The organism is Chryseobacterium sp. Marseille-Q3244 (assembly GCF_940807095.1).
Taxonomy (GTDB): domain Bacteria; phylum Bacteroidota; class Bacteroidia; order Flavobacteriales; family Weeksellaceae; genus Chryseobacterium.
Genome location: NZ_CALNWX010000002.1, coordinates 230,687 through 288,357 on the forward strand (window position 1 = coordinate 230,687; position 57,671 = coordinate 288,357).

Here is a 57,671-nt window from a genome sequence, read left to right on the forward strand (position 1 = left end):
GACTCAACAGATTTATGGAAAAGAAATCCCGATTCATATCAGGCATTTAATTATAAATCCAATTGTAACCATTGATGAAAAAAGTTCTGCTGAAGATCTTGAGGAAATTCATTTCGGAAGAAATTTGATGTACAGGACGGAAATGATCGTTGGGACGGTATTGGAGCAAGTAATGGTAGATAATAGTACTTACAAATCTCAGTATAAAGTAGGGTTGGATCAGAACAATACTTTGGCAAGTGTTCTGCTTCAGGAAAGCCATGTTACAAGTTCACCTCAGATGCTACAAGCTGGCATGGAACTTATCGCCGAAATAGATAAGATAAAATGTAACTCTGTATTTAGATTAGATCCGGAATCAGGAAAAATTAAAAAAATTATCAACTATAAATCAATAATTGATGAATGGGATCACTATAAGGCAGGGCTTGAAAGCAGAAAAACTGTTTTGAAGTTATCTCAGAACAGAAAAGATATAGATGATTTTATTGCCGGAGTTGAAGCTGTTTTGAAACCTGAGAAAAAACTTATAGAAGATTATTATAATAAAATGTTCTATGAATTGTTTTTTACAAAACATTTGCAGGGAAATCGTGATTTTCTTCAGAAGTATTCCCGTACTTATTATTCTACTTTATTTGATAAAGAAGCGGTGATTCTTAATTTTACATCAACTGTTCTTGAGGAAACTGATGAAATACTGAAAATAAGAAGGGTGAGTGCTATGGAGTATCCTTCTTTGAATATGGAAAAGATAGTGAATCTGTATAATGAAAGAATTAAGCCGATGGTACAGTTTAATTTTTCAGAATATAACTTCAGCTATAGGGAAACCTTTATCTGGAATAAAACTGATCATGTTTTACAGGAGTCTCATGTCACTGTGATAGAAGAAGTGAAAAATAATGTTCAACTACTCATAGATTTTAACCTAAAGCGATTTGAATAATGGCACAATCATTTATACCTGAAGGCACCATGATGGTTTGTACAGAGATGAAATCTCCTATGGACAACACCATTGTCAGATACAGAGATACAGCAGATGTATTCCTGGCCAGTAAAAAAGTATATTTACTTACTGAGAAAGATTTAAAATTACAACTGGCTTTTGTTTGTAATATTAATAGTAAATTTTGGGGTGGATTGAAAATGCTGGCGGCAGTTGTAGCCATAGGAGCATTGGCTATTGCTACAGTAGCAACAGGAGGTCTACTCTTAGTAGCAGCAGGAGTTGCTATAGCCGCAGTAGGTGTTTCTTCTTTTGCAAGTTATAGAGAAGCCAATCACGACTGTGATTTTACCACAAAATCGAAATGGATCAATGTACATGATACCGTTACCTTAAATGGTCATAAAGCCCTTATCCAAAACTCTAAACTGATTTGTAGTAAAGGTGGAGCACTTTCATTAGTCGTTGATCCCGTGTTGGCAAGAGCCGCAGCACAAAAAATTGCAGCTAACAATACGGAGGAATATAATGCTCATCTTAATTCTCAAATTATACAGGGAGGGTTGTTTGTATTATCTTCAGGTGGAGATCCAAGAAACCTTGCCTTTGGTTTTCCTCTTACCGTTTGGAACTATACAAATGGAGAAAATGGTAAACAGGATAAAAGAAAAGAAGAAATAGAAGCTCGTATCAACAATGATAATTATAAAACAACCCGCGACTCTGCTGGAACATCAATATATGACGGAACGATACAGGCAGGAAGAGATGCTGGTATAGGAACTGCTTTGGAATTGGGGTATAATCCGGCATTGATGAATTCTGCGCTTAATAATGTAGATATTATAAAAGCTTATCCTGGTGTAGTAAGTGCTTCTGTAAGATCAGCTTATCCCAGTGCAGCACTTCGCTTAAATTCCTCTCTGTATCTTGCGGCTGCCAGACAGACTTTTAATCCAGAATTAGGAAAAGGGCTGGCAAAAGGTTTTGCTTGGGGCGTGGCTGGAGCAGTAGTAGATGCTGGTTTCGATGTTTATGAAAACAGTTTATATGATGATACAATCAAATTTTTTAGACAACTATCTGATGATAATTTGAAATCAAAAGGAGTTAATATTATAGCAAAGAATAAATAATGAAAGGAATAGGGTATTTTTTAGGAGCAGTGTTTGGCGCGGCATTATTGTTTTTTATAATAAGTTATATTTTTTTGAGACCTAGAGATATTAGTAATAAAGAAATTAAACAATTTATAACTGACTCAGAATTAAAAAAGATAGATATTGTACCGCATGTTGGAGGGATTTTGTCCAAAGATGATGAAAGATTAGGTACGGATATAGTTAGTAAGATGACTTATTTTAGTAATCGAAATATGTCTTATATACGTGCCGATACTTATACTTTTTTTTGTAAGGAACTTAATAAGTATGTGAGTACATACGTAATAAGTGAAGGTGGAGGAATGAATTCTGAATTTCTGCAATTTGGAGATAAAGATAAGGATAAAACAACTTGGCCTGACATATATATGTATTATAATAAAAAACAAAATACTGATCCTTCTTATGGCAGAATAGATAAGCCTTTGCCTATTCTGCATTTTCGCAGTTCTGATCCTAAACTTCGCTCTATGCGACAAAATAATAAAGACTCGGATCCTGCTTATCTGAAAATAGTTTATGAAGAAAATGTAAAGCTTTACCTACAATATTTTATAGATAAAGAAGATTTCAAAAAGCTTTTTCCTGATTCATGAAGGGAGTAGGGTATTAATTATTAAAAAGATGCTCTATTAGCGAAACGGATAATATGATTTCTATTATTGTTGATTTTGACCATAAAAAGAATAATAAGTTTCAGAATGTATATTAGTATTCTATCCTTTAAAAATGATGAGGTTTGAATGGTTTCTTAGCCGTCATAAAGTATGTTTTGTAACATAGTATTTCTCTTTATGGTGTAATAATTAATATATTTATGTTTTTTTGTGATTATAGTTAAAATATTTATTATTAATAGTTTGTGTGGTATTTTAACTCCATTGTCGTAGAATTACGACATAAAATCGTAGAACTACTACAATTTTTCAGATTTCCTTCCAAAAGCTTTTTTTTCAATTTTGAGGACTCTATCTTTGTCATACAATTATCGAATAACATAAATATTACTAACGATTAAAATTTACAATCATGGCAGAAAGAAATTCAAGAGGAATCTTAAAATTCAACAACGGAGAAGGTCAGAAATTATTAAAAATGAACTACAGCGTATCAAGATCAACTGATGTATCAGGACGTGTAGCATCAGATCCTTCTAACGCACTTATCAAAGTTACAGTAGAAGCTACTGAAAAATCAGACATCCTTGAAAGCTTATTGAACGGAAAATATAAGCCAACGGTAGGAGAGATTATCTTTAATAAATCTCACGAAGAAGGAACATTAATTAACCTGAAGTGGGAAAACGGATATGTTATCCAACACGAAGTAGACTTTGATGCTATTGACAGCAACAGTATGCTAATCAGCTTCGTAATCAGTGCTGAAACTATTGACTACGGTACTTCTCAGTACGCTGGGCTTTGGCCATCTGCTGGTAAATAAACCAGAACAACAAAACTTAAAAAAACTAATGGAACAGTATGCTTATAGAGTATACTGTTCTGTTTTTTACTCCATACACGACTAAAAATTATATAAAAATGTTCAGACAAATTCTGTTAACTCTCACTTTTACAATCTCATTCATTACTTTACAGGCACAAAATACTTCCTCTCTATACAAAGGTACAGTGAACGGAAAAATGCCGGTAACCTTATTTTTACAATCTGTAGAAAACGGCTGTGGCGGAGATCCTTATTATAATGGCATGTACCGTTACGAAAAAGTAAGCAATTGGCTGCAACTTAATGTTACAGAAGGAATCAACCAACAGTTTGCGATGGTAGAAGAAGGCTTCACAGGACTGATGATTCTAAAGAAAGATGGCGAAACCATGAATGGAACCTGGATGAGCCCGGACGGTAAAAAACAAATTCCGGTACAGCTGAAAAAAGTAAGCATAGGCAAAAAAGATATGGAAAACTATGAGAAAAGAATGGAACAGTTGAACTACGAAAACCACGATTGCTAATTAGAGATTAGAAGCTCCCGCAACATTTTATACCATTCAGTCTTCTATCTCAAATCACGAACCACGCATCCCGAATCCATTCCAAAACTAGCAACTTATCTTCCTATTTTCTTATATTTGTTCATTATAGATAATATGGACGCAACACAAGATAAAAGGCTGTTTCTCATCGATGCTTATGCGATGATTTTCAGAGGATATTACGCATTGATCAGGAATCCGAGATTAACAAGCACCGGTTTGGATACTTCTGCCATCTTTGGCTTTACCAACTCCTTGATCGAATTGATCAGAAGAGAAAAACCTACTCATTTAGCAGTTGTTTTTGATGTAGGAAGAGCAAGCGTAAGAACTGATGATTTTGCTGACTATAAAGCGAACAGAAGTGAAACTCCTGAAGCCATCAAAATTGCCGTTCCATATATTCACAGGATTCTGGAAGGAATGCACATTCCAATTCTTGGAGTAGAAGGGTATGAAGCAGATGATGTGATAGGTACCATTGCATGCAAAGCCGAAAAAGAAGGGTATACCACTTTCATGGTAACTCCTGATAAAGACTTTGCTCAGTTGGTTACAGATAAAATCAAAATTTATAAGCCGGGATTAAAAGGAGGGGATATCGAAATTCTTGGCGTGGAAGAAGTGAAAGCCAAATATGAGATTGAAGACCCAAAACAGGTCATCGATTATCTGGCCATGATGGGAGATGCAGTGGATAACATCCCTGGATTGGAAGGCGTAGGAGAGAAAACTGCTATGAAATTCCTTAAAGAATTTGGAAGCATTGAAAACCTATTGGCAAATACAGATAAGCTAAAAGGAAAGCTGAAGGAAAAAGTAGAAGCCTCTGCAGAACGTGGCATTTTGTCTAAAAAACTGGCAACTATTATATGTGATGCCCCGATAGAATTCCATCAGGAACAATACGATCTGGAAACGCCTGATTTTGAAAAAGTAAAGGAAGTTTTCGAAGAGATAGAATTCCGAAGACTGTATGAAAATCTTTACAGAGCCTTTGCTCCGGCAGTAACAGAAACCGTTGTTGTAAGTGAAGTGGAAGTGAAACAGACTCCCACGGGAACAGAAATAAAAGGACAGGCAATGCAGCTTGATCTTTTTGCCAATTTCGAAGAATTGGATCAGGCAACTTCTACAAAATCTTCTATTGAACATAACGATCACCTTTATCAGTTTGTTGATAATCCAAAAGCTCAGAAAAAACTGGTAGACAATCTTTTGAAACAAAGAGCGGTATGTTTTGACACAGAAACCACTTCATTGAATGAGCTGGAAGCAGAACTGGTAGGAATGAGTTTTTCTTACAAAAAAGGATTAGCATATTACATTCCTTTATCTGAAAGTAGAGAAGAAGTATTACAAACCCTTGAAATCTTCAGACCGTTTTTTGAGAAAGAAGATTTACTGAAAATCGCTCACAATTTAAAATTCGATTATAAAATATTAAAACAGTACGACATCACCGTTAAAGGAGCGATGTTTGATACCATGATTGCCCATTACCTGTTAAATCCTGATGGAAGACATGGCATGGACTATCTTTCTGAAGTATTTTTGAATTATAAACCTATTTCCATTGAAACAATCATTGGAAAAAAGGGAAAAAAACAAGGAACCTTCAGAGATGCAGACCTTAGAACACAAACAGATTATGCTGCGGAAGATGCAGATGTAACCTTCCAATTGTATGAGTTGTTTGCTCCACAACTAAAAAAAGAAAACCTGGAAGATCTTTTCTTCAATATTGAAATGCCTCTGATGGAAGTATTGGCGAAGATGGAGCTGGCAGGGATTTCTTTAGATGAAAAATGGTTGGCACAGGAAAGTATTGATCTTGAAAATGACCTGAGAAATTTAGAAAAAACAATTTTTGAACTCTCAGAAGAAGAATTCAATATGAATTCTCCAAAGCAGCTGGGAGAAATTTTGTTTGAAAAAATGCAGCTTGATCCAAAAGCCAAAAAAACGAAAACAGGACAATATGCTACTTCGGAAGATGTACTTCAGAAACTGGCTTCAAAGCATGAAATCATCAAACATATTCTGGAATACAGAACCTATCAGAAATTAAAATCAACCTATGTAGATGCATTGCCGTCGCAGATTGATAAATTGGATAATAGAGTGCATACCAATTTTTCTCAGACTACAGCTGCAACAGGTCGTTTGGCAAGTGTGAATCCGAACCTGCAGAATATTCCGATCAGAACATTGAGAGGACAGCAGATCCGTGGAGCCTTTGTTTCTGGAGAAGGAAAGAAGATTATTTCTGCCGATTACTCACAGATCGAACTTCGTCTTATTGCTGAAATTTCAGGAGAAGACAATATGATTAAAGCATTCCAGGATGGAGAAGATATTCACGCGTCTACTGCTGCAAAACTCTTTAAAATTCCTTTGGAAGAAGTTTCAAAAACGCAAAGAAGCCAGGCCAAGACAGTAAACTTTGGAATTATTTACGGACAGGGAGCTTTTGCATTAGCAGAACAAACCGGATTATCCCGTACTGAAGCCAAACAGATGATCGAAGCCTATTTCGAAACCTATCCAAAACTGAAGGAATACATGGCAGAGCAGGTAAACAAGGCCCGTCAGATGGGATATGTTGAAACTATTCTGGGAAGAAAGCGCCACTTAAAAGATATTAATTCCAACAATTTTGTAGTAAGAGGGCATGCAGAAAGAAATGCTGTGAACGCTCCGGTACAAGGAAGTGCAGCCGATGTTGTAAAGTTGGCAATGATTAAAATAGATAGAGAATTGGAAGAACAACAAATGAAGACTAAAATGCTGCTTCAGGTACATGACGAATTGGTATTCGAAGCTCCGGCAGACGAAATTGAAGCCGCTTCAAAACTAATTAAAACTGAAATGGAAAATGCCTTGAAAACACAGGTTCCGTTATTGGTGGAAATTGGAGTTGGGAATAACTGGCTGGAAGCACATTAATAATCTAAACTTACTTAAATATATAAAAAACTTCTGCTTATAAGCAGAAGTTTTTTTATGCTTATCTCCTTCTTGACGGTGCGCTTCGGGTATGTGGTCTGACATATGTTCCGTCTTTTCTATGATATCCTTTCACACTTACACTACCATCTGATGAACTTGTTCTACTAGAACTATAATTGTATGTCGACGGGGTCGTTGGAGCTTTTACTGAAGTATAACTGCTGTATGAAGTATAAACCGGATTATATGCCCATCCGGAGTAATTGTTCCATTTTATTTTTTTATAATTCTTTTTATTGAGTTGAGTTGATAAGAATACCTCAGTGTTTTTTGGTACTATAGTTAGAATATTAGTGGAATCCGAAGATCTATAAATTGTAGCATCTTCAGACAATAAAACAGTGTAGTAATTAGTGGAACATGATACTGCGGTTACACATATTATCAATAAGAAGAATAAATTAAAAATACGTTTCATGATGTCATTTTATATGTTCAAATCTATCATGTATTTTAATAACTCCTTTACGGAAACCCGTATTCTAAAATAATTAAAGAAAAATGATTTTACAATTGCGAAGAATTGTGTTTTATTAATCTTATTAGAGCCAGATTATCTGTTGGCTATAAGATATTCAGTGCAGTTAATATTTTTAAAATTTGTGTTTTTGATTTCTGAAAAACTAAGAATTCCATCTCTGAAAGCATCTTAAATGAAAACCAAGGCTGTAAAGGAAATACAGCCAGGTATTCTAGTTCTTATCGTATTTAAACGTCAAATTCAATCTCGCCAATATAATACAATTTGTTTTCTTCACCATCCACAGAAACAGGATTAGGAATAATAAATCTGCTGGCAAAAATAATAGCATTTACCGGAGTATCCAGGCTTAGTTCATTAAGTTTTTGCTCTAGAATGGGAAGCCATTGGTCTGCAAAAGAATATTCCGAGAACTTTTCAACCAATCCTAATCTTTCATCTTCAAAACCATATTCTATAAAGTCATCATCAAACCACTTGATGTTCTGAGACTCTGCAAATTTTGAAACATACTGATCATCATTTTCCTCTTCCAGATAATAATTTTCATCCTCTTCTACAAAAGCATAAAATTCTTCTTCATTTTTAAAATACCCCAGCCAGAAGTGAGAAATTTCTTTGTCCATAATGTATTGTTTGTTGTATTATTTAATATAATCATTTAGAATGAGTTTTCCATGGTATTGAACTTTATCAACATGTCAAACTCATTTTTTAGGTTGAAAAATTAAGAGCAAGACTTATTTTTCCAATTCGAAGTGTAATATTACAAAAGTTTTCCGTTACATTCCGATTTTTAAGTAATACTCCATAAAGTCTGGGCATCAAAAATAGTTCTGTACTATTTTTTATTGTACATTTATTCTGTTGTTAAATTTTAAAAATGGAATTTCTACAGGACCATTATGTCGTTAAGAATGAGTTATTATTAATCTTTATTTCAGTGATTTTAGGATTACTGATTGGGGCTGAACGGGAGTACCGTAACAAATCAGCAGGGCTCCGTACCTTTATTCTGGTTTGCTTTGGTGCCTGTTTGTTTACCATTCTATCCATTAAAATAGGTGTTGCCAATCCGGATCGTTTGGCAGCCAATATCATCACTGGGATTGGTTTTCTGGGAGCAGGAGTTATATTTAAAGGAGAAAATAAAATTGAAGGAATTACAACGGCCACTACCATTTGGGCAACAGCTTCCATAGGAATGGCAGTAGGTTCAGGATATGTTTACTTTTCCCTTTTGGGAACAGCTTTGGTACTTATTATTCTGAGTGCATTAACCTATCTGCAAAGTTTTATAGATAATTACAACAAGATCAGGGAATATAGAATAGGTGTAACAAATTCAGCAGACTTAAAACATTGTGAAGAACTTTTTAGAAAACACCATTTAAAGTATTTATTAATCAAACAACAATATACACAAGGGAATATCACTGCGACCTGGAGACTGACAGGTAAGAGTACTCATCATGAGGGATTGATAATAGACTTGGTTGATGATTCAAAGATCATAGCCTATCAGTTTTAGAATAAAGCAAAAAAATAAAGGCCGAAGCCTTTATTTTTATTTTTTCTTGAATACATACAGATCCTTGTTAGGTCCATCGATTTCTTTTCCTTCCATATCCAGTTGGATAAGCATATTCTCACCGACTTTATATTTATAGTTTGCCGTTTTACCTTTTAAAGTGATAATACTTCCTGTAGCATCCCATGTGAAAGACCCTTTATCTTCATTCTTTGATTTTCTCTCAAGATACTCTTCAGTGATGCTGAAAGTCTTATCATTGTTTAGCGTTAATGAAGTCTTGATTCCCGGGCAGTCAGCACACGGAACTACTGCTTCGTAAGTACCGTTCCAATCCAAAGCATTTTCAGAAGTGTCTCCCTGTGCACTTGTTACAGGATGAGCTGTACTGTCTGTAGCAGTGGGTTGGGCAGTCGCTGCAGAATCTGTAGCCGAAGTTTTGGTATCTACCGTTTCTTTTTTAGAACAAGAAGCAAGGAATAAAGCAGCTCCCATTCCAAGGATAAGTGTTTTGTTTTTCATCGTAATAATCAATTTAAGTATGTTTTTTAAACCGACTAGCTATAAACAAAAACTAAGCCAAGAGGGGAGTTGTAGAGTATCAGAGTATTAGAATTTGAAGGGGTGAGAGAGAAGGAGAAGGTTAATAATGAATGGTCAATTCGCTTCGCTTGTCAATTTTTACGTGTAACAAAAGTTAAGTATTCACTTTTAGCCTATCAATTTTTTAAAAATGAGATGTAATTTACTATTCACATGTGGGAGTAAAACTGACTGTTGACATTTTTACCCCTGTTTTATGGGTCCTATTCTTATTTTTCTTCGTAAATTCGGGCAAAATTTTGATTATGACAAAAAAGATACTTTTATCCGTATTTCTTTTGCCGGCTGCAATGGCATTTGCACAACAATATGGTGGAATGTGGATTCCTACAGAACTGAATGAAAAGGAAATGAAGGATTTAGGAATGAAAATCTCTGCAAAAGATATTTTCAATCCTCAGAAACCTAGCATAAAGGATGCTGTAGTACAGTTTAACGGCGGATGTACCGCGGAGATTATCTCTCCGAAGGGATTGTTACTGACTAACCACCACTGTGGATTTGGTCAGATTCAGGCACATTCTACGGTTCAGAATGACCTTCTTTCAAATGGTTTCTGGGCTAAAAATATGAATGGCGAGCTTCCTAACCCGGGAGTAAAAGTAGATTTTATTGTAGATATAAAAGATGTTAGCTTCCAGATTTTGGAAGGAACAGATCATCTTACAGAGCCTGAGCTTACGAAAAAAATCAACAACAATATTGAAGTTTATAAAAACTCTCAGAAAATTGAATCATACCAATCGATTATGGTAAAGCCAATGTACTATGGAAACAAGTACTATGCTTATACAATCGAAACCTATAAAGATATCCGTCTTGTTGGGGCACCGCCTCAAAGCATCGGGAAATTCGGAAGTGATACAGATAACTGGGTTTGGCCTAGACACACCGGAGATTTCTCAATGTTCAGAATCTATGCAGACAAAGACAACAAGCCTGCAGAATATTCAAAAGACAACGTTCCTTACGTTCCGAAACATTATTTACCGGTTTCCATCAAGGATAAGAACGAAAACGATTTCACATTTGTATTCGGATTCCCTGGAAGAACCACAGAATATCTCCCGGCAGTAGCAGTAGAAAAAATCATGAATGAAATTGATCCTGCAAGAATTGCTGTACGTGATGTAGCCTTAAAAACACTGGACGAAAAAATGCGTGTAGATAACGAAACACGTATTAAGTATGCTTCCAAATATGCATCTGTAGCCAATTACTGGAAAAAATGGATCGGTGAAGTAGAAGGATTGAAAAAATCCAATGCAGTTGAGAAAAAAGTAATGTATGAAGGCTCTTTAGTTTCTAAAAATCCAGAAGTTAAGACAACTTTAGATCAACTGAACAAACTTTACAATGAACAGGCTCCTTATGCGTTAAACAATGCTTATTACACAGAAGTGGTAAGAAATGCTGAGACTTTGAAGCTGGCAGGAGATTATTATGACTTTGTAAGTACTGTAGAAGCTGGCAGAATGGATGAGAAGGAGCTTACGAAGCTAAAAACAAAATTAACTTCTTTCTATAAAGACTATAGCGCAGAACTTGATGCTAAAGTAACAGCAAAACTATTGGCTTTATATACCAATAAAACAGCTCCACAATTTTTACCGGCAGGATTCAACAAGTATAAGGATGAAAATGCAAACATTCCTTTAGTTGAAGATATGTCAAAAAACTCTATTATTACAGGAAGAACAGCTGTAAATGGAGCAACACTGACTACAGACATCGATAAGGCATTCTCTAATCAGGATAAGTTGATTAAAACATTAAAAAAAGATCCTATCTATCAGCTTTACGTTTCTATGAAAGAGACCTATATGAAAGCAGCAGATCCACAATACTCTTCAATTCAGGCAAAAATTGATGCTTTACAGAAGAAGTTTATGGCTCAGCAGATGGAAACGGATAAAGACAGAAAATTCTTCCCGGATGCCAACTCTACCCTTCGTGTAACTTATGGTAAGATTAAAGGTTCCGCTCCAAGAGATGCCGTTTCTTACGGGTATCAGACTCACCTTGCCGGAGTAATGGAGAAATATATTCCTGGAGATTATGAATTTGATGTTCCTAAGAAATTGATTGAGCTCTACAACAAGAAAGACTTCGGAATCTATAAAGATAAAACTGGTGATGTTCCTGTAGGATTTACAGCAACCAATCATACCACAGGTGGAAATTCAGGAAGTCCAACTCTTGATGCCAATGGAAACCTGATAGGTCTTAACTTCGACAGACAGTGGGAGGGAACTATGAGTGATATTAACTTTGATCCACGTTTCAGCAGAAACATCATGGTAGATACAAAATATATACTTTTCATCGTTGAGAAATTAGCAGATGCTAAATGGCTTGTTGATGAAATGAAAGTAATAAAATAATTTTAAAAAGTTATACCTTTAAAGAATCTATTTGAATTTATTTCGAATAGATTCTTTTTATTTTTAGGATGAAAGATCAGATCATTAATCTATTTACTGCTTTTGAAACAGATCATTTCGGAAAGTCTTTTCCGTTGGATTACTGTTTACCTGTTTATCATTGTGTTTCCGATGAAAAGCTTCCCCATATCAGACATGTGATTCAATACAAGAATACCAGACAGTTTGAAGCAGATATTGACTGCCTTTCAAAACATTTTCAATGGGTAAACTGGCAAGAATTCAAAGATTTTACTTCAGGAAATTTCAAACCTCAAAAAAAGATCGCTTTACTTACCTTTGATGATGGTCTCAGAGAATTTTATGAAATAGTTGCTCCTATATTAGAGCGTAAAGGAATTTATGCCTGCAATTTTATAAATCCGGCTTTCATTGACAATAAAGAAATCATGTTCAGGTGTAAAAGCAGTCTGCTTATCGATGTTTTAGAAAACAAGAAATCTGTACATCCTGAGATAAGCAGTATTCTTTCACTCAACAGTAATACTGAAACAGAAACATTGAAAAAAGAGATTCTAAAAATCACTTACCAGGAAAAAGCCATTCTGGATTCGCTTGCTGAAAAGTTAGAAGTTGATTTTAAGTCCTATTTAAAAGAACACAAGCCTTATCTGAACACGAAGGAATTAAAAAATCTTACAAATAGAGGCTTTGGAATATCATCTCATAGCTGGGATCATCCGAAATTCGGAAATTTATCTCTGGAGCAACAGATAGAATCAATAGATAAAACCTTTGTGTATTTAAAAGAAAATGACTTCCTGTATGAAAGTTTTGCCTTTCCTTTTACCGATTTCGGAGTGAAAAATGATTTCTTTGAGGCGCTTTTTACAAACAAAGAAATGTATTGTAGTTTTGGGGCAGCAGGAATTAAACTAGACAGTATAAAAAGGAATTACCAGAGAATTCCAATGGAAACAGGTGAAAGTGCAGAAATAATCCTCAAAAAAGAAATCGCTTATTTTAAGTTGAAAAAGCTGATGAATAAAAATACTATTGTTAGAATATGATACAGCTGAAGACATTTAATAAAAAAGAACTTGAAGATTTTGTATCATCCGGTGAATTCAGGCAGTATGATTTTCTTCCCATTACGGAACATCGTGCGATGTCACATATCCATAATCCAAAAGCAACTGAAGAGCAGACACTCCTTATTCTTGCCTTTTATGAAGGAAGATTAGCTGGATATATGGGGTGTCTCCCGGATTTTTTTGAAATTGAAGGAAAAGCCATCAGGTTTGCCTGGTTAAGTACATTGTACGTAAGCAATGAGTTCAGAGGGAAGAAAGTAGCAAAAGCACTTCTGCAAAAGGCTTTGGATGAGTACAATAATCATGTTATCATGGCAGAATTTACAAAAGAAGCTGAGGTTTTCTTTCATCATATAGGAAGCGTTGAGAGTTTTTTTCCTAAAAACGGGAAGCGATATTATTTCAGACTAGATTCAGCAACAGTTCTTTCAGGAAAAAAAACATGGATAAAGAATTTTAGGCCTCTTTTGCATCTTTCAGATACTATAGCAAATACTCTGATTAGAATGAAAAATATGGGAACAGGGAAGTCGAAGTTCAGATTTGAAGTATTGAATCAGATGGATACAGAAATCAAAAACTTTGCCTCCTCATATCATGGTCAGCGAACGGTAGATGAAATAAATTATTTTACAACAAATCCATGGATTTTGGAAGGTAGAAAAAGAGATGATAACTATTTCTTTTCCAGCTATGCTGAGGTTTTTAAATATGTTTGGGTTAAGGTATATGACAAACAAGGTAATCTGGAAACCGTATCATTATTGCTTTTACGGGATGGTCATCTTAGAATTCCTTATATTTTTTCAAACGGAAATTCAAGTATTCATAAGTTTATTCAGTTTTTAAACATTTTTATCATTCAAAATAAGGTAAAAATGATGACCGTTTACAATGAAACACTTAATGAGAAAATAAAGAAGTCTAGATCATTGTCCAGAATCTATGAAAAGGATTTCAAACGCGATTATCTTTTTCGTCAAGAATTACTACAAAGCCTTCCAAAAGATTTTAATCCTCACTTGCAAGATGGAGATGGAGATTGTATGATGACATAAGGAATGAACTGAGTAAATACAACATAAAAAAAGCCGCCCGATAAAGATATGGAGCAGCTCTTTTATTTTTAATGTCCGAAAATATCTTTCAGACTTACTTCTGTAAAGGTTCCCATTTTACTTACAGCTTCCATATTCAGGTTTTCTTTTTTACCAATAATAGCTGTATTAAAATCTACGGATTGAATTTCTGAGTGATAAAACTCTCTGATATCTTCAAATTTCAATACCTGGATCTGATTAAAGATATCTTTTCTGAAATCATGATCAATCCCCAGCTTCTTCAATCTTAAAGTGTTGAAGAAGATATTGCCTCTGGTAACTCTGGTAGAAGCGATCTGTTTTAAAGCCGCATTTTTAGCATTTTCAAACTGGATGGTAACCTCGGGAAGCTCATTCATCAGCTCATCCATTGTGTCAACAGCAATCATCAATTTGTCCGGTTGTGTCCCGATATAAGTGGTAACATAATCCGGATGATTTAATTCAGCATTGGCTGAATAAGAAACATAGGCGGAATAGGCTAAACTTTTACTCTCACGAATCTCCTGGAAAACAATGGAAGATAATCCCCGACCAAAATATTCATTGAAAACATTCATCTTTCCAAAATAAGCAGGATTAACCATATTTCCCTTACCCACTTTACTCATTTCCATCTGAACCATATCATAGTCGATAAAGTATACATTTCCTCCGGTAGCAGGTTCAGGATATTGTCTGGGTTCAGGAATCTGAAGGCTTTCAGTTTCTGTATATTCACCAATATATCCTTTGAATGCTTCAAAGTCTTTTCCATAAAAGAAAATCTGGTAAGGATATTTGAACAATTGCTTCATTCGGTCAGTAAATACTTCAGCCTTAGTGCTTTCAAGCTCCTCCTTAGAAATGATGTCTGTAAAACGAGAAGTACTTCCTAATTTGGTATAAGTAGTAAGCGCTGTCATGATACGGTTTTTATCTTTCTTTACAGCCTGACGATTTTCCAGCACGGTTCCTACAAATTGATTGTAGATCTCCTGATCCGGCTGTACACGGTACATCCATTGCTGAAGAAGTGAAATTCCTTTTTCAATATTTTCCTCCAATCCGCTCAGGGAGATTAATAACTGATTATTGCTTGTTTTAAAATCATTGCTGATTCCAATTTTGAAAAACTCCTTTTTCAAATCCTCAGGAGAAAACTCATCTGTCCCTAAATACTGAAGAAGTTGAGTGGAAATTCCCAGTTCACGATCATTATCACTTCCAAAAGGGAAAATAAAATGAACCTGGGCAATATCGTTGTACTTATTCTTTACAAAATTTAATTTCTTCCCTTTGATTTCGTCAGTTGCGATTTCTTTTTGATAATCAACGAATTCAGGTTTAATATCTTCTGTTTTATCAGCTAAGATCTCCTTTAAAAACTCAGATTGTGCATCACGGTTAATCTTAACAGGAGTAATTCCTGGATTGTCCACTCTAAGTAGCTTATCATTAACTCCTTTTTCTTTATTAATAACAACATAATTGTTTTTAAAGAAATCATTAGCAAAACTGATAATGTCTTCCTTAGTGAAACTTTCATACTCATCCATTTCATTCAACTCCTGCTCCCAGCTTATCCCCTTTATGTAAATATCGTATAGGGTAGTGGCTAAGCCTTCTGCCGTTTCAAGTCCTTTCATTCTCTGAAGCTTAAAATCATTAATGATCGCCGGAAGCATCCAGTCCGGAAAATCTCCCTTCTTGATAAGTTCAATTTCCTCCAGAACCATATTCGTTGCTTCTTGCAATGTTTGGGTCTCTTTCGGAACAGCAACAATAGAAAAATAACCGTATTGTTTTAATCCCACGGAAAATGCCTGTGCCCAAAGCATTTTCTGAGTCTGATTGATATGAAGGTCCAATAAACCGGCTTCCCCTCTGTTACTCAGAATATTCACAACAATATCAGCAAGCATCGCATTTCTGGTTCCATAACTATCCGTTCTCCAGGCCAACTGAACCCTTGGAGTAGTAGGACTTTTCACCGTTCTTTCAACAACTTCTGTAATGGGTTGTTCAATAATCGGGGTCTTTTTCGGAAGCTCTCTATAAGGAATAGTCCCAAAATATTGGTCTACCAACTGAATCGCCTCTTCGAAATCAAAATCCCCAACCAATACCATAGCATAATTATTAGGAACATAGTATTCATCAAAATACTTATGAATAGCCTTCATAGAAGGATTTTTCAAATGTTCAGGTTTGCCCAGTGTAGTTTGCTGTCCGTTAGGGTGGGTCGGAAATAGAGCCGACATCAGTTCATAGTTAACCAATCTAGTATCATTATCCTGAGCCCTGTTGAATTCCTCATAAACAGACTCTAGTTCTGTATGGAAGAGGCGGAGAACAATCTCAGAAAATCTTTCCTTTTCTATTTTTAACCATTTTTCCAGTTCATTATTTGGAATATTGTTTTTATACACCGTCTCATCAAACCAGGTATGAGCATTCGTTCCCGTAGCTCCCAATGAGGAAATAGCCTTGTCATATTCATTGGCAATAGCATACTGGCTTGCTTCCTGAGAAACTTCGTCTATCTTTTTGTAAATATCTTTTTTCTTTTCAGGATCCTGTTCAGCTTTATGATCCTCATAAAGTGCAGAGATTTGGTCCAGAAGCTCCTTTTCTTTGGCCCAGTTTTGAGTTCCTATCCTAGAAGTTCCTTTAAACATCATGTGTTCAAGATAATGAGCAAGCCCGGTATTATCTGCAGGATCATTATTACTACCTGTTCTTACCGGAATAAAAGTCTGTATCCTTGGGGCATCAAAGTTTTGGGCAAGGAAAACCTTCAGCCCGTTCTTCAAAGTGTAGATTCTTACGTTATTTTTATCGTGGGTTACCGTAGTATATTCGTAGTGGTTTGTATCTGTATGAACCGTTTCTTTATATTTTCTGTCTGTCATATATGAATTCATTTCATCCTAATATAATAAGAATGTGGTACAAATGTAAGCAATCAAAAAAAAATATAATCCGCTTTTATGACTATTGCATCTATTATTATAGTTGAACAGATGAATCAGACAAAAGAAGACTTATATAATTAGGATAGTAACAGCACTGTTCACTTCATTCAGTTTATTCCGGAGCTATTTCCCGCTATCCACTCTTACTCCTCACGCCTTTATCCTCCAAGGCTGAAACCCTCCACCTCTCCAAACCCTGTTGCGGGGTAACCGTTACTATCGGGGCTAGGATAGTGGACATATATTATAAATAATGAGTAATAAGTAATAGATGATAGGTTTTATTACATAGGTAAGTATTCATATCATTAATAACTAGAATGTGTTTTTTATAAAAACCTGTCTTCTTATATATAAGTATACATCACATCTCCTGAAGTCTTTGTCATTAGTGACGTGTAATCTTCTATTCCGGTAAGAACTCCCACAAAAGCTACCTATTCCTTTAAGAAGATCGAGCGGCTCTTTCAATTAAATAAAAAGCTATTCACAATACAACCAGCACTATCATCTGTGAAAATCCGTGTCCTCTGTGGGAAATAAAAAAACACAGCGTTTTTCTATAAAACAATCTTATAGAATAACCATCATATCCTCCAGTCTCTTTATTTATCTATTTTCCTCCGCACCAATTTTGTCATCCTTAAGGATCTCAACACCGCATTATTAAAATAAACCTCTATCTATAATTTCCAACGTACAGAAATCCATCAATAGGAGTGGGCTTTAGCCCACTCAAATAAAATAAACGCCCAGCCATTGGCTTTAGCCCAAACCTATTTCAAAATAACTCTGAAACTTACTCCATGTATTATATATCATGTATACCTTCCATTACCCATTACCCATTACCCATTACCCATTACCCATTACCCATTACTCATTACTCATCATTATATAGATGGTATATCATATAAAAACACACCCATTTCTCCCCAACTTTCATCCCCTTGGATCCTCTCCCTCCAATCCCCAAACAAATGTTTAAAATTTTTCTCTCATAGTACCAGTACTTTAAGGGTAAAACATTACCTGAATATGAATTTTATGTTAAATAAACTTGCGGGTAATAGATGAAGTTTCTATCTTTGCCCCACTGAAAAACGAAAGGGATTCAGTAAGCGCAGAAGAGCTTTTAAATAAGCATAAACATTATACTTTACGAAAGAGACAGACGAAAAAAAACTTTTAATTTTTAGGATTTAAAAGTTGCGAGTTAAAATAAAGTTTGTATCTTTGCAGTCCCAATTAAGGGAGCGCAGGAGTAGAGGGATTAAGGGTTAGGAAAGAGATTAAGGTTACTTAAAAAACTTTAAAATTTTCTTTCAAAACATTTGGTCGAATCAAAATAAAGTTTTACTTTTGCACTCGCAAATACGGAGCGACACTGACAGAAAGATTGCTTCGTTGAAAAGCGGAAGATATAAAGATCATTGACATACAATATAACAACCAAGTAAGGAAAAACTAAAGCGTTAAAAAACTTTGAGTGAGTCAGACAAACATACAATGGAGAGTTTGATCCTGGCTCAGGATGAACGCTAGCGGGAGGCCTAACACATGCAAGCTGAGCGGTAGAGATCTTTCGGGATCTTGAGAGCGGCGTACGGGTGCGGAACACGTGTGCAACCTGCCTTTATCAGGGGGATAGCCTTTCGAAAGGAAGATTAATACCCCATAATATAAGAAACGGCATCGTTTTTTATTGAAAACTCCGGTGGATAGAGATGGGCACGCGCAAGATTAGATAGTTGGTGAGGTAACGGCTCACCAAGTCTGCGATCTTTAGGGGGCCTGAGAGGGTGATCCCCCACACTGGTACTGAGACACGGACCAGACTCCTACGGGAGGCAGCAGTGAGGAATATTGGACAATGGGTTAGCGCCTGATCCAGCCATCCCGCGTGAAGGACGACGGCCCTATGGGTTGTAAACTTCTTTTGTATAGGGATAAACCTACTCTCGTGAGAGTAGCTGAAGGTACTATACGAATAAGCACCGGCTAACTCCGTGCCAGCAGCCGCGGTAATACGGAGGGTGCAAGCGTTATCCGGATTTATTGGGTTTAAAGGGTCCGTAGGCGGATCTGTAAGTCAGTGGTGAAATCTCACAGCTTAACTGTGAAACTGCCATTGATACTGCAGGTCTTGAGTGTTATTGAAGTAGCTGGAATAAGTAGTGTAGCGGTGAAATGCATAGATATTACTTAGAACACCAATTGCGAAGGCAGGTTACTAAGCAACAACTGACGCTGATGGACGAAAGCGTGGGGAGCGAACAGGATTAGATACCCTGGTAGTCCACGCCGTAAACGATGCTAACTCGTTTTTGGGGCGCAAGCTTCAGAGACTAAGCGAAAGTGATAAGTTAGCCACCTGGGGAGTACGTTCGCAAGAATGAAACTCAAAGGAATTGACGGGGGCCCGCACAAGCGGTGGATTATGTGGTTTAATTCGATGATACGCGAGGAACCTTACCAAGGCTTAAATGGGAAATGACAGGTTTAGAAATAGACTTTTCTTCGGACATTTTTCAAGGTGCTGCATGGTTGTCGTCAGCTCGTGCCGTGAGGTGTTAGGTTAAGTCCTGCAACGAGCGCAACCCCTGTCACTAGTTGCCATCATTAAGTTGGGGACTCTAGTGAGACTGCCTACGCAAGTAGAGAGGAAGGTGGGGATGACGTCAAATCATCACGGCCCTTACGCCTTGGGCCACACACGTAATACAATGGCCGGTACAGAGGGCAGCTACACAGCGATGTGATGCAAATCTCGAAAGCCGGTCTCAGTTCGGATTGGAGTCTGCAACTCGACTCTATGAAGCTGGAATCGCTAGTAATCGCGCATCAGCCATGGCGCGGTGAATACGTTCCCGGGCCTTGTACACACCGCCCGTCAAGCCATGGAAGTCTGGGGTACCTGAAGTCGGTGACCGTAACAGGAGCTGCCTAGGGTAAAACAGGTAACTAGGGCTAAGTCGTAACAAGGTAGCCGTACCGGAAGGTGCGGCTGGAACATCTCATTTTAGAGCGTCTTAAAGACGATAAAAAAATTAGTATCGCAAGATACAGAACTTACTTAAAGTTCAAGCTTTAGTTTTTTGTTTGGTTGATTATATTAAAAATACAAAACCCACTAGAAATTAGTATTAGGGAAAGAGATTGGGGAATGAAGAGGAGCAAGAAGTATTACTTATTACTCATCACTAATTACTCATAACAGAGTCTCGTAGCTCAGCTGGTTAGAGCGCTACACTGATAATGTAGAGGTCGGCAGTTCGAGCCTGCCCGAGACTACTAATTATAAGACGGGAAGATATAAGACATCAGATGTCAGACCATAAAGTCTGTAATCTGAGATCTAAAATCTGAAGTCTACTAGAGGGGGAATTAGCTCAGCTGGCTAGAGCGCCTGCCTTGCACGCAGGAGGTCAAGGGTTCGACTCCCTTATTCTCCACATCGATGGTTTAATTTTAAAAAAGCAAATAGAGCCAAAAACAATATTTGCGAATTAGATCAGAAATAGATAAAGATCATTGACATTAACGGTAAAGACATCACAAAGAGATAACCGAGCACTTTCGAGTGCCGAGTTTATAAAAATATCGATAGACGAGAGTTTATCAAAAAAATACTGAACTAATTTAATATTAGGAAAGAAATCGTTAAGGGCGTATGGCGGATGCCTAGGCTTTCAGAGGCGACGAAGGACGTGGTAAGCTGCGAAAAGCTGCGGGGATTGGCACACACGAATTGATCCGCAGATGTCCGAATGGGGCAACCCGGCTGGTTGAAGACCAGTCACCTCTTAGGAGGAGCAAACCCGGAGAACTGAAACATCTAAGTACCCGGAGGAAAAGAAATCGAAGAGATTCCGTAAGTAGTGGCGAGCGAAAGCGGATTAGCCCAAAAGCTTTTATATGTTTAATAGAATGTTCTGGAAAGAACAGCCGTAGCGGGTGATAGCCCCGTATATGAAAGGCATATTTAAGTGATAAATGAGTAGGGCGGGACACGTGAAATCCTGTCTGAATATGGGGGGACCATCCTCCAAGGCTAAATACTCCTGAAAGACCGATAGTGAACAAGTACTGTGAAGGAAAGGTGAAAAGCACTTCGAATAGAAGGGTGAAATAGAACCTGAAACCGTACGCCTACAAGCGGTCGGAGCAGCATTAAGCTGTGACGGCGTGCCTTTTGCATAATGAGCCTACGAGTTAATTTTACTAGCGAGGTTAAGGTATTAAGTACCGGAGCCGGAGCGAAAGCGAGTCTGAATAGGGCGCATAGTTAGTAGGATTAGACGCGAAACCTTGTGATCTACCCATGGGCAGGTTGAAGCTCTGGTAACACAGAGTGGAGGACCGAACCGGTTGACGTTGAAAAGTCTTCGGATGACCTGTGGGTAGGGGTGAAAGGCCAATCAAACTGGGAGATAGCTCGTACTCTCCGAAATGCATTTAGGTGCAGCGTCGTATATAAGTTTATTAGAGGTAGAGCTACTGATTGGATGCGGGGGTTTCATCGCCTACCAATTCCTGACAAACTCCGAATGCTAATAAATGTTCTACGGCAGTGAGGGCATGGGTGCTAAGGTCCATGTCCGAGAGGGAAAGAACCCAGACCAACAGCTAAGGTCCCCAAATATATGTTAAGTTGAAGCAACGCGGTTGGACTGCATTGACAGCTAGGATGTTGGCTTGGAAGCAGCCATTCATTTAAAGAGTGCGTAACAGCTCACTAGTCGAGCGGTCCGGCATGGATAATAATCGGGCATAAACATATTACCGAAGCTATGGATTTGTATTTTTAGAATACATCTGGTAGGAGAGCATTCTATTTGCGCCGAAGCAGTACTGTGAGGTATTGTGGAGCGGATAGAAAAGAAAATGTAGGCATAAGTAACGATAAAGCGGGCGAGAAACCCGCTCACCGAAAGACTAAGGTTTCCTCAGCCATGCTAATCAGCTGAGGGTTAGTCGGGACCTAACGCGAACCCGAAAGGGGTAGTGGATGGACAATGGGTTAATATTCCCATACTTGCTCACACTAAAAAGGGGACGGAGTGCCGTACTTACTGGAGACTGACGGAATAGTCAAGGCTTAGCCTTCGGGCGAAGCTGCTGTAGGGAAAGTGCTTCCAAGAAAAGCCGAAGTGAAGCAACCCGTACCAAAACCGACACAGGTAGTCGAGGAGAGAATCCTAAGGTGCTAGAGTGAATCATGGTTAAGGAACTAGGCAAAATAGTCTCGTAACTTCGGGAGAAGAGACGCCATCAGCAATGGTGGCCGCAGTAAAGAGGCCCAGGCGACTGTTTATCAAAAACACAGGACTCTGCAAAATCGAAAGATGCAGTATAGGGTCTGACACCTGCCCGGTGCTGGAAGGTTAAGGAAGGTGCTTAGGGTTAAACCGAAGGCATTGACTGAAGCCCCAGTAAACGGCGGCCGTAACTATAACGGTCCTAAGGTAGCGAAATTCCTTGTCGGGTAAGTTCCGACCTGCACGAATGGTGTAACGATCTGGGCACTGTCTCAACCATGAGCTCTGTGAAATTGTAGTATCGGTGAAGATGCCGATTACCCGCAATGGGACGAAAAGACCCTGTGAACCTTTACTATAACTTCGTATTGACTTTGAGTAAGTAATGTGTAGGATAGGTGGGAGGCTATGAAGTGGGCACGCTAGTGTCTGTGGAGCCGACGTTGAAATACCACCCTTTACTTACTTGGAGCCTAACTTCTTTTAGAAGGACATTGCGTGGTGGGTAGTTTGACTGGGGTGGTCGCCTCCAAAAGAGTAACGGAGGCTTTCAAAGGTACCCTCAGCACGCTTGGTAACCGTGCGTAGAGTGTAATGGCATAAGGGTGCTTGACTGTGAGACCAACAAGTCGATCAGGTGCGAAAGCAGGACATAGTGATCCGGTGGTTCCGTATGGAAGGGCCATCGCTCATAGGATAAAAGGTACTCCGGGGATAACAGGCTAGTCTCCCCCAAGAGCTCACATCGACGGGGAGGTTCGGCACCTCGATGTCGGCTCGTCACATCCTGGGGCTGGAGAAGGTCCCAAGGGTTGGGCTGTTCGCCCATTAAAGTGGCACGCGAGCTGGGTTCAGAACGTCGTGAGACAGTTCGGTCTCTATCTATTGCGGGCGTTAGATGTTTGAGAGGGCTTGATTCTAGTACGAGAGGACCGAATTGAACAAACCTCTGGTGTATCAGTTGTACCGCCAGGTGCACTGCTGAGTAGCTACGTTTGGAAGAGATAAGCACTGAAAGCATATAAGTGCGAAACTCGCCTCAAGATGAGACATCTTTTAAGGGTCGTGGGAGATGACCACGTTGATAGGCTATAGGTGTAAAGACAGTAATGTCATAGCCGAGTAGTACTAATTACCCGTAGATTTATAGCCTGATATGGCGCACGAAAGTGCAGCAAGGTTAGCTCTTTGTGAAAGTTTTTATCGCTTAAAACAGATATCAGAGATTAGATCTCAGATATCAGACAAATTCGTCTGACATCTGATGTCTTGCATCTGACATCTTATATACAACCTTTAGGGTGGTTTTAGCGGTGGGGCTCACCTGTTCCCATTCCGAACACAGAAGTTAAGCCCACCAGCGCCGATGGTACTGCTAACGCGGGAGAGTAGGCCGCCGCCAGTTTTTATTTTATTTTTAAAAGTCTCATACATTATGTATGAGACTTTTTTTTGCTCTATACTCCACAGCAAAACAATCAGTGATAAGTAATGGGTAATAAGCAATGAGTAATATCCCCACTTCTATTGAATATTGGCTGTATACAATACAAATAGTACTTAGGTTTTACTCAATATATTGGTCATTATAGATTATCCTATTATTGATTATTCATACCTCTTTCCTAGCCCTGATAGGAACGGTTACCCCGCTGCATGAGCTGGCCCTTCGGTTAGGCGTAGGGTAAGGTAAAGGCAACGGCGCGAGGAGTATGAGTGGATAGCAGGATTAAGCTCCTGAAAATAAAGAATTGGATGAAATTAATTTCCGCAATAAAGGGCCGTTACTCGAATAATTTCAATAAGTTTGTATTAGTTTTCCAAAAAGAATTATAATGTCAGGAAACATTCTGATCATCGATGATGAGATCAAGCTCCTTAAGTTATTAGGAATGATCCTTTCCCAAGAGAATTTTAACGTAAAAGAAGCTTCAACAGCCCGTTCGGCTATGACGATGTTGGAGCAGTATGATTTTGATGTTGTGCTAAGCGATGTCCGCTTACCTGATGCGTTTGGAGTAGACCTTATAAGGTCTATTAAAACAAAATATCCATATCTGGAAATTATTCTGATGACTGCATTTGGAAATATTACTGATGCTGTACAGGCTATGAAAAATGGAGCTTATGATTACCTGGTAAAAGGGGACGATAATGAGAAAATTATTCCTTTGGTGTATAAAGCACTGGAGAAAGTAAAAGATAATAAAACCAGAGTAGTTCAACCATCCTCATTATTAAAGGGTTTTGAGCAAATTATTGGTAGCTCCCCTTTGATTTTGCATGCTAAGAAATTAGCTGAAAAAGTTGCGCTAACAGATGCAACAGTACTTTTAACTGGTGAAACTGGGACTGGAAAAGAAGTTTTTGCCAATGCCATTCATGAAGGAAGTGAGAGAAAGAAAAATAGTTTTGTAGCAATTAATTGCTCTGCTTTTAGTAAAGAAATTCTTGAAAGTGAGCTTTTTGGACACAAACAAGGTGCCTTTACCGGGGCAATAAAAGATAAGAAAGGATTGATTGAAGAAGCCAATGGCGGAACATTATTTTTGGATGAAATTGGTGAAATGCCCATAGAACTTCAGGCAAAATTGCTTAGGGTTCTTGAAACCGGGGAGTTTATCAAAATGGGGGAAACTAAGGTTTCCAAATCTGATTTCAGGCTCATTGCTGCTACTAATAGAAACCTGGAAAATGAAATAAGACAGGGAAATTTCAGGGAAGATCTCTATTTCAGACTGAATGTCTTTGAGATTACGCTTCCTGCTTTAAGAGAAAGAAAAGAGGATTTGAAAATGCTGGCTAAGAATTTTATTGATTTATTTTCAAATAAGTTACATCTGGCTTCTATTCAGGTTTTGCCGGATTATTATAAAGCCCTTGAGAAAAATGAATGGAAAGGGAATATCAGAGAATTAAGGAATGCTATAGAGCGCAGCTTGATCCTAATGAATGATAATATTCTGGATATGGAAAGCCTTCCACATTATTCTGAAAAAACTGTTCAGGAGAGTGATTCTTTAAGTATGAGATCACTTGAAAAAATTCATATCCAAAAAGTATTGCAATATACAAAAGGAAATAAAGCAGAAGCGGCCAGACTCCTTGAAATAGGAATTGCTACGTTATATCGTAAACTCGACGAATACGGACTAAAATAAATCGTTTATCATTTTAATAAAGAGCCTATCATTTTGATAGGCTTTTTTGTTTTTATACAGATTGTACACTTGGTTTAATTATTTGTTTTATAGTGTGTTATGTGTTTTATTTAAGGGTTGGACCTTCTTTTGGCATATAGTCATTGAATAAAATATTTAAAAATGACAATTTCAAAAAAAACGTTTAAAAAACGGGAGCATTCCACTTTTAGTTTGCTGATTGTATCGTACGTATTGTTTACCCTTTTAACCTTAATAATAAAGATATGATGCTGATAAGTTTAATTCTGCTCTTTGCAGTATTGTTTTGGCTTTTATATAAATCAGTTGAATTTTTTGATAGAATATAAATTATGTGGAGTTTATTTTTCCTTTCAGTACTTGCCTTTGTGTATATCTGTTATGTTTTAATGAAACCTGAAAAATTTTAGAGATCATGAATACAGAAATTTTAGGCATCATAGCCATGTTTGCTATCACATTAGTTATCGGAATATTTTTAGGTAAATATATAGCTAATGTCTATGGATACAAAAAAACTTTTCTTGATCCGTTTTTTGGACCTATTGAAAAGTTAATTTATAAAATATCAGGGATCAATGCCAAACGCCAGATGAACTGGAAACAGAATATGTATGCGATGCTGGCGATTAATCTGGTTTGGTTTGTAATAGGCTTTATTCTCCTGATGACTCAGGCCTGGTTACCTTTGAATCCAGATGGGAACCCGAATATGTCACCTGATCTGGCTTTTAATACAACCATTTCATTTTTAGTGAACTGTAATTTACAGCATTATTCGGGAGAAACGGGAGTAAGCTATCTGAGCCAGCTTTACCTGATGTTTTTACAGTTTGTAACGGCGGCAACAGGAATGGCTGCAATGGCTGTTCTTTTTAAGGCCTTCAAAGAAAAAACAGCTACAGAACTTGGTAATTTCTATGATTATTTTACTAAGTCAATGATTCGGATTTTACTTCCGATCAGCGTAGTGGTTGCTTTAATTCTTTCTATCAACGGAAGTCCAATGACTTTCGAAGGAAAAGATCATATTACAACATTGGAAGGACACAAAATAGAGGTCTCCAGAGGTCCTGTGGCTGCTTTTGTTGCCATTAAACATTTGGGAACCAATGGTGGAGGATTCTTCGGAGCCAATTCTGCTCACCCTCTTGAAAACCCTAACTATATAACAAATATGACGGAAATGGTCACTCAGATGATTATTCCTTTTGCATTGGTCTTTGCGTTAGGTTTTTATTTAAAGAAAAGAAAGCTATCATGGGTAATTTTTACCGTAATGACCGTTGGTTTTCTTGCACTTGCTGTTCCGAATATCGTTAATGAAACTGGTGGTAATCCTTTGATTACAAAAATGGGAGCAGAGAGTAGCTTGGGAGCGATGGAAGGAAAGGAAATCCGTTTCGGAAGTGTGGCATCAGGATATTGGAGTATTGCCACAACAGTGATTTCTACCGGTTCGGTAAACTCTATGCACGACAGTACGATGCCTCTTTCAGGGATGAATGAACTTCTTGCCATGATGATTAACTGCTTTTACGGTGGTTGTGGTGTAGGGATTCTAAACTACTTTATCTTCATCATTCTCGCAGTATTTATCAGTGGTTTGATGGTAGGAAGAACTCCTGAGTTTATGGGGAAAAAGATTGAGGCCAAGGAAATGAAGATTGCAATGATTGTTGCCTTGTTCCACCCATTTTTAATTCTAGTGGGGACAGCTTTAACAGCTTACTTACCGGAATTTGGAGCCAAAACATTAAATAATCCGGGATTCCATGGATTCAGTGAAATGCTGTATGAATTTACTTCTTCTTCGGCCAACAATGGATCTGGATTTGAAGGGTTGGGAGATAATACCCCATGGTGGAATATTTCAACCGGAATTGTATTGCTGTTATCAAGATTTATCCCAATCATAGGACCGGTCGCGATTGCAGGTTTACTGGCTCAGAAAAAATTCATTCCGGAAAGTTCAGGAACATTGAAGACAGATACAGCAACATTTGGTTTTATGACCCTGGCGGTTATCTTACTTATTGCTGCATTGTCATTCTTCCCTGCGTTGACTCTGGGACCTATTGCAGAACAGATACAGTATTTCTCTAAATAAATTGTGAACATTAAAAATTAAAATCAATATTCAACCATTAAGGAAGCCGAATAGTTTAGAGAACTAGTCTAAAACTTACCGAAACGTTCACTCATAATATTATCCATTTCTACTCTCTATAATTGGGTTTACCTTGATGGTTATTATTGATTTATAATGATATAAACTCTTTCAAAAAAATGAAAAATCAATCACAAACATTGTTTCAAAAAGATTTGGTAAACGAAGCGATTAAACAGTCTTTCGTGAAACTGAATCCGAAAATTATGTTTAAAAATCCAGTTATGTTCCTGGTGGAGATCGGAACAGTGGTCATGTTTATAGTAAGCATGTTCAGCCTGACTGGTGATAAAACCCAGGGAAGTTTTTCTTATAATTTCCTGGTCTTCATCATCCTGTTTTTTACGGTATTATTTGCCAATTTTGCTGAAGCGATTGCTGAAGCCAGAGGAAAAGCACAGGCTGATACCCTGAGAAAAACCCGTGAAGAAACTCCTGCTAAGCTGGTTCTTGAAAATAAGCCAGGCTTTCAGGTGGAAACAGCCTTAAAAATGTCGGCTGAAATGAAGCTAGGCGATATTTTTCTTTGTGAAGCTGGAGATCAGATCCCGATGGACGGAGAAATCATTGAAGGTCTCGCTACCATTGATGAGTCTGCCATTACCGGAGAAAGTGCCCCGGTTATTCGGGAGGCAGGTGGAGATAAGAGCTCGGTGACTGGAGGTACAAAAGTACTTTCAGACAGAATTAAAGTAAAAGTAACTACCAAACCGGGAGAATCCTTTTTGGATAAAATGATTGCTCTTGTAGAAGGAGCTTCAAGACAGAAAACACCAAACGAAATCGCATTAACCATATTGTTAGCAGGGTTTACTCTTACTTTTATTATTGTTACCCTGACTTTAAAGCCTTTTGCAGACTATGCGCAGACTCCGATTACCATCGCAGCATTTATTTCACTTTTCGTATGCCTTATTCCGACAACTATTGGAGGTCTGCTTTCTGCCATCGGAATTGCAGGAATGGATAGAGCTTTAAGAGCGAATGTTATTACAAAAAGTGGGAAAGCAGTAGAAACAGCGGGTGATATTGATGTTTTACTACTTGATAAAACAGGTACCATTACTATCGGAAACCGTAAAGCGACTCAATTTCATCCGGCCAACGGAATTAAGATTGAAGATTTTATTAAAGCTTCTGCTCTGAGTTCGGTCGCAGATGAAACACCTGAGGGTAAATCGATTATAGAACTTAGCCAGCTGAAATCAGAAGACCTGCTGGTTCCTAATCCAACATACATTGATTTTACTGCTGAAACGAGAACTTCAGGGATTGATTTTGAGGAAACAAGAATCAGAAAAGGAGCTTATGACACAATTAAAAAACTGACTGAAAAAGCCGGGAATCTTTTCCCACAGGAAACCCAGGATGCGGTAACCAAAATCTCTGAAAATGGAGGAACTCCTTTGGTAGTGGCTGTCAATGAAAAAGTATGGGGAGTGATTGAACTGCAGGATATTATTAAAACCGGTATCCAGGAACGTTTCCAGAGATTGAGAAAAATGGGGGTAAAAACGGTAATGGTCACCGGAGACAACCCTTTAACCGCAAAATTTATCGCAGAAAAAGCAGGAGTAGATGATTTTATTGCCGAAGCCAAACCGGAAGATAAGATGAACTATATTAAAAAGGAACAGCAGGAAGGAAAACTGGTTGCGATGATGGGAGATGGAACGAATGATGCTCCGGCTTTGGCCCAGGCTGATGTGGGCGTAGCGATGAACAGTGGAACTCAGGCCGCGAAGGAAGCGGGAAACATGGTAGATCTTGATAATGACCCTACCAAACTGATCGAAATCGTAGAGATTGGGAAACAGTTACTGATGACCCGTGGAACCTTAACCACTTTCAGTATTGCCAATGATGTTGCTAAGTATTTTGCTATTATTCCAGCACTGTTTATCACGTTTATCCCATCGCTTCAGAAGCTTAATATCATGAATCTTCACAGTCCGGAAACAGCCATTTTATCAGCGGTTATTTTCAATGCAGTGATTATTCCTTTCCTGATTCCATTAGCATTGAAAGGAGTGGCGTATAAGCCAATTGGAGCCAGTGCATTATTGAGAAGAAATCTTTTGATCTATGGGTTAGGCGGTGTCATCGTTCCTTTCATTGGAATCAAAATTATTGATGTACTGATTAGTTTATTCTATTAAAATTTAAAAAATGAAAAATCATATCGTTTCAGCATTCAGACTCACTTTGGTAATGCTGGCAGTTGTAGGAATTTATCTGATCATTGTATATGGAGGATCAAAAATATTGCCTACCCAGGGAAATGCAGAGATTATTAATTATAAAGGGCAAAAATTCTATGCCAATATCGGGCAGGAATTTAAATCTGAAAAATACTTCCATGGCCGTCCGTCCTCAGTAAACTATAATGCTGCAGGAAGCGGAGGAAGCAATAAAGGTCCCAGCAATGAAGAGTATCTGGAAACTGTACAGAAAAGAATAGATACCCTGAAATTGCAAAACCCGGAAATGGGAAGTACTAATGTTCCTGTTGAGCTTGTTACAGCAAGTGGAAGTGGGTTAGATCCTGATATTTCAGAAGATGGAGCATTGTACCAGGCTAAAAGGATTGCCCACATGAGAAGTCTTTCTGTTGAACAGATCAACAATTTAATTAAAAATCAAACTGAAAAGCCATTTTTAGGACTTTTCGGGCCCTCAAAAGTGAATGTCTTAAAGCTTAATATTGCTTTGGACCAGTTAAAATAACTAACCATTAACCATGTCAGGGTTTTAACCTTGATATGGTTAACATCCCCTAAAGTTAACGTGAAAAAATATCTATTTATAGGTGCAGTATTGGGAACATTTTTTTCCAAAGCACAATCATCAGATTCATTAAAAACAGGAAATAAAGTGACATTTTCTGCATATGCAGAACTCTTCTATACTTACGATTTTAATGAACCGGGAGATCATCTCCGTCAGAATTTTTTATATTCATACAACAGGCATAATGAGCTAAACCTTAATCTGGGATTGATAAAAGCTAACTATCAGAGCGAAAATGTTCGAGCCAATCTTGCATTAATGGGCGGAACTTACGCACAGGACAATATGGCTGCGGAACAGAATGCTTTACGATATATTAATGAAGCGAATGTAGGAATCAAAATATCCAAAAATAAAAACCTATGGATTGATGCGGGAATTATGCCCTCTCATATTGGTTGGGAAAGTGCGATAGGAAGAGATAATATTAATCTGACCAGAAGTTTTGCCGCTGAGAATTCACCTTATTTTGAAACTGGAGCTAAAATTTCATATACTTCAGATAATGGAAAATGGTTTTTAAGTGGATTGGTCCTGAATGGCTGGCAACGTATTGCAAAAGTGAAAGGAAATCAGAGTATTTCTTTTGGGCATCAGGTGACCTACAAACCAAATGATAAAGTAACTTTGAATAGCAGTTCATTTATTGGAAATGATAAAGCTAAAGATGAGAAAAGAATGCGTTATTTCCATGATTTGTATGGAAGTGTCCAATTGACGGATCAGTTTTCAGCTTTGCTAGGATTTGATATCGGAGCAGAGCAAAAGACCAAAGGAAGTGAGCAGTATAATATATGGTACAGCCCGAATGTACAAATGAAATATCAGGTTGACAGTAAATGGGCACTGGCCGGAAGACTGGAATATTATAATGATAAAAATGGAGTTATTATCAGCACAGGAACTCCTAATGGTTTTCAAACTTTCGGGTATTCGCTGAATGTGGATTATGCTGTGTTTAAAAATGTTGTTTTTCGTACTGAAGCAAGAGGATTTACTTCCAAGGATGCTATTTTTGCGAAAAATGATGATTTCAGAAAAGGAAATTTCTTTGTTACAACAAGTTTAGCGGTATGGTTTTAACCAAAGGAAAGAGTGTTTAAAATAAAACTAAAAAGAATAAAATCAATGTCATCAGCAAAACATTTTTTAGAATTGATCCAGAAATCCCGGAAAGGAAAATTCAAGATCTATATTGGGATGAGCGCAGGTGTTGGGAAAACTTTCCGGATGCTGCAGGAGGCTCATGCTCTTGTACGGAATGGCATTGATGTAAAGATTGGTTATATAGAAACCCATGACCGGGAAGAAACGGTAGCTTTGGTGGAAGGAATTCCGGAAATTGAAAGAAAATCAGTCTTTTATAAAGGTAAAAACCTGGAGGAAATGGACCTCCAGGCTATTATCAATGAACATCCGGAGGTAGTTCTTGTAGATGAGCTGGCCCATACCAATGTGGAAGGCTCTAAAAATAAAAAGAGATGGCAGGATGTACTGGAAATTCTGGATAACGGAATCAATGTCATCAGTGCCATGAATATCCAGCATATTGAAAGTCTTAATGAAGAAGTTAAAAAAATTACAGGGGTTGAAGTTGCTGAAAGAGTTCCGGATAAAATTTTAGCGCTGGCGGATGAAGTGGTCAATATCGATCTTACTGCTGATGAGCTGCTCACGCGATTGAAGGAAGGAAAAATCTATAAGAAAGAGAAAATTCAGACTGCTCTCAGTAATTTCTTTCAAAGCGGACACATTCTCCAGCTTCGTGAGCTTTCGTTAAAAGAAGTGGCAACGCATGTAGAAAGAAAGGTGGAAGCTGAAATTAAGACAGAGAATTTTAAACCTATAAAATTCCTTGCTTGTATCAGCAGCAATGAGAAAATTGCTAAAACGATCATTAGGAAAACAGCCAGATTGGCGAGTTATTATAACAGTCCATGGACGGTTCTCTATATCCAGAAACCTTCTGAGAATCCTGAAAAAATAGCCCTGGACAAGCAGCGGTATTTGATTAATAATTTTAATTTAGCACAGGAATTAGGAGCCAAGGTTGTCCGAATCAAGGAAAGCAGCGTTCATAACGGAATTCTGGAATATGTAATTGCCCATAATATCACCACAGTTTGTATTGGAAAACCTCATGCAAAACTCTGGCAGCGTTTGTTCGGTTATAGCTGGATCTATACTTTGATGAACAGGCTGAATGAAAGACAGGTAGACATTATTATTTTATCTTAAAAGTAATGAAATCGCGATGATTTGGAAACACAAACACCGATAAAGATGACGCGATTGCATATGTCTTTTAAAAAACAATAAGTATTCTCATATGAAACTTAAAACAAAACTTACCTTAGGCGTTGGCCTTTTATTTTTACTGATCGTCCTGCTTTCAGTGATAGGTTCTGTATATATTAATAAGCTGAAATCGGATACTGAAAAAATTCTTACAGCCAATTACAACAGTCTCGAGTTCTCTAAAAATATGCTTCTTGCCCTGGATCATATTGATACAGACAGTGCTGTTGCAGTAGCTGATTTTCAGAAAAATAACAGGCTCCAGGAGAAAAACCTTACAGAATTTGGAGAAAAAGAGGCTACCCAGAATCTGAATCTGCATTTCAGCAGCTATTTAAAAGAACCATCTTCAAATAAGGAGAAACTGATCCGGGAAGATCTCGCTAAAATTATGTCTTTGAATATGAAAGGGATTGAGCGTAAAAGTGATATCGCGATTATTACAGCCGGAAATGCCACTTTTTGGATTGTCAGCCTCGGAACAGTCTGCTTCCTGATTGCTTTTATTTTACTTTTCAATCTGCCTCAGACCATTGCTGAACCTATCAATCAGCTGACATTCAGTATTAGACAGATTGCAGATAAAAATTATAATGAAAGGGTACATTTTAAAGGGAGTGAAGAATTCAACAGTCTTGCAGATTCTTTTAATGTGATGGCAGAAAAACTTCAGGAATATGAAAGCAGTAATCTTTCTAAACAACTGATGGAGAAAAAAAGGATCGAAACTTTGGTCAATAATATGCATGATGCTGTGATTGGCCTGGATGAAAATCATTTTATCTATATGATTAATGATGAAGCTTTAAAGATTACCAATCTCCACAAAGAAGATATCATTGGAAAAACAGCCCATGAAGTTGCCGTTAATAATGATTTGATGCGTGAATTATTGAAGAATATCGATCATCCGGTGAAAGAACCTATCAAAATTGTCCGGGAAAACAAAGAAAACTACTTTGAACAGGATATTGTTCCCATCAATATTGTCAAAACAGGGGAAAAGGAGAAGAAATATATTGGAAAAGTGATTTTGCTGCGAAATATTACACCTTTCAAAGAACTGGATTTTGCTAAGACCAATTTTATTGCAACCATTTCTCATGAGTTGAAAACTCCGATTTCTGCTATTAAAATGGGAGTACAGCTGTTGGGAAATCAGAAATTCGGAGAGCTGAATGAGCAGCAACAGGAATTATTGAAAAGCATTAATGAAGATGGGCAGCGGTTGTTGGATATTACCGGTGAACTCCTTAATCTTTCGCAGGTGGAATCCGGAAATATCAGGTTAACGGTTGAAAAATGTTCCCCTAAGGAGATTGTACTGGCAGCTGTGAAAAATGTTGAAAAACTGGCAGAGCAAAAAAATATCTCAATACATACATCATATCAGTTGGAAGATACTGATTTTGTAACTGCTGATTTTGACAAAACGGTTTGGGTAATGAATAATTTTCTTACCAATGCAGTCAAACATTCTTTTCAGGATGAAGAAATCCGGATTGTAGTGGAAAAAATAGATGCTTTTATCCAGTTTAATATCATAGATACAGGAAGTGGTATTGATGAAAAGTATCACAGACAGATCTTTGACCGCTATTTCCAGGTTCCAGGTGAACATCAGAATGGAACAGGTCTTGGGCTGGCGATCTCCAAAAATTTCATTGAGAAACAGAATGGAGAAATTGGAGTCAGTAGTGCTTTGAATAATGGAAGTACTTTTTATTTCAGACTTCCCATTGCTTAAAGTTTTATATATTTGAATCCTATCAAATAGAGACTATGAAAGAGCATCATTTTTATTCCAGTAAAATTAAAAGCCTGGTACTGCTTATCATTTCATGTGTTTTTACTTTTGGTCTTTCCTACACGGATTTCAAGGATGAGAATATTTTTATAATAGGAATTCTTTCTCTTGGAATTACGCTTTTTTCATTTGGAATACTGTACTCAATACTGCTGCTAGTACGAACAGAGCCTTTACTGACTGTAACAGATCAGCAGATTATTGTTTATAATGTATTGAGAAAGCCCACATTCATCAAGTTTGACGAAGTCACTTTATTTTTTATAGTAGATATGCGGCATTATGGGATTAAGACCTCATCCTATATCTGTGTTATCACGAAGAAGCCAAAAGAGAATCCTAATGTCATAGACAAGGTATCTACAACAATATTGCCTCATTTAAAAGGAATCCGTTACAGTATTCAGACCGATATATTAAATGTAAAGGCAAAGGTTTTGCTGGAGCTTTTGAATAGCAGGATCAGACCTTATAGCTTGCTGGGTAAAGAAGACAAATGGTAGGCAAAAATTATTATTATTCTATATTTGTCCCAATTAACGAAATGAAGAACGATATAAACTTATTAGGCATATTATTCTGTATCATTCTGAGTGTGAGTTTTTCTGCTCAAACTTTTACCTTAGAACAATTTACCACGCTCAACAAATTGGGAATGGCTGATTTTAAAAAGGAAATGAAAAGTCTTAAGAATAATCGATATGCGATTCTTGTTTTTAAATAACGTGATTGGCATTATGATTTATCAAAATTAAATAATGAAATTTCTTTACATTTATACATCTAAAAACTATCATGAAAAGAACTTTCAGCCTTATAGCATTGCTAATCGTTTTTTTGGTCTGTGCACAGGTTTCAGATCAAACTGCTTCTCTTATTAAGCCCCTTAAAAAATTAAAATCTTTTTCCATACTTGATGAAGAAAAGATAAGAGATATTGAAAAACAACTCTATAAAAAAGCTGATACCAAGGAACTTTATTTTTTAGCTGAAAAAGGATCTAATGCCTATATAAAAGCTACAGCAATTAATGTTCTTTCTGAAAAAGATAACAGTAAGCTTTTAGATATTTTTAATAAACATATATTTTCGAAAGAAAAGATTGTTAGAACGACATCTTGTCTCTCCAGCGATTATCTTTTAAGTACTCATATTTTTGAAGCTATATTAAACAGAAGTAAGCTTTCCGAAGATGACAAAGAAAATCTTAAGCAAAGAATGCTTTTTGAGGTTATGGATCATAAGCCTGTAAATAGAGAATTACTGGAAGTTATAAGTCTAGAAGCTCCAAAAAGTGAAGAAATGTATTCTAGGCTTAGAAAACTTGTTGTTGAGATGAGATCAGATGTACTGCTGGCTATTATTGCAGAATATAAAAAACCACAGGATATTGAACTTATAAAAAGCTTTGGAAAAGATGCTTATTTCGCCATAGAAGCTTTTCCAGATCAACAATTTCTGCCATTTATGAAAGAAAATGTAAAAGACTCTAAGGATTTTCCTTTTATGTTTGCTTTATCAAACTTCTGTAGTGAGGAGGCAAAGGAAATTGTAATAAAAGCTATTGAACATAATAAAAAAGAGAATTTGAAAAACGATTGTGGAAATGCATGCCTTTCTACTATATATCAACAGGTATATAAAGAGAAATGTACATTGTATTATCCATTGCTGGCAAACCTATGGCTTACAGACAAGATAATCTCTTTTGATATCCTTGAATATTATGAAAAGACACATACAAAAAAGGAAGTTGAAAAATTTCTGTCAGAAGGATTTCTAAAACCTGGTGAAGCAGAAATTATGGCTTTTAATGAATATAATCTGGATGATAATCTGGATAATCTAACCGGTGAACTTACATTTGATCCCACTTTGAGATTAATTAAGCTCCTTGAGAAAACGAGAAAAATTTCGGATACTCTATATGATAAAGCCGTTAGAAATTCACTTGAGAATATTGATGGTCTGTATCTGGATTCTTTTATTTCGGAATTAAAAGATAATTCAGTTATACTCAATAATAAGGATATTTTGATTGAAAGTGTGAAAGTCAATAAAAAAATAAATGATTTACGCTTTATGATAAAAGGGATTGAAATACTGAATGATAAAGATCTTTATAATAACTGTATAACCATAATTTCCCAAAGAAAAATTGATTTTTTAGGTAAAGAGGCAAAAGAGTATGAAGAATTTTTGGAAGACCACAAATTTAAATAGAAATATAACCTGGCATTTATTCAGCTTGTTCTCTGGTAAGTGAATCCTTTATAATAATTTGTTTTAAAATACAAAAGGCTGCGAAAAACTATTCGCAGCCTTTATTATAGAGTTGTTTTATAAGTTTATTCTTTAATGAATTTCTGTACAGAAACTTTATCTTGTAAGAATAGTTTAATCAGATAATTTCCTTTCGGAAGATCTGAAACTGGAACAGAATTTCCTTTTATACCCATAGAAGTAATGACTCTTCCGGTTGTATCATAAATTACAGCCTTACTTACTTCATTTGCAGATTGAATATACAGAATGTCTTTTACAGGATTAGGATAAATGCTTATTGTATTCTTATCGTTTTTGATCTCTGAAGTAGCCAATGTACCCATCACCGATGTTGTATAAGTATTGGTAACAATAGGAAAATTGTAATCAAAGTAGATTTTGGCCGTATTGCTGAAACTATTACCTACCGCTAAAGTAGATTTTGTTTTAATCTTAAATGATATATATCCGTCATTGTTAGCATCATCAAAAGGTAGCTGAATATTTTCGAAAATAAATTCTATCACATTAGGATCAGTTATTCTTGTTACGTAGCTGTGGCTTCCATTCAAAGGAACTAAAGAAGAAATATCAAATTTTGAGGTATCAATCTCATCTTTTACCACAATGTTTCTGGCATTGGCTGTTCCTGTATTTTCAAATCGGATTAAGTAATGGACATAGTCTCCAACCTGGGTTTTTGAGATAGCAGCTCCTTCAAGACAGGTTTTATCATTAGGATCAAAAGAGTTCACAACTGTTTGGTTCAGTACAAAATTATTATCTGCAGGAGTGTCATCAGTAGCTCCGTTAATCTGTGCAGTGTAATGCAGAATATCACCCCCATTTAAAGCTGGAGTTTGTGTGGGAGTATTTAGCTTAACTGTAACGATAATTTCTTTGGTTTCAAAGGGTTGAAGATTTGTGAAATTCCAGTTCAATGTTCCGGAAGATTGAGAAGATGGAGACAATGTCGCACTCATATAATCCATTAAATTATCATTGTAAGTAAATATCAGATTGCCTGATTGTGTGGTAGTCCCTTTGTTTTTATAAATGATTTTATAGGTTGATTCGAAGCCCGGAGAAGCGTCTGTTACCGGTATAATTACTGTTTCCAAGTCATTATGAATCCCGTTGGGAGTTATGCAGAAATTTTGAGTAAATGGACTTGCTTGTTGAGGGAAGCTTGCTGTAAAGTTTGTAGGTGAAATATTGAAATATGTTGGGTTTTCAAGAACCGGAGTCACCGTATGGGTGCCTGCCTGAACCGGAATAGAAAAATTGCCGGAAGTATTGGCAATCGCAGTTCCTGTATTGCTGCCTCCTGTTATGATGAACTTTTGCAAAGCCTTGTTGGCATCATTGGTATCACAGCCATTGTTATTGCCATCTACTTTTACATTTCCCTGAATGGTATAAAATGTACCTCCAGGGTTAAATGAACAGTATGAATTGATTTCTGTCTTACCATTATTGACAGAAACATTATTAGCATTAAAATAATTAATTTCGTTTTCATCACAACAAATATAAGCAAGGCTTGGATTAGGAAATAAATGAGTAAGAATAAAAGCCTGAGAGGTTCCGTTCTTTAAAAAGATTTTTTGTAAATTATGATTATAACTACAAGCTACATATTGCATTGCTTTATTTTTGGAAAAATCAAGTTCTGTAAATAGATTCTCAGTACATTGAAGGGAAGTAAGATTGGTCAGCATGCTGACATCCAGACTTAGCAGATTATTAGAACTGCACCATAAAGTTTCGATATTGGTAGCTGTAGACAAATTAAGAGCAGTAAGCTTATTGTTGCTGGCATACAGAGTTATAAGATGAGGTGCGTTATTGATGGTAAGATTGGTAAGTTGGTTACTATAACATTCAAAATGCTGCAGACCATAAAGGTTGTTTAAAACTACAGAAGTAAGTTTATTATTCGAAAGATACATCATGCTGAGCAAAGGAAGATTATTAATACTCATGCTTGTAAGAAAGCAGTTTTCCAATCTTACCAAAGAAAGAGCAGTGCAGCCGTCAAGAATTGCCGTCTGAAATTTATTATTGTTACCTTCTAGTGTTTTAAGGCCTGTAAGATTGGTCAGGTCAAGATTAATTAAACCCGTGTATTGCATTGCTAAACTCTTAAGTTGTAAGGAACCGCTCAAATTGAGTTGTGATAGCTTAGATGCATTACTTATTTCCAATTCCTCCAAAAAAGGCATATTTGCTGCATTAATTGTTTCAAGATTAGAATAGCTTATCAATACTTTTTTTACTGCTGGAATTCCTTGTAGATTTAAATGTTGCAGTTGATTACCTCCGGTATATAAATTGACTAAAGAGTTATTGGTAAGGGCCTGCGTTGAAAGATTGTTGCTTGTGATGTCAATTGATTGGAGAAGCGGGCAATTAGTAATATTTATAGAAGTCAGATAGTTAGAAGAGATGTTCAGAGATTTAAGTTCAGGAAAACTGAGAGATGCTGAGATTAGATTATTACTCATTAAATTTAATTCTTTCACATTTGAAAATGCTTCAAGACCACTTATATTAACGATTGCAGAACTCTCAACGTTAAGTTTCTCAACGGCGAGAGCTTCAGACAGCTGAATTTCACCATCATTATTGGCATCTATCTTAATACTGCTTCCTGTGGAATTCATTGCAATATTATTTGTAGCCGTTGAAGATAAAAGTTTGTTTTTTAATTTAACATCAGGAATCGTAACGATTTGTGCCTGTAGGGCAGAGAACATAGTCATCAGAAGGACTAAGTAAATTTTTTTCATGGTTTAGTTTTAGTATTAGTTTTTTATTCTTTATATAGAATATATTACAAAAATAAACCATTAAGATAATATCTTAATGGTTTATTTAATAATTATTTAAAAATGCTTTTATTCCTTTATTGTTTCTCAATCAGATCCAAAAACTGTTGCTCATCCAGAATTTCAATCGTTCCGATATCCTGAGCTTTCTTCAGTTTACTTCCTGCCTTTTCTCCTACTACAAGATAGTTGAGGTTTTTAGAAACTGCAGAAATATTCTTTCCACCGTGTTTCTCTACCATTTCCTCAGCAGCTTCTCTGGTGAATAGAGATAATTTCCCAGTGAAAAGAAATGCTTTTCCTTCCAGAACGTTGGATAAAACTTCATTCGTACTTTCTCCTTTTTCAAGCTGTACCCCGTAAGATTTTAACCGCTCAATCATCAGTATGTTTTCGGAATTCTGGAAAAACTCAACGATGCTTACTGCAATTTTAGCCCCGATATCTTCTACCTGGCAAAGTTCTTCTACAGAAGCATTCTTTAATTCTTCAATGGTTGGGAAGTTTTTTACCAGTTTTTTTGCAACTGTTTCTCCTACATGCTTGATCCCGATTCCATACAATACTTTTTCAAATGAAATCTCTTTTGACTTTTCAATTCCTGTGATGATATTCTGAGCAGATTTCTCCGCCATTCTTTCCAGTGGAAGAAGCTGTTCTTTGGTTAACACATAAAAATCAGCAGGATTTTCAATCAATTTTTCCCTGTAAAGCTGTTCGATCGTTTCACTTCCAAGATTATCAATGTTCAAAGCTTTTCTTGAAACATAATGAATCATTCTTCCTACTACCTGTGGTGGGCAGTGAAGTTCATTCGGACAGAAATGGATCGCCTGGTCTTCAATTTTTATCAGCTCAGTTCCACATTCCGGACAATGTTTGATATATTCTATTTCTCTGCTCTCTTCGGTTCTTTTGTCTGTATTTACTCCAACAATCTTTGGAATAATTTCACCTCCTTTTTCTACATAGACAAAATCATTCTCATGAAGATCAAGCTTTTTGATGATATCTTCATTATGTAAGGATGCTCTTTTTACAATAGTTCCGGCCAATAAAACCGGTTTTAAGTTGGCAACAGGAGTAATAGCTCCGGTTCTTCCTACCTGGTAAGAGACACTTTGAAGTTCAGTTTCTACCTTTTCAGCCTTAAATTTATAAGCCATAGCCCAACGTGGAGATTTAGCCGTGTATCCAAGCTGTCTTTGCTGCTGTACAGAATTTACTTTTAGTACAATTCCATCAATTTCGAATGGCAGGTTGTGACGTTCCGTATCCCAGAATGTGATAAACTCTTTTACCTCATCCAATGTTTTACAAAGCTTTGCCTGTTGGGAGGTCTTGAATCCCCAGCCTTGTGCCTTTTGTAGCAATTCCCAGTGTGTTTCAGCAGGAATATCTTCAGAAATGAATTGGTATAATACGGAAGAAAGTGAACGTTTTCTTACCTCTGCACTGTCTTGCATTTTCAAACTTCCACTTGCCGTATTTCTAGGGTTCATGAATGGGTCCAGTCCCTCTTCTTCGCGAAGTTTATTAAGCTTGTCAAAGTTCTTTCTCGTTAAATAAATTTCACCACGCATAAAGAATTGCGAAGGGAAATCACCTTTTAACGTTAAGGGAATATCAGAAATGGTACGGACATTCGGCGTAATTTCGTCTCCCTGGAAACCATCACCACGGGTTACCGCCTGAGTAAGTTTTCCGTTTTCATAAAGAATAGAGATCGAGGCTCCGTCATACTTCAATTCGGCCACAAATTCTACAGGCCCATCTATAGTTTTGATAATTCTTTTCTCCCAGTCTTCAAGATCATCAAAGTCATAAGAATTATCCAAAGAATACATTCTGAATTTATGCTGAATCGTTGGGAATACCTTTGTAATACCACCACCTACACGCATGGTAGGAGAGTTTTCATCATAAAACTCAGGGTGCTTGGCTTCCAGATCCTGAAGTTCCTCCAATAACATATCAAATTCGTAATCTGTAACGGTAGGAGTATCCAGAAGGTAGTAGCTTTCGTTATGCTGGTGCAGCTCTTTGCGGAGCTGTTCTATTTTTTGTTGAATGTTTTCAGACATCGGGTTTATATCTTTTGAGCAAAAATAACTAAAGTAATCTCATTTAAAAAATAAGAGAATTAAATATTACAGGAAAATTAATAATCTGTAACATGCTTTAACCAACTGGCTCTGTAGAAAATAAAACAGATGTTTAAAGTAATTTAACATATCGTTTCAGTTTAATTAAAAAAATGTTAAAACTCCCTTAAACAGATGCCTCTCAAAGTAAAAATACCTTTGCACATCTAATTTGAAGACATGAGAAAAGTAAAGATTGTACTGGGGTTATTGTTTTTAGGACTTGGAACTATAGCGTATGCACAGACTACGCAGGCATCCATCGTAGGAAAAGTGACCGGGCCGGGAAGTGCGGCTCAGGAAAAAGTGAAAGTAACCATCGTTAATGAATCCACAGGTTTCAGGACGGAAACGGAAACGAACTCAAAAGGAGAGTATATCTTTAAAGAAATTCCTTTGGGAGGGCCTTATACGGTGATCGTAAATGATGATAAAAGAGAAGGTTACAATGTCAACTTCGGAGATCAGGTAACGGTGAACATGGATTTGGGTAATGAAAAACATATTGAAGAAGTAAAGATTACCGGAAACCTGAAAAACAAAATCGGAAACCTGGGAGCTGCTACAGCTATTTCTGCGAAGAACATCGGTATCTTGCCAGTAAACGGACGAAACTTTACCAATCTTACAGAGTTATCTCCTTTAAGTGGAAAAGGAGGAAACCTTTCCGGGCAGCTGGGATCTTCTACCAACTTTACCATTGATGGAATGACAGCTAAAAACCCAACTTCTGCAGGATCTACTACCAGCCGAAGTGGTGCCCCTTTCTCTATCTCCATTGAAGCTGTACGTGAATTTAAAATTACCACCAACCAATACGATGTGACCTTGGGGAGAAGTGGTGGTGGAACGGTAAGTGCCGTTACCAAATCCGGTACGAATAAATTTTCCGGAAGTGCCTGGGAATACCTAAGAACTAACTGGCTTTCTAGTCCCTATGACATCAGAGGAAATAAAAGACAGAATGATTTTTCTACTTCTCAGTTCGGATTCTCTTTAGGGGGACCGATTATCAAAAATAAACTTCACTTCTTTGCAGCATGGGATCACCAGCTGGATTCAAGACCTTTGATTATTGCAGATATCAGGTCTAAAGATGATGAAAAGAGATTCAACACCACAACAGAAACGCTTAATAAATTTTTAGACATTGCAAGGGCTAAATATGGAGTGGGAAATACTCCACAGTTCGGAAGCTTTGACAAAGTAAGAAACTCTGATGCTGCGTTTCTACGTTTAGACTGGCAGATTAATGAGAAGCATTTGTTGACTTTAAGAAACAATTTTACTTACGACCTGAATAAAAATGGACTTGGTGATAATACCAGTATCAATTTCTTTGAATCTTATGGGAATGATAAAAACCTTGACAACAGTTTATTATTGACTTTAAGATCAAATTTAAAGCCTAATTTAACTAATGAATTAAAGGCTCAGTATTTATATACTTTCCAGGATAGTTATCAGAATGATGAATTAGGAAGACCTGTACCAAGAGCGATTGTTGAAGGAGTAGCATCAAGTGCAGGATCTACGAATATCCAGATCGGTGGACATCGTTTTGCCCAGGAAAGCTTCAGAAATAATGTGTTTCAGATTGTAGATAACTTATACTACAATACGGATAAAGTAAAATATACTTTCGGTGCTGATTTAATGTATACCACTTCAAAATCTGTTTACGGAAGTGAGGTCAACGGAAGATTCCATTTTAAGGATGATCCGGATAAAAAAATAAGCAGTCTTGATAATTTTGATAATCTTAAACCTTACAGATTTTATAGAGAAGTCCCTTTAATGGATGATCCGTCAGTAAGGTCTAATATCTGGAATATCGGTGTTTACGGACAATTCCAGACTAAAATTGCAAAAGGTTTAGATTTGATGGCTGGTTTGAGATTAGATTATGGAGGGTATCCAAAAGCAGAACTCAATCAAAAATTGCTTGATGAAATGGGGATCAGAACGGATAATAAAATCAAATCTTTCGTCATTCAGCCAAGATTTCAGTTTGAATGGAATATCAATGAGCAGAATAAAGACTTCTTAAAATTCGGAGCAGGGGTATTCTCTTCAGATATCAACAATTATATGATTATCAATAATCTGGTATTTGACGGAAAACATCTGGCTACAGTAGATGTAGATCCTGCAACGGCTGGACTGACACCGGATTTTAACAGTTATAGAAATAATTACGCCTCTGTTCCTACGCTTGCTAAGGATCAGGTTCCAACCATCAACTATACCGGGAAAGATGCTAAAATCCCAATTGTTTACAAAGCGAACATCTCTTATACCCACTTCTTTAATGATAGATTCAGAGCAGGATTGGCAGCCTATATGGCTTTGGGTAGAAATAACTACTATTACTACGACAGAAACATGGTAGCTAATCCATTCTTTACATTGGATAATGAAGGAGGAAGAGGAGTGTATGTTCCTACCTCTGCAATAGACGGCGCAAAAATTGACTGGAAAAAAGGAAGAATCAACAATAATTTCGGTAGAGTATTGGAGCTGGTGAGTGATGGTAAAGTCAATCAGTTTTCATTTGTAGTAGATACCAGTTATCGTTATTGGAAAGATGGGGAAATTACAGCAAGTTATACCTGGTCTGATATTAAAGACAATACATCATACAACGGAAACGTAGCGAATTCTGCAACGCTATCTACAATGGTTCAGGGAGATCCTAGAGATTTGAGAATGACATATTCAGATAACCAGTTCCGTAATAAAGTGGTTATTTATGGTAACTCACCTACTGTTGCAGGATTTACACTAGGAATCAGGTATTCAGGAATTGGAGGAACACGTTTCTCTATGACAGCAGGAGGAAATATTAATGGAGATTTTGTAGATAGCAATGATCTTGCTTATATCTTCCCGAATATTGCCCAATCTATTATTGATGATCCTAATGTAGGAAAAGCATTGAAAGATTATGTGAGTGAATACAATGGTAAAATTGCAGAACGTAACGGCGGTAAGAACGGATTCTATGGAGTTTGGGATCTGCGTATAGCCAAGAAAATAAAATTTGATAAAATTGGTGCATTTGAACTTTCTGTAGACATTTTCAATGTTGCCAACCTGCTTAATAAAGAATGGGGTGTCAATGAATCCTATGGAAATACCTCTATGTACAAAATTAAAAGCTTTGATCCGGTTACCAAAAGATTTGAATATACAAAAAATGTGAGTGGTAACGGATTAGCACCTTTGTCAGGAAATCCATATCAGATTCAGATTGGAGCGAAGTATAGTTTTTAAGAAATTATAAAATAATAGTTGGTTGCCACAAAAGACAGGATTTTTAAGAAAGGTATTCTAAAAATACAAGATTAAGACCTTTCTTTTGTGGTTTTATATTTCTCAATAAGTCCTATAATAATTACCTTTATCAAAAGTTTCAGGACTTTGTTTTAATTATCTAAATTATATTATGAAAAATTTTATCTTAGGGTTAGCAGTTTTAAGTACAGTTTTAATGAAAGCACAAACCCAGATCATTGCCCATAGAGGATATTTCCAGGCTCAGCCTTCTACAACGGAAAATTCTATTACATCGTTAGAAAATGCACAGAAATTAAAAGTTTACGGTTCCGAATTTGATGTGAGAATGACAAAAGACGGAGTATTGGTCATCAATCATGATGAGCATCACGGTAAAATGGAAATCTCTGAAACATCATTCAAAGAATTAGAAGCTTTAAAATTATCAAACGGGGAGAAGTTTCCAACTTTAAAGGATTATTTAAAGCAAGGGAAAAAAGATACTTCCGTAAAACTGATTGTAGAGATCAAACCGGCTAAAACGCCTGAGATTGAAAATGAGATCACACAAAAGACAATCAAGATGATTAAGGATATGAAGCTGGAATCTCAAAGTGAATTTATTTCTTTCAGTCTGAATATCTGTAAAGAGATCAAAAAACTGGCACCATCATTTAAAGTTCAGTATCTGAATGGAGAATTGTCACCGGAGCAGATCAAAAAAGAAGGTCTTGACGGGATGGATTATCACTACAGTGTTTTCCAGAAAAATCCAACATGGATTGCTGAAGCAAAAACGTTAGGACTTATCACCAATTCATGGACAGTAAACGATATTGCTGTATATGATGAATTGAAAAAGCAGGGAATCGGTTTTGTAACAACAAACATTCCTGAGCAGCTGAAAAATAAATAACAGTAAGCAAAATAACAACCCATAATTTTCTAAAGTCTGTCCTTTCAAGGGCAGGCTTTTGTTGTATAAAAGTTCTTATTTGTAAGGATCATAAAATCAATGTATTCAATTGTTTGATCTTATATTATCTCAGGGCAAGACAATAAAGATACACAAATAAGCGGAAATTGAAAATAGTGTTAAAAATTCTTAATTTATTAAGTGGTTGTGAGTTAGGGTTTTGCCTAATATTGTTAAGAAATACTTAATATATTATTCAATGAACATTTAATAAACGTTAAAATGTTGTTAAAATCATACTCATAATGTCGTTTTAATTTTGCGCAAACAAAAAGGAAATGCGTAAAGAGACACAAAAGTTGTTGGTTTTGTCGCTGTTAGGATTATTCAGCGCCAATCTGACCGCTCAGCAAAAAGCTAAAAAAGACACTATTAAAGGACTTGACGAAGTAGTTGTGACCGCTTTGGGAATTAAAAGGCATGATAAGTCTTTAGGGTATTCTACCCAGACAGTTACCTCAGAAGAAATTCTAAGAACCCAAAATAATAACTGGGCACAGGCGTTAGAAGGGAAAGTAGCTGGATTAAAGATTCAGACCGCCGGAGCCGGACCTTTGGGTACAAGCCGTATCACCCTTCGTGGAGATATTTCTATGAATATGGGGAATAATGATGCTTTAATTGTGGTGGACGGCGTTCCTTTGAGTGGAAAAAAAACAGGAACCGGCACAGCGGCTTATGGAGCAGGTTCAGGAGGGGATTTACCTATTGATTACGGAGACAGTTTTAATAGCATTAATCCTGATGATATTGAATCTATCTCTATCCTTAAAGGACCTACAGCATCAGCCTTATACGGTTCAAGAGGCTCAAGAGGAGCCATTATGATTACGACCAAATCCGGAAAAAGTAAAAAAGGAAGGGTTCAGGTTGCCTTCAATTCTTATTCAAGTTATGATTCCGTATTGAAATGGCCGGATTATCAATATGAATACGGGCAGGGAACTCAGCAGAGAGATAAAAACGGGAATTATTATTACTCTTATAATCCATCTCCTGATGGGGTGAATACAGGTTCTACCAGTAGTGCTTTCGGACCGAAGTTTGACGGACAATATTATTTTCAATATGATCCCAACCGAGAAGGTCAAAGTTTAGAAAGACAGCTTTGGAGACCTTATAAAAATAATATTAAAGATTTTTGGCAGGTAGGATCTAATTATTCAAATAGCTTATCTGTAGAACATTCCAATGAAACTACAGCTTTCAGGACATCACTCAGTTATCTGAAAAATGAATGGATGATGCCTAATACAGGCATGGACAGATTCAACGTGGCTTTATCCTTAGACCATAAACTAAGCAGCAGACTGAAAATAGGAACTAAGATTAACTTTAGCCAGACGAAAAGTGATAACCTTCCTGCAACGGGATATAACAACCAGTCGATTTCTTATTTCATGATTTTCCAGAATCCAAACGTAGATCTTGCCTGGTACAGACCTATCTGGAAGAAAGGACAGGATCAGGTAGATCAGATTCACCCTTTCAGCTCTTATATCGACAATCCTTATCTGATTGCCTATGAAAACCTGAACGGAACCAATAAGAAAACAATTACCGGGAATATTAATGTCAGCTATCAATTGGCAAAAAACCTGGATGTAGCCTATAAAACAGGTTTGGAATGGAATAATGAACTCCGTACCCAAAGAAGACCATGGAGCTCTGCCAACTATGCGAAAGGATATTACAGGGAACAGTACATCCGATACATGGATCTGAATAATGATGTTTTATTCACCTATAAAAATAAATTCGGTAACATTGGGATAACAGCTTCAGCTGGAGGAAATATCAGGTATCATGAATATACCATGAATGATTACAGAGGAAACGGACTTAACAAAGCAGGGCTTTACCAGCTTTCTAATGCTCTACAGGTAGAATACAAATTGCCAAAGCCTAATGATAATCAGGTAAACAGTGCATATGCATTGGCTAACTTCAGCTATAAAGACATGATTTTCCTGGATGTTACAGCCAGAAATGATTGGAGCAGTACACTTCCTGCTCATAACAGATCATATTTTTATCCTTCTGTATCATCATCTTTTATATTATCTGATATTTTTAAGCTAAAATCAGATAATTTAAACTTCTGGAAACTAAGATTATCATGGTCTAAAGTAGGGAACGATACTTATACTTATATGCTGGACAAGTATTATGAAAATAGCGGTTTCGTTGGGTCTGTAGAATCTCCGCTGCTATATCCAAATCCAAACCTGAAACCGGAAATGATTACCAATATTGAAGGAGGTATGGACTTTACTCTTCTTAAAAACAGGTTGACTTTCAATTTTACAGCGTATCAGAATAACTCTAAAGATCAGTCTATCATTATTCCAATGTTGTATGAAACAGGATATAATAAAAGAATTATCAATGCTGGTGAATTGAGAAACAGAGGAATTGAAATGACTTTAAATGCTTATCCAATCAAGAACAAAAACTTCTCATGGAATGTAAGTGCAAACTGGTCTATGAACCGAAACAAGATCCTTTCCCTTCCGGAAGAATATAACGGAAAACCTTATACCATGGGAAGTATAGGAGGTGTAGTGTTCTATGATGCTATAGTGGGCGGTTCTCTGGGAGATATGTATGGTGCAGGGTTATTGTATTCACCGGACGGTCAGGTTATCTATGATGCAAAAGATGGTTTAACCGCGAAGTCTACCGAAATGAAAAAAATAGGAAATGCTTATCCGAAGTGGAGGGCAGGTCTTCAGAATGAATTCAAATACAAAAATATTACAGTGAGTTTCTCTTTTGACGGTCAGTACAAAGGAATTGCTTACTCTCACTCCCATCACAAGATGTCTGAACAGGGGAAACTTACCCATACCCTTGTGGGAAGAGATAACCCGGGTGGTTTAATCGTTGGCCAGGGAGTGGTTCAGAATCCTGATGGAAGCTTTTCACCTAATACAAAAGGGATTCCTGTTGCTACTTATTATGGAGATTACTACAGAAGAGCAAACGTGGAAACCAATTCATTTGATACTTCATTCCTTAAGTTGAGAGATGCAAGAATCTCTTATTCTTTCCCGAAATCAATTGTTGAGCCTTTAAAGCTTACAGATATTACCCTTGCTGTATTCGGAAGAAATCTTTGGATGTGGACAAAGTTCCCTTTATTCGATCCGGAAGCGGCTACTTTGGATGATTCTACCATTACCCCGGGAGTTGAGATGGGGCAGTTACCTCAGGCAAGAACTATTGGTTTCCAGTTAAATGTTAAATTTTAAAATCAAAAAAAATGAAAAAGTTAATCTATATATCTTCATTTCTTGCTCTTATGGGCAGTACTGTTTCGTGTGACAGAAGTCTTGATGAGATCAATAAAGATACAAGTAGAATTAATGTACCGGTTGCCAGTGCCTTGCTGGTTCCTATTCAGTACAATATGTCTGCAGTAGGGTACAATAGAGCTAATGATCTAACCTTTGATCTTATGCAGGTTTCTTTAGATTTTCCCAATGAAGGAAATTCATTGAGCCGTTACTATTTAACAGAAAAAACTGGAAACGGTTTCTGGGACAATTCTTACCGATGGCTTAAACAGGTGGATGATCTTAAGAAGGCAGCCATTTCTGAAGGTGATAAAAACTACCAGGCTATTTCGATGGTACTGAATGCCTGGATTTACTCTAATCTTACGGATACCTATGGAGATATTCCCTTTTCTGAAGCTTCACAGCTGGATGACAAAATCATGTATCCGAAATTTGACAGACAAAAGGATATTTATATCAAGTTATTGGATGATTTAAAAACAGCAAACTCTCTTTTTGTTGCTAATAAAGCACTTACCGGGGGAGATTTGTTCTTTAAAGCAGATACAGATGCTGCCAACGGAATTCTAGGCTGGAAAAAATTCTGTAATTCTCTTTCTTTGAGATTGTTGATCAGAATCTTGAGTAAGGATGGAGAAGTGAACGTGAAGGCAAGAATTCAGGAGATTATTAGCAATCCAACAACATATCCTATTTTTCAAAGTAATGCAGATGGGGTAAAAGTAGATATAACAGGGATTTTTCCTTTAATGACGCCTATTGCAAGACCTCAGGATTTTACTACAGGTAGAGCTGCTTCAGAATTTTTTGTAGAAACGCTGAAAGCTAATAATGATCCTCGTATGGCTATGTTCTTTTCGCAGGCAAAAGATCCAAACAATAATAATATAGGATATTTAGGAGCACCATCAGGATATAAATTTGGAACTGTATTTAATTACCAGCCATCCAATCTTAATCAAAACCTGGCAAAAGCACCATTGAAAATTTTAGTGTATCCTTATGCAGAACTTCAGTTTACATTATCTGAATTAGCATTCAAAGGAGTGATACAAGGAAGTGCAAAAACCTATTATGAAAACGGAGTAAAAGCGGCTATTGAACAATGGGGAGCTGTAGTTCCGGCCAACTACTTTGATAATCCGGTGGTAGCATTTGGAACTGGAGATATGAAGAAAATTATGCTTCAGAAATATGTCGCTTTATTCTTTGTAGATCAGCAGCAATGGTTTGAAAAAAGGAGAACAGGTTTCCCAGAGCTTCCTAATAACGGAGGTCTTCTTAATGGTGGAAATCTTCCTCAGCGATTAATGTACCCAACGAATACCAGAGTACTGAATAAAGATAACTACCAGGCTGCAGTTCAGCAGATGGGAGGCGATGATATCAATGTAAAAGTTTGGTGGAGTAAATAAGTATAACCAATAAAAAAATAAAAAATGAGTATCAATATAAAACTTTTAATGCCATGCATGCTGGTATCAGCAATGGCTTTTTCCCAGTCTTCTGTTTCAGGATATGTATATGAAGACAGTAACAAGAACCAAAAGAAAGAAAACCGCGAAAAAGGAATTGAAGGAGTAGCAGTTTCCAATGGTATTCAGGTGGTATTAACCGATAAAAATGGACGTTACAGTCTGCCAGTTCAGGAAGATCAGACAATTTTTGTTATCAAACCATCAGGATATCAAACTGCTTTAAACAGCAATAATCTGCCACAGTTCTATTACCATCACAAACCCAAAGGTTCTCCGGCAGATTTTAAATATAAAGGTGTTGCTCCAACAGGTGAACTTCCTAAAGAATTGAATTTCCCACTTTACAAACAGAATGAAAACAAAAACTTTGATATTCTGGTTTTTGGAGATCCACAGCCTTATACAGAAAAAGAATTGGATTATTTTAAAAGAGGAATCGTAAACGAGGTGAAAAATACCAAAAAGAATGCGGTATTAGGAATCAGTTTAGGAGATTTGGTAGGAGATAACCTTAGCCTGCAGAAACCTTATGCTGATGTAATGAAGGAAGTAGGATTGCCTTGGTATAATGTAATGGGGAACCATGACATGAACTATGATGCTAAAGAAGATCAATTTTCAGATGAAACTTTTGAATCCAATTTTGGCCCTGCCAATTACTCATTCAACTACGGAAATGTACACTTCATTATTTTAGATGATATTCTGTATCCTGATCCAAGAGACGGAAAAGGATATTGGGGTGGCTTCCGTGAAGATCAGCTTCAGTTCATCGAAAACGATTTAAAATTGGTAGATAAAAACAAATTGATCGTAGTGTCTTTCCATATTCCGCTGGAGCATAATAACGAAGATAGTTTCAGAAATGCAGACCGTCAGAAATTATTCGATTTCCTGAATCCTTTTCAGAATGTATTGCTTTTGTCAGCTCATACTCATATTCAGCAACAAATTTTCTACGGAAAAAAAGCAGGTTGGAACGGGACCAAAGAACTGCATGAGTATAACGTAGGAACCACTTGCGGAGATTGGTATTCCGGAACGGCTGATGAAGCTGGGCTTCCTACTTCAACCATGAGAGACGGAACTGCAAAAGGCTATTCATTTATCAGTTTCAGTGATAATCAATACAAAGTAAAATATAAGACCGCCGGAAAACCGGATGATTATCAGATCAAATTGTATGTTCCGAAAGTAATTCCGTTCCCGTCAAAAACTTCTGCAAAAGTGTTGGCTAACTTTTTCATGGGAAGCAAAAAAGACAAAGTGGAATACAGAATAGACAATGGCAAATGGGAAGAAATGGAATATGATGAAACTATAGATCCAAATTTTGCTCTTTCCGTTTTTAAATGGGATACTACAGAGAAAATTCTACAGGGAAGAAGACCTTCCAATCCTGAAATGTCAAAACATATCTGGGAAGCAGATTTTCCTAAAAAATTAGCCTTAGGAAAACATAAAGTTGAGGTGAGAGCCGTAGACATGTATGGAAATCAATTCTCAGCTTCAGAAGAATTTGAAGTACAGAATGCCATCCAGATTCCTTAAGCCTTTTCATTTTTTTACTATAATTTTTTTAGATTTATAAACCGGTTCTCTATGAGCCGGTTTTATTTTGGGTTTATGTTGAAGAGTTTAAACCACAAAAGTCCCAAAAGATTATTTTGCTGTTTTAGAATAGTAAAGATTTGTACAATTTTGGATAAAAGTTCACATAAGATAAAATCTATGATTTTATAAAACTTAAGTGTCATAATAACTTCTATTTTGCTTATGTGTTTTAGACTTTTTTGCCTTTAGTAAAACCTAAGTTTTCAATATTCCTCTGAAAACCATTAAAAAACTATTAAATCTCCTTTCTTTCCATTCCATAAAAATGTTCTTTCGTAACTTTGTCTTACGAAAAGTATTACACTATGAATATAAATGGAAAAAATGCCATCGTAACAGGTGGTGGAAGAGGACTAGGAAAAGCTGTAGCACTGGCTTTGGCGAATGAAGGAGTGAACGTTGCCATTACAGGAAGAAATGAAGAAAATCTTAAAAATACAGTTGACGAAATCCAAAAACTAGGAGTAAACTCTGCATATGCAATATTCTCTATTGATGATGAAGCAGCGGTAAAAGCAGGAATTGAAACTTTAGCTGAAAAACTAGGCGGAGTAGATATCCTTGTGAACAATGCGGGAATCGGAGATTTCGGAACTATTGAAGAGATGCCGTCTGAAACTTGGGAGCAGGTGATTAAAACTAATTTATTTGGAGTGTACTATGCTGCTAAAGCAGTTCATCCATTTATGAAAGCTAAAGGAGAAGGAGATATCGTGAATGTTGCTTCTACTGCAGGATTAAAAGGAGGTCCAAATATGTCTGCCTATGCCGCTTCAAAAGCAGCTGTTGTTTCTTTATCTCAATCAATGATGGCAGAATGGAGAAAACAAAACATCCGTGTAATCACATTGACGCCAAGTACGATTGCTTCTGACATGAGTATCCAGGGCGGACTTACAGACGGAAATCCTGACAAAGTATTACAGCCTGAAGATTTCGCAGAATGGGTAAGAGATATCCTGAAAATGAACAGAAGAGCGCTAATTGCTAATGGTTCTATTTTCTCTACCAATCCATAAGAAGTAAAGTTTAAAATTCAAGGGGTTAAAGTTGTCATAAAACAATTCTATCCAATTTTAAATTATACACAAAGAAATTCAATAGAAGCGGACTTAAGTCCGCTTTCTTTATAATGTCAAATTCCAATGGCTTTAGCCAAAACCTAAATAAAAACATGCCCCTTTTTATCTTCGTCATCAGCACAATCTGCAAGAGATAAAAAATCAAGAGAAGAAAGCCTTATTCCAATAAACGTAACCCAAAATCTTTCAGCTTTACCCAAAACTTACCCTTTCCATTTTTTTAACCGTAATAACATTAGTATTTTTGCAGCAAATTATTCACATGCAAAATTATTTAGAATTCAATTTCAAGATTTCTCCATTGCAACCTTGGAACGAGATATTAATGGCAGAGCTTATTGAAATAGGTTTTGACAGCTTTACAGAAGAAATTCACGGAATTTTAGGATATATCCAGACCGATTTATTTAATGAAGATCAGCTTAAAGCACTTCCGATCTTTGAAAATGAAAATGTAAAAATCGAGTACTCTTTTGAAGAAATGCCGAACATCAACTGGAATGAAGAGTGGGAAAAGAACTTTTCACCCATCAATATTGATGATAAAGTACTCATCAGAGCAGAATTCCATGAGTCTGTACCGGGAATGCACGAGATCATTATTCAGCCTAAAATGTCATTCGGAACAGGGCATCATCCTACTACCCACCTGATGATCCAGCAAATGATGGATATTGATTTCAATGGAAAGAAAGTGTTGGATATGGGATGTGGAACTTCTGTATTGGCTATTTACGCTAAACAACAAGGAGCCGGAGATACAAAAGCCATCGATATTGATGAATGGTCTGTAGAAAATTCAAAAGAAAATGCAACAAGAAATAACGTTGAATTGGAAATTGAGCAGGGAACAGCAGATAATCTAGGAAACGAAAATTTCGACATCATTTTAGCCAACATCAACAGAAATATTCTGATCTCACATATTCCAACATATGTGTCTGTGTTGAATGAAGGTGGAAAATTATTGCTTTCAGGACTTTGTTTCTTTGATGTAGATGATATTCTTGAAGTGTGCAAAGAAAGTAGTCTTACCTTAAAAAAACAGCTACAGAGAGAAGAATGGGTAAGCTTACTGCTTGAAAAATAAAAAAACGAAATAACAAACATGAAAACTTTATGGACCGCTTTATTTTTACTGATGATACAACTTTTTGTAGCTCAGGAAAATGGAGTATATGCAGATGGTGTTTTTAATTTTACTGAAAACAAGAATCACAAGATCTTTACAGATTGGACAAGAGTCAGAAAAGAACCAGATGTTAATGCTCAGATGTTGGATTCATTGCAGAGCAATCAGCAGGTTATGATCCTTAAAAAAGAAGAAGCGGTACCGGTTTTACAACTCGGAGAAAGAAGAGCTAATTGGTATAAGATTTCTTACCAAAAAGGAGATGTTACTTCTGAAGGGTATGTTTGGGGAGGTAATTTATGCATAGGGTACCGTAATAAAAACGGCTATGACTTCCTTTTTGGTCTTTCCAAGACTGTAGATAGGAAAATTAAGGACTTGAATGAACCCAATAAGCAGAATATTGCAGGAATAAAAGTAATGGAAGGCAATACGCTGATTGATGAGGTGTATTTTGATACGGGAAAAGGGGAAGAGTTGAGTACAGCTTCTTTTAGTATTGAAAGCAATCATAAGTTGCATGAGGTAGAATTTACATTAAAGGCAATGGTGTCAGGAGAAGCATGTGGCATAGGAACTTATGACCAATACGTTCTTTATAAAGATAAGAAACTTATTGCCCTTCCACAGTTGATGAATATAGGAGATGCCGGAGCTTACTATCATAGTGAAGAATATGTTTTTCCTAATGATAAAGGAGGAATACCTAATGCATTTATCCTGAAAATAGAAGATATGGAAACTGATGATAAGGATCGGGAGAAGAAAAAACGTTCTTCTAAAACTTATCTTTGGAACGGAAGTTCTTATAAGCTTAAATAGATTCTTTTATTTAAAATAAATGAAACCGTTGTCGTTGTACAACGGTTTTTTTGTTCAGAATATTCCTTTCTCAATTGAAAAAAATAAAATACATTTAATGATAAAAAAAACTGAACAATGAATATACTGGATGATGTACTTCCCATTCTTTTCTCTGTAATTGTAGGAGGTATTATCGGGATTGAAAGAGAATATCAATTGAAGTCGGCAGGGCTTCGTACCATGATATTGGTAACCTTGGGGTCCTGTATCTTTACAATGCTTTCTATGAACCTTGGTGAGACGGGGAGTCCGGATCGTATTGCTGCCAATATTATCACCGGAATAGGTTTTGTGGGAGCAGGAGTGATTTTTAAGGAAGATAACCGAGTTTCGGGGCTTACAACGGCTGTTACCATATGGATATGTGCGGCTCTGGGAATGACAATAGGAGCAGGATATTATCAGGAAGCAACAATTGGTTCGCTGGTTGTATTTTTATTGCTAATCATGTTCAAATATATTCAGAATGTAATTGATAGGATCAGTACCCGGTATACTTATCAGATTACACTTTCCTATGAAGATGGCATAATGGAGAAATATGAAAATCTCTTTAAAGAATATGGCTTAAAATCAATCAGAGGAAAGCAGGTGAGGAGTGGAGAAAAATATACAGCGATCTGGCGGGTACAGGGAGCTTCAAGGAACCATGACGTTTGCACGAAAATGCTACTGAATGATCCAATGATAGATGAATTTAAATTTTAAAAATAATTGAGCCTTTACCTAATGTAAGGGCTTTGTTTTGCTTGTAGATATTACAAAATAAAATAGGGCTGGAATACCCAGCCCTACCCAAACATGATTAAGTGTATAGTTTAGCCATAAATGGCTATAAGGAATATTTGCACAAAAAGATTTTTATTGATACTTAACCAATGTTTCCTTAAATAATAATTAAAACTAACTTTTATACCAGCTTCCCGGTAAAAGCTTACCCTGTAAAAATACTACGAATTGAAGTTCATCAGTGGAAAAGTTAAGTTGACTCCGCAAAATAGATCAGTGAAACGGAATTTTTTTGCTGTGAAGCGTATGAGATGATCCGTTCTTATCAACCAACAATTAAAGTCGGTTATTTTTACAGTTTTGTAAATATATATTGAATCGAGTATGCTATGGTTATTTTAAAAGATGCTATAAAAAGCAAAGTAACAATTCTTGAATTTCTCTATGAAGTAGGTTTTAATTCAAAGCTTTTCTTTAATACTGCCTTTAAAAAAATACGGAAAATACATTTTTTTTAATTTTTAATGTGTTGTTTATTAGTGTCTTGTAATTACTCGTACTTGGTTTTGAAAGTATTTGTACTCATTTTTTTATCTAAAAAAGATTAATAAAAAGCAAAGATAGGCAAAACGGTTAACCCCGTTATTATACAATGCTTTATAAAAGTGTAGTCTTTTTTGAGAACTCTCTGTCCGATAGGTTTTGGGCTGGAAAATACAAAGTTAGGTTCCTAAATCGTTACCAATTCAGTCGGTAACTACCCAAATCTAACTGATTATATTTCAGTCTTTTGCACCCCTTTTTACGTTTCCTTGTAACTCAATGTAATTTAATTTTAAACATTAAACATTGTGGTTATGGAACAGACAAAAAGGTCAACGTTTAAATTGCTTTTCTACCTGAAAAAGAACGAACCAAAAAAGAATGGTAATGCTCCGATTATGGCACGTATTACCATTGACGGAGTGCCTAAAACTTTCGGAACAAAGTTAGAAATTAACGCTGATAATTGGGATTTAAAATTCGGTAGAGTTTTAGGCAAAAGTGCAGAAGCATTAAAAGTAAACAAGAAATTAGACAACATTCGAGGTCGTATTGATACGATTTATGAAGATATGCTCAAACACGAGGGCTTTGCCACTTCGCAGAAAGTGAAGCTCTCCTTTTTGGGTGTTGGTGTAATGGACGATGCTATC

At 36.6% G+C, this 57,671-nt stretch carries 35 protein-coding genes, 2 tRNA genes and 3 rRNA genes (2 of these 40 running past the window's edge); 35 read left to right on the forward strand and 5 right to left on the reverse strand.

Going from position 1 to position 57,671, the window contains the following annotated elements; all coding sequences use genetic code 11:
* From NBX25_RS04180 to polA, 6 genes are all read left to right on the forward strand, one after another.
* Positions 1-949: the 3' portion of a LysM peptidoglycan-binding domain-containing protein gene (locus NBX25_RS04180; protein ID WP_123908727.1), read on the forward strand. Its footprint begins 113 nt before the window's first position; 949 of the gene's 1,062 nt are visible here — the last part of the coding sequence; the start codon falls outside the window, past its left edge; it ends in the stop codon at positions 947-949.
* Positions 949-2,088 carry a PAAR-like protein gene (locus NBX25_RS04185; protein WP_123908725.1) on the forward strand — a complete coding sequence of 380 codons (1,140 nt, stop codon included), beginning with the start codon at positions 949-951 and terminating at the stop codon, positions 2,086-2,088. The genes NBX25_RS04180 and NBX25_RS04185 overlap by 1 nt, the downstream gene beginning before the upstream one ends.
* Positions 2,088-2,711: a DUF8188 family protein gene (locus tag NBX25_RS04190; RefSeq protein WP_250252937.1), complete on the forward strand. Its 624-nt coding sequence runs from the start codon at positions 2,088-2,090 to the stop codon at positions 2,709-2,711. The genes NBX25_RS04185 and NBX25_RS04190 overlap by 1 nt, the downstream gene beginning before the upstream one ends.
* A gap of 433 nt (positions 2,712-3,144) precedes the next feature.
* Entirely contained in the window at positions 3,145-3,558 is a 414-nt protein-coding gene (tssD, locus tag NBX25_RS04195; protein WP_123859320.1) for a type VI secretion system tube protein TssD, read from the forward strand.
* Between the two features lie 98 nt (positions 3,559-3,656).
* Positions 3,657-4,088, forward strand: a complete 432-nt coding sequence (locus NBX25_RS04200; RefSeq protein ID WP_250252938.1) for a hypothetical protein — start codon at positions 3,657-3,659, stop codon at positions 4,086-4,088.
* 135 nt (positions 4,089-4,223) lie between these two features.
* On the forward strand, positions 4,224-7,058 hold the full coding sequence (polA, locus tag NBX25_RS04205; protein ID WP_250252939.1) for a DNA polymerase I: 2,835 nt from the start codon (positions 4,224-4,226) through the stop codon (positions 7,056-7,058).
* A 771-nt stretch (positions 7,059-7,829) separates the two neighbouring features.
* Here the strand turns inward: polA and NBX25_RS04210 are convergent.
* Positions 7,830-8,228: an immunity 22 family protein gene (locus tag NBX25_RS04210; RefSeq protein ID WP_250252940.1), complete on the reverse strand. Its 399-nt coding sequence runs from the start codon at positions 8,226-8,228 to the stop codon at positions 7,830-7,832.
* A 257-nt stretch (positions 8,229-8,485) separates the two neighbouring features.
* Here NBX25_RS04210 and NBX25_RS04215 point away from each other — a divergent pair, with 257 nt between their 5' ends.
* Entirely contained in the window at positions 8,486-9,133 is a 648-nt protein-coding gene (locus NBX25_RS04215; protein ID WP_250252941.1) for an MgtC/SapB family protein, read from the forward strand.
* Positions 9,134-9,169: 36 nt separating this feature from the next.
* Here NBX25_RS04215 and NBX25_RS04220 read toward each other — a convergent pair whose 3' ends face one another.
* Entirely contained in the window at positions 9,170-9,655 is a 486-nt protein-coding gene (locus NBX25_RS04220) for a copper resistance protein NlpE (RefSeq protein ID WP_250252942.1), read from the reverse strand.
* Between the two features lie 326 nt (positions 9,656-9,981).
* On the opposite strand from NBX25_RS04220, the gene NBX25_RS04225 reads away from it, so the two are divergent.
* The 3 genes from NBX25_RS04225 to NBX25_RS04235 all read left to right on the forward strand — a co-directional run bounded on the left by NBX25_RS04225 (position 9,982) and on the right by NBX25_RS04235 (position 14,272).
* A complete protein-coding gene (locus NBX25_RS04225; protein WP_250252943.1) occupies positions 9,982-12,120 on the forward strand; it encodes a S46 family peptidase in 2,139 nt (712 codons plus the stop codon).
* Positions 12,121-12,188: 68 nt separating this feature from the next.
* Positions 12,189-13,190 (forward strand): polysaccharide deacetylase family protein, encoded by a 1,002-nt coding sequence (locus tag NBX25_RS04230; RefSeq protein ID WP_250252944.1) that lies wholly within the window; start codon positions 12,189-12,191, stop codon positions 13,188-13,190.
* Complete coding sequence (locus NBX25_RS04235) at positions 13,187-14,272, forward strand: GNAT family N-acetyltransferase (protein ID WP_250252945.1); 1,086 nt, start codon at positions 13,187-13,189, stop codon at positions 14,270-14,272. The genes NBX25_RS04230 and NBX25_RS04235 overlap by 4 nt, the downstream gene beginning before the upstream one ends.
* A 68-nt stretch (positions 14,273-14,340) precedes the next feature.
* Here NBX25_RS04235 and NBX25_RS04240 read toward each other — a convergent pair whose 3' ends face one another.
* Positions 14,341-17,208, reverse strand: a complete 2,868-nt coding sequence (locus tag NBX25_RS04240) for a M16 family metallopeptidase (RefSeq protein ID WP_250252946.1) — start codon at positions 17,206-17,208, stop codon at positions 14,341-14,343.
* Positions 17,209-18,777: 1,569 nt separating this feature from the next.
* Between NBX25_RS04240 and NBX25_RS04245 the strand changes: the two genes are divergently transcribed.
* From NBX25_RS04245 to NBX25_RS04315, 15 genes are all read left to right on the forward strand, one after another.
* Positions 18,778-20,294: ribosomal RNA gene (locus NBX25_RS04245) — 16S ribosomal RNA — on the forward strand.
* A gap of 197 nt (positions 20,295-20,491) precedes the next feature.
* Positions 20,492-20,565, forward strand: a tRNA-Ile gene (locus NBX25_RS04250).
* A gap of 87 nt (positions 20,566-20,652) precedes the next feature.
* Positions 20,653-20,726: transfer RNA gene (locus NBX25_RS04255), tRNA-Ala, on the forward strand.
* 198 nt (positions 20,727-20,924) lie between these two features.
* A 23S ribosomal RNA gene (locus NBX25_RS04260) occupies positions 20,925-23,684 on the forward strand.
* A 145-nt stretch (positions 23,685-23,829) separates the two neighbouring features.
* Positions 23,830-23,937 (forward strand): 5S ribosomal RNA (gene rrf, locus NBX25_RS04265).
* The 16S, 23S and 5S rRNA genes sit together here with 2 tRNA genes alongside, the layout of an rRNA operon.
* A gap of 430 nt (positions 23,938-24,367) precedes the next feature.
* Entirely contained in the window at positions 24,368-25,693 is a 1,326-nt protein-coding gene (locus tag NBX25_RS04270; RefSeq protein ID WP_250252947.1) for a sigma-54-dependent transcriptional regulator, read from the forward strand.
* Positions 25,694-26,129: 436 nt separating this feature from the next.
* Positions 26,130-27,824 (forward strand): potassium-transporting ATPase subunit KdpA, encoded by a 1,695-nt coding sequence (gene kdpA, locus NBX25_RS04275; RefSeq protein ID WP_250252948.1) that lies wholly within the window; start codon positions 26,130-26,132, stop codon positions 27,822-27,824.
* Between the two features lie 179 nt (positions 27,825-28,003).
* On the forward strand, positions 28,004-30,043 hold the full coding sequence (gene kdpB / locus NBX25_RS04280) for a potassium-transporting ATPase subunit KdpB (RefSeq protein WP_123859340.1): 2,040 nt from the start codon (positions 28,004-28,006) through the stop codon (positions 30,041-30,043).
* A gap of 10 nt (positions 30,044-30,053) precedes the next feature.
* On the forward strand, positions 30,054-30,611 hold the full coding sequence (kdpC, locus tag NBX25_RS04285; RefSeq protein WP_250252949.1) for a K(+)-transporting ATPase subunit C: 558 nt from the start codon (positions 30,054-30,056) through the stop codon (positions 30,609-30,611).
* A 60-nt stretch (positions 30,612-30,671) separates the two neighbouring features.
* Complete coding sequence (locus NBX25_RS04290) at positions 30,672-31,757, forward strand: porin (protein WP_250252950.1); 1,086 nt, start codon at positions 30,672-30,674, stop codon at positions 31,755-31,757.
* A 45-nt stretch (positions 31,758-31,802) separates the two neighbouring features.
* The gene (locus tag NBX25_RS04295; RefSeq protein ID WP_123908705.1) at positions 31,803-32,912 is read left to right on the forward strand and encodes a sensor protein KdpD; all 1,110 of its coding nucleotides are present in this window, start codon (positions 31,803-31,805) and stop codon (positions 32,910-32,912) included.
* A 91-nt stretch (positions 32,913-33,003) separates the two neighbouring features.
* The gene (locus tag NBX25_RS04300) at positions 33,004-34,719 is read left to right on the forward strand and encodes an ATP-binding protein (protein ID WP_250252951.1); all 1,716 of its coding nucleotides are present in this window, start codon (positions 33,004-33,006) and stop codon (positions 34,717-34,719) included.
* 35 nt (positions 34,720-34,754) lie between these two features.
* Positions 34,755-35,282, forward strand: a complete 528-nt coding sequence (locus NBX25_RS04305; RefSeq protein WP_250252952.1) for an STM3941 family protein — start codon at positions 34,755-34,757, stop codon at positions 35,280-35,282.
* A 41-nt stretch (positions 35,283-35,323) separates the two neighbouring features.
* Positions 35,324-35,503, forward strand: a complete 180-nt coding sequence (locus tag NBX25_RS04310; RefSeq protein ID WP_250252953.1) for a hypothetical protein — start codon at positions 35,324-35,326, stop codon at positions 35,501-35,503.
* 71 nt (positions 35,504-35,574) lie between these two features.
* On the forward strand, positions 35,575-37,002 hold the full coding sequence (locus tag NBX25_RS04315; protein ID WP_250252954.1) for a hypothetical protein: 1,428 nt from the start codon (positions 35,575-35,577) through the stop codon (positions 37,000-37,002).
* A 125-nt stretch (positions 37,003-37,127) separates the two neighbouring features.
* Here the strand turns inward: NBX25_RS04315 and NBX25_RS04320 are convergent, their stop codons facing one another.
* The gene (locus tag NBX25_RS04320) at positions 37,128-39,836 is read right to left on the reverse strand and encodes a DUF7619 domain-containing protein (protein WP_250252955.1); all 2,709 of its coding nucleotides are present in this window, start codon (positions 39,834-39,836) and stop codon (positions 37,128-37,130) included.
* A 116-nt stretch (positions 39,837-39,952) separates the two neighbouring features.
* Positions 39,953-41,959, reverse strand: a complete 2,007-nt coding sequence (ligA, locus tag NBX25_RS04325) for an NAD-dependent DNA ligase LigA (protein ID WP_250252956.1) — start codon at positions 41,957-41,959, stop codon at positions 39,953-39,955.
* A 240-nt stretch (positions 41,960-42,199) separates the two neighbouring features.
* Here ligA and NBX25_RS04330 point away from each other — a divergent pair, with 240 nt between their 5' ends.
* The 10 genes from NBX25_RS04330 to NBX25_RS04375 all read left to right on the forward strand — a co-directional run.
* Positions 42,200-45,295 (forward strand): TonB-dependent receptor, encoded by a 3,096-nt coding sequence (locus NBX25_RS04330; RefSeq protein ID WP_250252957.1) that lies wholly within the window; start codon positions 42,200-42,202, stop codon positions 45,293-45,295.
* 172 nt (positions 45,296-45,467) lie between these two features.
* Positions 45,468-46,214, forward strand: coding sequence for a glycerophosphodiester phosphodiesterase family protein (locus NBX25_RS04335; RefSeq protein WP_250252958.1), 747 nt, complete (start codon positions 45,468-45,470; stop codon positions 46,212-46,214).
* A gap of 338 nt (positions 46,215-46,552) precedes the next feature.
* Positions 46,553-49,528 carry a SusC/RagA family TonB-linked outer membrane protein gene (locus NBX25_RS04340; RefSeq protein ID WP_250252959.1) on the forward strand — a complete coding sequence of 992 codons (2,976 nt, stop codon included), beginning with the start codon at positions 46,553-46,555 and terminating at the stop codon, positions 49,526-49,528.
* An 11-nt stretch (positions 49,529-49,539) separates the two neighbouring features.
* Positions 49,540-50,991: a SusD/RagB family nutrient-binding outer membrane lipoprotein gene (locus NBX25_RS04345; protein ID WP_123908696.1), complete on the forward strand. Its 1,452-nt coding sequence runs from the start codon at positions 49,540-49,542 to the stop codon at positions 50,989-50,991.
* 48 nt (positions 50,992-51,039) lie between these two features.
* The gene (locus tag NBX25_RS04350) at positions 51,040-52,605 is read left to right on the forward strand and encodes a calcineurin-like phosphoesterase C-terminal domain-containing protein (protein ID WP_250253066.1); all 1,566 of its coding nucleotides are present in this window, start codon (positions 51,040-51,042) and stop codon (positions 52,603-52,605) included.
* 368 nt (positions 52,606-52,973) lie between these two features.
* Entirely contained in the window at positions 52,974-53,687 is a 714-nt protein-coding gene (locus NBX25_RS04355) for a 3-ketoacyl-ACP reductase (RefSeq protein WP_123859363.1), read from the forward strand.
* A gap of 325 nt (positions 53,688-54,012) precedes the next feature.
* On the forward strand, positions 54,013-54,840 hold the full coding sequence (prmA, locus tag NBX25_RS04360) for a 50S ribosomal protein L11 methyltransferase (protein ID WP_250252960.1): 828 nt from the start codon (positions 54,013-54,015) through the stop codon (positions 54,838-54,840).
* Positions 54,841-54,858: 18 nt separating this feature from the next.
* Positions 54,859-55,704, forward strand: coding sequence for an SH3 domain-containing protein (locus NBX25_RS04365; protein ID WP_250252961.1), 846 nt, complete (start codon positions 54,859-54,861; stop codon positions 55,702-55,704).
* Positions 55,705-55,821: 117 nt separating this feature from the next.
* Positions 55,822-56,454 carry an MgtC/SapB family protein gene (locus tag NBX25_RS04370; RefSeq protein ID WP_250252962.1) on the forward strand — a complete coding sequence of 211 codons (633 nt, stop codon included), beginning with the start codon at positions 55,822-55,824 and terminating at the stop codon, positions 56,452-56,454.
* Positions 56,455-57,332: 878 nt separating this feature from the next.
* Positions 57,333-57,671, forward strand: partial view of a site-specific integrase gene (locus NBX25_RS04375; RefSeq protein ID WP_002979474.1) — the 5' end (the start) only. 912 nt of this gene lie beyond the right edge of the window; the window shows 339 of its 1,251 coding nt (coding positions 1-339); the start codon lies at positions 57,333-57,335; the stop codon falls past the right edge of the window.

Bases quoted from the DNA above. Each gene is read 5' to 3' on its own strand.
- NBX25_RS04185 (WP_123908725.1), top strand. From the start codon at position 949: ATGGCACAATCATTTATACCTGAAGGCACCATGATGGTTTGTACAGAG.
- NBX25_RS04190 (WP_250252937.1), top strand. From the start codon at position 2,088: ATGAAAGGAATAGGGTATTTTTTAGGAGCAGTGTTTGGCGCGGCATTA.
- tssD (WP_123859320.1), top strand. From the start codon at position 3,145: ATGGCAGAAAGAAATTCAAGAGGAATCTTAAAATTCAACAACGGAGAA.
- NBX25_RS04200 (WP_250252938.1), top strand. From the start codon at position 3,657: ATGTTCAGACAAATTCTGTTAACTCTCACTTTTACAATCTCATTCATT.
- polA (WP_250252939.1), top strand. From the start codon at position 4,224: ATGGACGCAACACAAGATAAAAGGCTGTTTCTCATCGATGCTTATGCG.
- NBX25_RS04210 (WP_250252940.1), bottom strand. From the start codon at position 8,228: ATGGACAAAGAAATTTCTCACTTCTGGCTGGGGTATTTTAAAAATGAA.
- NBX25_RS04215 (WP_250252941.1), top strand. From the start codon at position 8,486: ATGGAATTTCTACAGGACCATTATGTCGTTAAGAATGAGTTATTATTA.
- NBX25_RS04220 (WP_250252942.1), bottom strand. From the start codon at position 9,655: ATGAAAAACAAAACACTTATCCTTGGAATGGGAGCTGCTTTATTCCTT.
- NBX25_RS04225 (WP_250252943.1), top strand. From the start codon at position 9,982: ATGACAAAAAAGATACTTTTATCCGTATTTCTTTTGCCGGCTGCAATG.
- NBX25_RS04230 (WP_250252944.1), top strand. From the start codon at position 12,189: ATGAAAGATCAGATCATTAATCTATTTACTGCTTTTGAAACAGATCAT.
- NBX25_RS04235 (WP_250252945.1), top strand. From the start codon at position 13,187: ATGATACAGCTGAAGACATTTAATAAAAAAGAACTTGAAGATTTTGTA.
- NBX25_RS04240 (WP_250252946.1), bottom strand. From the start codon at position 17,208: ATGACAGACAGAAAATATAAAGAAACGGTTCATACAGATACAAACCAC.
- NBX25_RS04270 (WP_250252947.1), top strand. From the start codon at position 24,368: ATGTCAGGAAACATTCTGATCATCGATGATGAGATCAAGCTCCTTAAG.
- kdpA (WP_250252948.1), top strand. From the start codon at position 26,130: ATGAATACAGAAATTTTAGGCATCATAGCCATGTTTGCTATCACATTA.
- kdpB (WP_123859340.1), top strand. From the start codon at position 28,004: ATGAAAAATCAATCACAAACATTGTTTCAAAAAGATTTGGTAAACGAA.
- kdpC (WP_250252949.1), top strand. From the start codon at position 30,054: ATGAAAAATCATATCGTTTCAGCATTCAGACTCACTTTGGTAATGCTG.
- NBX25_RS04295 (WP_123908705.1), top strand. From the start codon at position 31,803: ATGTCATCAGCAAAACATTTTTTAGAATTGATCCAGAAATCCCGGAAA.
- NBX25_RS04300 (WP_250252951.1), top strand. From the start codon at position 33,004: ATGAAACTTAAAACAAAACTTACCTTAGGCGTTGGCCTTTTATTTTTA.
- NBX25_RS04305 (WP_250252952.1), top strand. From the start codon at position 34,755: ATGAAAGAGCATCATTTTTATTCCAGTAAAATTAAAAGCCTGGTACTG.
- NBX25_RS04310 (WP_250252953.1), top strand. From the start codon at position 35,324: ATGAAGAACGATATAAACTTATTAGGCATATTATTCTGTATCATTCTG.
- NBX25_RS04315 (WP_250252954.1), top strand. From the start codon at position 35,575: ATGAAAAGAACTTTCAGCCTTATAGCATTGCTAATCGTTTTTTTGGTC.
- NBX25_RS04320 (WP_250252955.1), bottom strand. From the start codon at position 39,836: ATGAAAAAAATTTACTTAGTCCTTCTGATGACTATGTTCTCTGCCCTA.
- ligA (WP_250252956.1), bottom strand. From the start codon at position 41,959: ATGTCTGAAAACATTCAACAAAAAATAGAACAGCTCCGCAAAGAGCTG.
- NBX25_RS04330 (WP_250252957.1), top strand. From the start codon at position 42,200: ATGAGAAAAGTAAAGATTGTACTGGGGTTATTGTTTTTAGGACTTGGA.
- NBX25_RS04335 (WP_250252958.1), top strand. From the start codon at position 45,468: ATGAAAAATTTTATCTTAGGGTTAGCAGTTTTAAGTACAGTTTTAATG.
- NBX25_RS04340 (WP_250252959.1), top strand. From the start codon at position 46,553: ATGCGTAAAGAGACACAAAAGTTGTTGGTTTTGTCGCTGTTAGGATTA.
- NBX25_RS04345 (WP_123908696.1), top strand. From the start codon at position 49,540: ATGAAAAAGTTAATCTATATATCTTCATTTCTTGCTCTTATGGGCAGT.
- NBX25_RS04350 (WP_250253066.1), top strand. From the start codon at position 51,040: ATGCCATGCATGCTGGTATCAGCAATGGCTTTTTCCCAGTCTTCTGTT.
- NBX25_RS04355 (WP_123859363.1), top strand. From the start codon at position 52,974: ATGAATATAAATGGAAAAAATGCCATCGTAACAGGTGGTGGAAGAGGA.
- prmA (WP_250252960.1), top strand. From the start codon at position 54,013: ATGCAAAATTATTTAGAATTCAATTTCAAGATTTCTCCATTGCAACCT.
- NBX25_RS04365 (WP_250252961.1), top strand. From the start codon at position 54,859: ATGAAAACTTTATGGACCGCTTTATTTTTACTGATGATACAACTTTTT.
- NBX25_RS04370 (WP_250252962.1), top strand. From the start codon at position 55,822: ATGAATATACTGGATGATGTACTTCCCATTCTTTTCTCTGTAATTGTA.